The sequence below is a fragment of the Terribacillus sp. DMT04 genome (genome assembly GCF_019056395.1).
Taxonomy (GTDB): domain Bacteria; phylum Bacillota; class Bacilli; order Bacillales; family Amphibacillaceae; genus Terribacillus; species Terribacillus aidingensis_A.
Genome location: NZ_CP077639.1, coordinates 3,092,967 through 3,150,637, shown reverse-complemented (window position 1 = coordinate 3,150,637; position 57,671 = coordinate 3,092,967). Strand labels below are relative to the sequence as shown.

57 protein-coding genes, 1 pseudogene and 1 riboswitch (1 of these 59 only partly in view) are annotated in these 57,671 nt (G+C 40.3%); of the genes and pseudogenes, 41 read left to right on the top strand and 17 right to left on the bottom strand.

Annotation, left to right across the window (positions count from 1 at the left end):
- Both KS242_RS16190 and KS242_RS16185 read left to right on the top strand, forming a co-directional pair.
- Positions 1 to 216, top strand: the 3' end of a protein-coding gene (locus KS242_RS16190) for a hypothetical protein (protein WP_254391745.1). Its footprint begins 471 nt before the window's first position; the window shows 216 of its 687 coding nt (coding positions 472-687); its start codon lies beyond the left edge, outside the window; it ends in the stop codon at positions 214 to 216.
- Between the two features lie 6 nt (positions 217 to 222).
- Positions 223 to 921, top strand: a complete 699-nt coding sequence (locus KS242_RS16185; protein WP_077306410.1) for an SMI1/KNR4 family protein — start codon at positions 223 to 225, stop codon at positions 919 to 921.
- A gap of 230 nt (positions 922 to 1,151) precedes the next feature.
- On the opposite strand, the gene KS242_RS16180 is transcribed toward KS242_RS16185, so the two are convergent.
- Both KS242_RS16180 and KS242_RS18335 read right to left on the bottom strand, forming a co-directional pair.
- Positions 1,152 to 1,295 (bottom strand): hypothetical protein, encoded by a 144-nt coding sequence (locus KS242_RS16180; RefSeq protein ID WP_179106482.1) that lies wholly within the window; start codon positions 1,293 to 1,295, stop codon positions 1,152 to 1,154.
- A gap of 19 nt (positions 1,296 to 1,314) precedes the next feature.
- Positions 1,315 to 1,491: an EndoU domain-containing protein gene (locus tag KS242_RS18335; protein WP_371747563.1), complete on the bottom strand. Its 177-nt coding sequence runs from the start codon at positions 1,489 to 1,491 to the stop codon at positions 1,315 to 1,317.
- Between the two features lie 29 nt (positions 1,492 to 1,520).
- On the opposite strand from KS242_RS18335, the pseudogene KS242_RS18130 reads away from it, so the two are divergent.
- Together KS242_RS18130 and KS242_RS16170 are read left to right on the top strand one after the other, a co-directional pair.
- Positions 1,521 to 1,706 (top strand): annotated as a pseudogene (locus tag KS242_RS18130) (tRNA-Val4); the annotation flags it as partial.
- A gap of 153 nt (positions 1,707 to 1,859) precedes the next feature.
- Entirely contained in the window at positions 1,860 to 2,243 is a 384-nt protein-coding gene (locus KS242_RS16170; protein ID WP_217322283.1) for an immunity 22 family protein, read from the top strand.
- A gap of 167 nt (positions 2,244 to 2,410) precedes the next feature.
- Here KS242_RS16170 and KS242_RS16165 read toward each other — a convergent pair whose 3' ends face one another.
- The gene (locus tag KS242_RS16165; RefSeq protein WP_217322282.1) at positions 2,411 to 3,121 is read right to left on the bottom strand and encodes a class I SAM-dependent methyltransferase; all 711 of its coding nucleotides are present in this window, start codon (positions 3,119 to 3,121) and stop codon (positions 2,411 to 2,413) included.
- Between the two features lie 139 nt (positions 3,122 to 3,260).
- On the opposite strand from KS242_RS16165, the gene KS242_RS16160 reads away from it, so the two are divergent.
- Positions 3,261 to 4,025 (top strand): DUF2268 domain-containing putative Zn-dependent protease, encoded by a 765-nt coding sequence (locus tag KS242_RS16160; protein ID WP_217322281.1) that lies wholly within the window; start codon positions 3,261 to 3,263, stop codon positions 4,023 to 4,025.
- Between the two features lie 99 nt (positions 4,026 to 4,124).
- Here the strand turns inward: KS242_RS16160 and KS242_RS16155 are convergent, their stop codons facing one another.
- Positions 4,125 to 4,394, bottom strand: coding sequence for a hypothetical protein (locus KS242_RS16155; protein ID WP_217322280.1), 270 nt, complete (start codon positions 4,392 to 4,394; stop codon positions 4,125 to 4,127).
- 299 nt (positions 4,395 to 4,693) lie between these two features.
- A riboswitch (glycine riboswitch) is annotated at positions 4,694 to 4,772 on the top strand.
- A 118-nt stretch (positions 4,773 to 4,890) separates the two neighbouring features.
- Here KS242_RS16155 and KS242_RS16150 point away from each other — a divergent pair.
- Entirely contained in the window at positions 4,891 to 6,240 is a 1,350-nt protein-coding gene (locus KS242_RS16150) for an amino acid permease (protein WP_217322279.1), read from the top strand.
- Between the two features lie 126 nt (positions 6,241 to 6,366).
- Here the strand turns inward: KS242_RS16150 and KS242_RS16145 are convergent, their stop codons facing one another.
- Positions 6,367 to 6,675: a hypothetical protein gene (locus tag KS242_RS16145; RefSeq protein ID WP_217322278.1), complete on the bottom strand. Its 309-nt coding sequence runs from the start codon at positions 6,673 to 6,675 to the stop codon at positions 6,367 to 6,369.
- 198 nt (positions 6,676 to 6,873) lie between these two features.
- Here KS242_RS16145 and KS242_RS16140 point away from each other — a divergent pair, with 198 nt between their 5' ends.
- From KS242_RS16140 to KS242_RS16130, 3 genes are all read left to right on the top strand, one after another.
- A complete protein-coding gene (locus KS242_RS16140; RefSeq protein WP_217322277.1) occupies positions 6,874 to 7,983 on the top strand; it encodes a CdaR family transcriptional regulator in 1,110 nt (369 codons plus the stop codon).
- Between the two features lie 125 nt (positions 7,984 to 8,108).
- Complete coding sequence (locus tag KS242_RS16135; protein WP_217322276.1) at positions 8,109 to 9,377, top strand: GntP family permease; 1,269 nt, start codon at positions 8,109 to 8,111, stop codon at positions 9,375 to 9,377.
- Between the two features lie 60 nt (positions 9,378 to 9,437).
- Positions 9,438 to 10,589: a glycerate kinase gene (locus KS242_RS16130; RefSeq protein WP_217322275.1), complete on the top strand. Its 1,152-nt coding sequence runs from the start codon at positions 9,438 to 9,440 to the stop codon at positions 10,587 to 10,589.
- Positions 10,590 to 10,640: 51 nt separating this feature from the next.
- Here KS242_RS16130 and KS242_RS16125 read toward each other — a convergent pair whose 3' ends face one another.
- A complete protein-coding gene (locus tag KS242_RS16125; protein WP_254391885.1) occupies positions 10,641 to 11,543 on the bottom strand; it encodes a MutS-related protein in 903 nt (300 codons plus the stop codon).
- Between the two features lie 1,027 nt (positions 11,544 to 12,570).
- Between KS242_RS16125 and KS242_RS16120 the strand changes: the two genes are divergently transcribed.
- From KS242_RS16120 to KS242_RS16075, 10 genes are all read left to right on the top strand, one after another.
- Positions 12,571 to 14,091, top strand: coding sequence for an ABC-three component system protein (locus KS242_RS16120; RefSeq protein ID WP_217322273.1), 1,521 nt, complete (start codon positions 12,571 to 12,573; stop codon positions 14,089 to 14,091).
- Positions 14,084 to 14,641, top strand: coding sequence for an ABC-three component system middle component 1 (locus KS242_RS16115; protein WP_371747643.1), 558 nt, complete (start codon positions 14,084 to 14,086; stop codon positions 14,639 to 14,641). Before KS242_RS16120 ends, KS242_RS16115 begins: the two co-directional genes overlap by 8 nt.
- Complete coding sequence (locus KS242_RS16110) at positions 14,638 to 17,478, top strand: AAA family ATPase (RefSeq protein ID WP_217322271.1); 2,841 nt, start codon at positions 14,638 to 14,640, stop codon at positions 17,476 to 17,478. Before KS242_RS16115 ends, KS242_RS16110 begins: the two co-directional genes overlap by 4 nt.
- Positions 17,479 to 17,767: 289 nt before the next feature.
- Positions 17,768 to 19,042, top strand: coding sequence for a cytosine permease (gene codB / locus KS242_RS16105; protein ID WP_217322270.1), 1,275 nt, complete (start codon positions 17,768 to 17,770; stop codon positions 19,040 to 19,042).
- Positions 19,039 to 20,307 carry a cytosine deaminase gene (locus KS242_RS16100; RefSeq protein ID WP_217322269.1) on the top strand — a complete coding sequence of 423 codons (1,269 nt, stop codon included), beginning with the start codon at positions 19,039 to 19,041 and terminating at the stop codon, positions 20,305 to 20,307. Before codB ends, KS242_RS16100 begins: the two co-directional genes overlap by 4 nt.
- A gap of 153 nt (positions 20,308 to 20,460) precedes the next feature.
- Positions 20,461 to 21,159: a response regulator transcription factor gene (locus tag KS242_RS16095; protein ID WP_305852595.1), complete on the top strand. Its 699-nt coding sequence runs from the start codon at positions 20,461 to 20,463 to the stop codon at positions 21,157 to 21,159.
- Positions 21,156 to 22,130 carry a sensor histidine kinase gene (locus KS242_RS16090; RefSeq protein WP_217322268.1) on the top strand — a complete coding sequence of 325 codons (975 nt, stop codon included), beginning with the start codon at positions 21,156 to 21,158 and terminating at the stop codon, positions 22,128 to 22,130. Before KS242_RS16095 ends, KS242_RS16090 begins: the two co-directional genes overlap by 4 nt.
- A gap of 57 nt (positions 22,131 to 22,187) precedes the next feature.
- On the top strand, positions 22,188 to 23,114 hold the full coding sequence (locus tag KS242_RS16085; RefSeq protein WP_217322267.1) for an ABC transporter ATP-binding protein: 927 nt from the start codon (positions 22,188 to 22,190) through the stop codon (positions 23,112 to 23,114).
- Entirely contained in the window at positions 23,107 to 23,796 is a 690-nt protein-coding gene (locus tag KS242_RS16080) for an ABC transporter permease (RefSeq protein ID WP_217322266.1), read from the top strand. Before KS242_RS16085 ends, KS242_RS16080 begins: the two co-directional genes overlap by 8 nt.
- Before the next feature lie 113 nt (positions 23,797 to 23,909).
- Positions 23,910 to 24,749, top strand: a complete 840-nt coding sequence (locus tag KS242_RS16075; RefSeq protein ID WP_217322265.1) for a chitosanase — start codon at positions 23,910 to 23,912, stop codon at positions 24,747 to 24,749.
- Between the two features lie 381 nt (positions 24,750 to 25,130).
- On the opposite strand, the gene KS242_RS16070 is transcribed toward KS242_RS16075, so the two are convergent.
- From KS242_RS16070 to KS242_RS16055, 4 genes are read right to left on the bottom strand one after another with little or no spacing between them, the layout of a single operon-like run.
- Complete coding sequence (locus KS242_RS16070; protein WP_217322264.1) at positions 25,131 to 25,421, bottom strand: DUF4176 domain-containing protein; 291 nt, start codon at positions 25,419 to 25,421, stop codon at positions 25,131 to 25,133.
- Between the two features lie 11 nt (positions 25,422 to 25,432).
- Complete coding sequence (locus KS242_RS16065; RefSeq protein ID WP_217322263.1) at positions 25,433 to 26,071, bottom strand: DUF443 family protein; 639 nt, start codon at positions 26,069 to 26,071, stop codon at positions 25,433 to 25,435.
- On the bottom strand, positions 26,071 to 27,645 hold the full coding sequence (locus KS242_RS16060; protein WP_217322262.1) for an LXG domain-containing protein: 1,575 nt from the start codon (positions 27,643 to 27,645) through the stop codon (positions 26,071 to 26,073). Before KS242_RS16060 ends, KS242_RS16065 begins: the two co-directional genes overlap by 1 nt.
- Positions 27,646 to 27,664: 19 nt before the next feature.
- The gene (locus tag KS242_RS16055) at positions 27,665 to 27,943 is read right to left on the bottom strand and encodes a YwqI/YxiC family protein (protein WP_217322261.1); all 279 of its coding nucleotides are present in this window, start codon (positions 27,941 to 27,943) and stop codon (positions 27,665 to 27,667) included.
- A gap of 339 nt (positions 27,944 to 28,282) precedes the next feature.
- On the opposite strand from KS242_RS16055, the gene KS242_RS16050 reads away from it, so the two are divergent.
- The 5 genes from KS242_RS16050 (at position 28,283) to KS242_RS16030 (ending at position 30,669) form a co-directional block, all read left to right on the top strand.
- A complete protein-coding gene (locus tag KS242_RS16050) occupies positions 28,283 to 28,720 on the top strand; it encodes a hypothetical protein (protein ID WP_217322260.1) in 438 nt (145 codons plus the stop codon).
- Between the two features lie 169 nt (positions 28,721 to 28,889).
- Positions 28,890 to 29,306, top strand: coding sequence for a YwqH-like family protein (locus KS242_RS16045; RefSeq protein WP_217322259.1), 417 nt, complete (start codon positions 28,890 to 28,892; stop codon positions 29,304 to 29,306).
- Positions 29,303 to 29,581 carry a YwqI/YxiC family protein gene (locus tag KS242_RS16040; RefSeq protein WP_217322258.1) on the top strand — a complete coding sequence of 93 codons (279 nt, stop codon included), beginning with the start codon at positions 29,303 to 29,305 and terminating at the stop codon, positions 29,579 to 29,581. The genes KS242_RS16045 and KS242_RS16040 overlap by 4 nt, the downstream gene beginning before the upstream one ends.
- Before the next feature lie 18 nt (positions 29,582 to 29,599).
- A complete protein-coding gene (locus KS242_RS16035; RefSeq protein ID WP_217322257.1) occupies positions 29,600 to 29,965 on the top strand; it encodes a hypothetical protein in 366 nt (121 codons plus the stop codon).
- A gap of 59 nt (positions 29,966 to 30,024) precedes the next feature.
- Positions 30,025 to 30,669, top strand: a complete 645-nt coding sequence (locus tag KS242_RS16030) for a Bax inhibitor-1/YccA family protein (protein ID WP_371747562.1) — start codon at positions 30,025 to 30,027, stop codon at positions 30,667 to 30,669.
- A 604-nt stretch (positions 30,670 to 31,273) separates the two neighbouring features.
- Here the strand turns inward: KS242_RS16030 and KS242_RS16025 are convergent.
- Positions 31,274 to 32,167, bottom strand: coding sequence for a fructose bisphosphate aldolase (locus tag KS242_RS16025; RefSeq protein WP_217322256.1), 894 nt, complete (start codon positions 32,165 to 32,167; stop codon positions 31,274 to 31,276).
- A 274-nt stretch (positions 32,168 to 32,441) separates the two neighbouring features.
- Here KS242_RS16025 and KS242_RS16020 point away from each other — a divergent pair, with 274 nt between their 5' ends.
- Genes KS242_RS16020 through KS242_RS16005 form a run of 4 tightly spaced genes read left to right on the top strand, consistent with a single transcriptional unit; the run spans position 32,442 to position 36,139 of the window.
- Positions 32,442 to 33,668, top strand: a complete 1,227-nt coding sequence (locus KS242_RS16020) for an NRAMP family divalent metal transporter (protein WP_217322255.1) — start codon at positions 32,442 to 32,444, stop codon at positions 33,666 to 33,668.
- Positions 33,669 to 33,689: 21 nt separating this feature from the next.
- Entirely contained in the window at positions 33,690 to 34,412 is a 723-nt protein-coding gene (pxpB, locus tag KS242_RS16015) for a 5-oxoprolinase subunit PxpB (protein ID WP_217322254.1), read from the top strand.
- A 12-nt stretch (positions 34,413 to 34,424) separates the two neighbouring features.
- Positions 34,425 to 35,195 carry a LamB/YcsF family protein gene (locus KS242_RS16010; protein ID WP_217322253.1) on the top strand — a complete coding sequence of 257 codons (771 nt, stop codon included), beginning with the start codon at positions 34,425 to 34,427 and terminating at the stop codon, positions 35,193 to 35,195.
- A complete protein-coding gene (locus KS242_RS16005; RefSeq protein WP_217322252.1) occupies positions 35,192 to 36,139 on the top strand; it encodes a 5-oxoprolinase subunit C family protein in 948 nt (315 codons plus the stop codon). The genes KS242_RS16010 and KS242_RS16005 overlap by 4 nt, the downstream gene beginning before the upstream one ends.
- Before the next feature lie 232 nt (positions 36,140 to 36,371).
- On the opposite strand, the gene ahpF is transcribed toward KS242_RS16005, so the two are convergent.
- Positions 36,372 to 37,901 (bottom strand): alkyl hydroperoxide reductase subunit F, encoded by a 1,530-nt coding sequence (ahpF, locus tag KS242_RS16000; protein WP_217322251.1) that lies wholly within the window; start codon positions 37,899 to 37,901, stop codon positions 36,372 to 36,374.
- A 16-nt stretch (positions 37,902 to 37,917) separates the two neighbouring features.
- The gene (gene ahpC / locus KS242_RS15995; protein ID WP_217322250.1) at positions 37,918 to 38,481 is read right to left on the bottom strand and encodes an alkyl hydroperoxide reductase subunit C; all 564 of its coding nucleotides are present in this window, start codon (positions 38,479 to 38,481) and stop codon (positions 37,918 to 37,920) included.
- A gap of 866 nt (positions 38,482 to 39,347) precedes the next feature.
- Here ahpC and KS242_RS15990 point away from each other — a divergent pair.
- Positions 39,348 to 40,973, top strand: a complete 1,626-nt coding sequence (locus tag KS242_RS15990) for an alkaline phosphatase (RefSeq protein WP_254391743.1) — start codon at positions 39,348 to 39,350, stop codon at positions 40,971 to 40,973.
- A gap of 77 nt (positions 40,974 to 41,050) precedes the next feature.
- Positions 41,051 to 41,410 (top strand): VOC family protein, encoded by a 360-nt coding sequence (locus tag KS242_RS15985; protein WP_217322248.1) that lies wholly within the window; start codon positions 41,051 to 41,053, stop codon positions 41,408 to 41,410.
- Positions 41,411 to 41,483: 73 nt separating this feature from the next.
- Here KS242_RS15985 and KS242_RS15980 read toward each other — a convergent pair whose 3' ends face one another.
- The gene (locus KS242_RS15980) at positions 41,484 to 42,521 is read right to left on the bottom strand and encodes a glycosyl hydrolase family 18 protein (protein WP_217322247.1); all 1,038 of its coding nucleotides are present in this window, start codon (positions 42,519 to 42,521) and stop codon (positions 41,484 to 41,486) included.
- 81 nt (positions 42,522 to 42,602) lie between these two features.
- Between KS242_RS15980 and KS242_RS15975 the strand changes: the two genes are divergently transcribed.
- Entirely contained in the window at positions 42,603 to 43,235 is a 633-nt protein-coding gene (locus KS242_RS15975) for a DUF2306 domain-containing protein (protein WP_254391742.1), read from the top strand.
- A 53-nt stretch (positions 43,236 to 43,288) separates the two neighbouring features.
- Positions 43,289 to 44,158 (top strand): EamA family transporter, encoded by an 870-nt coding sequence (locus tag KS242_RS15970; RefSeq protein ID WP_217322246.1) that lies wholly within the window; start codon positions 43,289 to 43,291, stop codon positions 44,156 to 44,158.
- Between the two features lie 200 nt (positions 44,159 to 44,358).
- On the opposite strand, the gene KS242_RS15965 is transcribed toward KS242_RS15970, so the two are convergent.
- Positions 44,359 to 45,228, bottom strand: coding sequence for a helix-turn-helix transcriptional regulator (locus KS242_RS15965; RefSeq protein WP_217322245.1), 870 nt, complete (start codon positions 45,226 to 45,228; stop codon positions 44,359 to 44,361).
- A 139-nt stretch (positions 45,229 to 45,367) separates the two neighbouring features.
- Between KS242_RS15965 and KS242_RS15960 the strand changes: the two genes are divergently transcribed.
- A complete protein-coding gene (locus KS242_RS15960; RefSeq protein WP_254391741.1) occupies positions 45,368 to 47,323 on the top strand; it encodes a glycoside hydrolase family 127 protein in 1,956 nt (651 codons plus the stop codon).
- Between the two features lie 34 nt (positions 47,324 to 47,357).
- Here KS242_RS15960 and KS242_RS15955 read toward each other — a convergent pair whose 3' ends face one another.
- The gene (locus KS242_RS15955; protein WP_217322244.1) at positions 47,358 to 48,374 is read right to left on the bottom strand and encodes a quercetin 2,3-dioxygenase; all 1,017 of its coding nucleotides are present in this window, start codon (positions 48,372 to 48,374) and stop codon (positions 47,358 to 47,360) included.
- 353 nt (positions 48,375 to 48,727) lie between these two features.
- On the opposite strand from KS242_RS15955, the gene KS242_RS15950 reads away from it, so the two are divergent.
- Together KS242_RS15950 and nhaC are read left to right on the top strand one after the other, a co-directional pair.
- Entirely contained in the window at positions 48,728 to 49,438 is a 711-nt protein-coding gene (locus tag KS242_RS15950; RefSeq protein ID WP_217322243.1) for a DsbA family oxidoreductase, read from the top strand.
- Positions 49,439 to 49,742: 304 nt separating this feature from the next.
- The gene (gene nhaC / locus KS242_RS15945) at positions 49,743 to 51,161 is read left to right on the top strand and encodes a Na+/H+ antiporter NhaC (protein ID WP_254391740.1); all 1,419 of its coding nucleotides are present in this window, start codon (positions 49,743 to 49,745) and stop codon (positions 51,159 to 51,161) included.
- 86 nt (positions 51,162 to 51,247) lie between these two features.
- Here nhaC and KS242_RS15940 read toward each other — a convergent pair whose 3' ends face one another.
- The gene (locus KS242_RS15940) at positions 51,248 to 51,940 is read right to left on the bottom strand and encodes a DUF421 domain-containing protein (protein WP_217322241.1); all 693 of its coding nucleotides are present in this window, start codon (positions 51,938 to 51,940) and stop codon (positions 51,248 to 51,250) included.
- Between the two features lie 102 nt (positions 51,941 to 52,042).
- Here KS242_RS15940 and KS242_RS15935 point away from each other — a divergent pair, with 102 nt between their 5' ends.
- From KS242_RS15935 to KS242_RS15910, 6 genes are all read left to right on the top strand, one after another.
- The gene (locus tag KS242_RS15935; RefSeq protein WP_217322240.1) at positions 52,043 to 52,597 is read left to right on the top strand and encodes a DUF3267 domain-containing protein; all 555 of its coding nucleotides are present in this window, start codon (positions 52,043 to 52,045) and stop codon (positions 52,595 to 52,597) included.
- A 107-nt stretch (positions 52,598 to 52,704) separates the two neighbouring features.
- Entirely contained in the window at positions 52,705 to 53,742 is a 1,038-nt protein-coding gene (locus KS242_RS15930; RefSeq protein ID WP_217322239.1) for a polysaccharide pyruvyl transferase family protein, read from the top strand.
- Positions 53,743 to 53,901: 159 nt separating this feature from the next.
- Complete coding sequence (locus KS242_RS15925; protein ID WP_217322238.1) at positions 53,902 to 55,317, top strand: YfcC family protein; 1,416 nt, start codon at positions 53,902 to 53,904, stop codon at positions 55,315 to 55,317.
- Positions 55,318 to 55,335: 18 nt separating this feature from the next.
- The gene (locus tag KS242_RS15920) at positions 55,336 to 56,475 is read left to right on the top strand and encodes a M20 metallopeptidase family protein (RefSeq protein WP_217322237.1); all 1,140 of its coding nucleotides are present in this window, start codon (positions 55,336 to 55,338) and stop codon (positions 56,473 to 56,475) included.
- A gap of 207 nt (positions 56,476 to 56,682) precedes the next feature.
- Positions 56,683 to 56,868 (top strand): nucleoside triphosphate pyrophosphohydrolase family protein, encoded by a 186-nt coding sequence (locus KS242_RS15915; protein WP_254391739.1) that lies wholly within the window; start codon positions 56,683 to 56,685, stop codon positions 56,866 to 56,868.
- Between the two features lie 144 nt (positions 56,869 to 57,012).
- Entirely contained in the window at positions 57,013 to 57,345 is a 333-nt protein-coding gene (locus tag KS242_RS15910; RefSeq protein WP_217322236.1) for a hypothetical protein, read from the top strand.
- The last annotated feature ends 326 nt before the right edge of the window (positions 57,346 to 57,671 follow it).

Genomic DNA, 57,671 nt, shown 5'->3' with positions numbered 1-57,671 from the left:
GATGTAGCTAACTTTGTAGAAAACTTTATAGGACTCAGTGAAGCGGCAAATACCTCAAAAGGTTCGAAATCTTTTGCGGATTGGTATATTTACAAAAAAGAAAATATTCCTGTAAACGCTGAGTTTAGGGAGAAAATGATACTAAAAGAAAAAGAATTAGAAATTGAAATTCAAAAGATGATAGATGAGTTTAATATTATAAATAAAAGGGAGTAAATCTAAATGGATAAATTGTCTTTTCTAAAACAATATAGAAAAAGCATCGAGTTTGTGTCTAAAGAAGACTTACTCAATATTGAAAAAAAGCTTATCCCTGAAAAGTGGATGAAGGTCCTTATCGAAACTAATAAGGAAGAAAGGAAAAAGAAATTAATAGCTTTATGGAATAGTGCATGTAAAGAAGAATTAAGTAATACTATAATGTATTTGCAAGAGAATCTCTTAGAATTCGAACTTATTATAGATAATGGACAATATGCTGTACTATACAGTGTTAAAAGTGAAAATGATGAAATTCTTTATTATGAAGGGGGAATACCGAACAAATCCCTTCATAACTTAAAAATGCAACAAGTATGGTCGAGTGTTCCGCAATCCATTAATGAATTTTATGAAGAGTTACACAACGGGTTTTATTATTTTCCAAGTAGAGCAATGGGTTTAATACCGTTAGAGCGAATAACTCATTTTAGTGAATATGAATGGGGAATTCTTGAGGAGTTGGATGAGCCTTTAGGAATTAATATTGATACTACCTATGGATTTTTTGAGAATGGAATGGGTGGATATATTGCTATAGATTTAAACAACTGCAAGGAAAACTTAGCAACACTGTGGTTTACGAATGATCAGCCAGAATATAATGTTGATTTCTGGGATATTATTGATGAATGGATTGTAATAGGCTTACAGGACGATTAAATAATGATAAATCAATAAATACACTGCTATATTTAGCGATATAAGGCACTTGATTGTCAAGGAACAACAGGTGCTTTTTTTCGTGTATACAACTAATTAAATGAAATAAGAGAAGATGCTTGAAAAGAGACCTCATGATGGCTATACCATCATGGAGTACCTTGTAATACTTTATCTCTTGCGAAAAGTGTGAGAACCGAACGAGATGACATTTTATAAGTTAAGAATACTTATGATGACGGCAATGTACTTAAACTAACATATTCATCCGCTTCTTCTTCTGTTGAAATATCCTCGAAAACACTTAATTCTACCGATAATTTCATCCTAGTTATATCAAATAAATCCTTTTTAAATTCATATGAATATTTCATGCTCTTTACACCTTTTATGCTATTTATTATATAGTGGGTAAGCTGTAGCTATTAAACCGTTCTTATTCAGAAACATTTCTATTTTAATTCCTGATGGAGTCTCACCTATAAACTTATTAGAACCTATCTGAGTTTTATTTTGATATGCATCATTAATAGCCCTTTTGCTACTTACCCTAAGCAACTCTCGCAACATTCCCCGACGCCCGCACACCAACCCCCACAGATGGAGAATATCAAGACTTTGAAATCACGTTAAATGCTACGAGTGTAAGTATAAAGAAAGATCTAACTATAGCTGAGCATCATTATCGGATTGAAGAACCCTTTGAGAGTACAATAGAAACCGAGGGATTTTTAGAGTTAATGTTAATATGGAAAGAGAGAATAGCAGGTATATTCGAGGATTAATATTAGTATACGTTTTTGTGACTTAAGCACTTGATTGCATATTGGGCAACAAGTGCTTATTTCTATAATGTATTCCTATTTGGACAGAATGGGCCAAGCAGAATGAAGAATGGTGTTATGGATTTACCAGAAGGCTTAAGGAGGTAATAAGTTATGAAAAATGATGTTTCTTTGTGGTTAGGAAACTTTCAAAACTTTGATGAGCTAGAAAAGTATACTGAAGTAAAATATGGTGAAGATGGAGATAGTATTCCTTCAACTTTTGAAAAGGAATTTAAATTAGGCTATTATGATAGAGATTTAATAGAGAAGGATTGCATACCAGATGCTGAAGATGATATAGAAAAGCTTTTAATAGATTTTTCATATGATGGTCAGCTGATAAAACAGTTTACAGATGTTAAATTAATTTCTAAGTATAATGCCATTATTATGATTTACAACTACAATTATGTTAACGATGGTAGAGCAATAACTTCAGTAAGCGATTGTGAATACGAACTTAATTTTATAGGTACAGCTAAATATGTAGACTAGATTAATACTCTTTTTGGTACTATCAGGCACTTGGTTGTTAAAACAAAGGTTGTTTTATTGTGTAAATAAGATTAGCTGGTTGAAAGAAATGTGAGTACTTACATAAAAGTCCTTTCAGTATAACCAAGGGTGCAAAACTATAGTTGAGCACCCTTGATTTAGGTAAGTTAACTACACCTAAATATCCGATATCCTATTTTCCCTTCATACCGTCTCGTTATCTCCTCATGTTCTTCCATAATATCTATTAGCTCCTCATCAATATCCGCTGACAGTGTGAAATCAGCAGCATGCTGTTCATCAGTTTGATCTGTTGATGGTTGATATGTCGTCATCTCTATCTGTTTGAATCCGGCTTGTATAAATGATGTGTGCCATTCAGCTTCTGTAAATAATTGCGGAAAACGGTAAAAAGTCATAATTTGATGTTTCTCTTCGTCGGAGATCGGCTGTTCTAGAACAGTCTCGATTGCCAATAGGACACCATTTGGTCGAAGGGTTCTTTTGAATTCGGGAATTGTGGCCGCGATGTTCGTAAAGGATGTGACGGATTCGGAAAGGATCATATCAAAAGATGCATCAGGAAAAGGAAGGCTCTCCGTATCTCCTACTTTTACATCAATTGGTAATTTCAATGTTGAAAATCTTTGTTGGGCTTTTTCTGCCATAATTTCGTTGCAGTCTAAAGCGTGCACACGGCAGCCGTAATGATGCGCGATGTAGGCGGAAGTTTGTCCTGTACCGCAGCCAACATCCAGAAGGGAGGTTTGTTTTGTGACCTTTTCCTCTGCTAAGAGCTGTTTCGTTAGCTTCAACCCTCCTGGATGTGCACCTCCAACACCAAATAATGCTAAAAAGTCTAGATAGGTATAATTCATAATAATAGCTCCTGCTTTCGTATGACATGCATGCAATATGCTATGAAGGCAGGGAGAATTTGTGCGTAAATCTTTCTTTCGCTGCATGCTCCGATGTGGCTTTTGCTGAATAAGCTAAGACAGAAGGAGGAGGACTTGAATGAGCGTGATAAGAACGGATGAATGGCTGGAAGATGCCTATCATGACCCGCTAACAATATGCGAGAAACTGGTAAAGCACTTTGAAGGTGCGTCTGCGGATGAGATATATCATCATTTTAAGCAGCATGGCATGTACCACCCATTGAAGAAGGATAAGATGGTGCCGGACAAAGCGGTGTGGGAGATTGTGCAGCATGATCAAGAATATCTGCAGGAAAAGTGGAGCGGACCGGATATACCTGTCTATATTTTTCCTTCAGATATAACAAATAAAGAGATCCAAACCCACTTTAACGGCAAGTCTGGCCTCGCATTTCGAGATAAGCTGTTTTTATTTATCTCAGCAAAGAACACAGAAGAGGAAATAAAAGCGATTTTTACCCATGAATACAATCATGTGTGCCGGTTGAATAACTTTGAGAAGTGTGAAGAGGAATACACGCTGCTGGATACTATCGTTTTAGAGGGATTGGCTGAAAATGCTGTCAGAGAAAGATTAGGAGAAGCATGTACTGCCAATTGGGTCTCCTTCTATTCGGATGAGGAGTTGGAAAAAACGTTAGCCACATATATTTTACCCAAGAAGCAGATCCTGCCTCAAAGTCGAGAGTATCAAAATATTTTGTATGGATTTCGCCGCTACCCAAAGATGCTCGGTTATTGTACAGGATATTACTTAGTAAAACGTTACATGGAAAAAAACAGCTTATCGAGTGAAGATTTGCTGTTCGTTGAGACTAGTGAAATTGTAGGTGAGAATTAGGACTGCATCGTGTTGGCTATTATCATGGAGATGCTGTGGGTATGATAGCGTCTGAATTAATAGCAATTGTTATACCCACATCTCCATGAGTGCAGAAGATTATATGAAGAATAGGGAAAGTAAAGCAATACCTGCAATTGCTCCTAATGCTACTCCCCAGCCACCGTAACCATAACCGCCGCCATAGCCGCCGAAACCGCCATAACCGAAACCGCCTAAATTCTTGGAGCGATTCATTGGCTGTAAATAAACATGATTGCGATCCACACGCTGAATGATTCCTCTATGCACTTTTCCATCATTACATCGAATTTCCACTGCTTTGCCTCTGTATCGCTGGCAAAGGGAATGATATTGTCCAACTGACATACTGTCACCTCCATATCTTTGTGAAGATACACGGTATTATATGTCCCATATGTATTATCGCGCGGTACAAATAACTTAGGGGATTCGTGGATTCTTGCCAAATGGCGGAGGGACGCCTTTGTTAGAAAATATGTAGTTGGAAGAACAGGGTAAATCATATGCAGTGTCAGGATTTCCCGTACGTTTTATCTGCAAGCAAGTTGACAAATGATCTTACAAACTTTAGAATTATCTACATTCAACAGAATCTAATAAACTTAATAAATAAAGCTATGAATGCTATGGGTCACACTATAGCAGGAGCAGCTTCTGGAGAGACCGCGATAACTGCGGCGCCGAAGGGTTCACAATCTCAGGCAAAAGGACAGAAGAGTATCGATATCTATTTGAGTTGTGCGGCGCATGCATAACCAATAGTATTTGTTATTCTTGTGATCAAGAGATTGGAGAGCCTCCAGTCTCTTTTTTTATTGGTTTGATTAAAGGGGAGTTAAAGTTGGCACAACAAGAATTAAAGCGGGACTTATCAAATAGACATGTGCAGCTGATTGCCATTGGCGGAACAATCGGGACGGGCTTATTTCTAGGTTCGGGTAAAGCGATACAGTTGGCCGGTCCTTCTATTATCTTTGCTTATTTAATCGTCGGTATCGCCCTATTTTTCGTGATGCGTGCGCTGGGAGAGCTGCTGTTATCAAAAGCAGGCTATTCATCGATAACAGATATTGCGGAAGACTATCTTGGTCCATGGGCATCGTTTGTAACCGGATGGACATACTGGTTTTGCTGGATAATGACAGCGATGGCGGATGTGATTGCTGTTGGGGTGTATGTGAATTATTGGTTTGATATCCCGCAATGGATTCCTGCACTTATTTGCGTCATTGTTTTGTTGGGATTGAATCTATTAACAGTGAAACTGTTCGGAGAATTGGAGTTTTGGTTTGCATTGATCAAGATTGTGACGATATTAGCACTGATTGGTATTGGTATTGTGTTAGTTATTATCGGCTTCCAAACAGATTCCGGAACTGTGTCGGTCACAAACCTGTGGGAACATGGCGGTCTGTTCCCGAATGGTATCTCTGGCTTCCTGCTCGCTTTCCAAATGGTTGTTTTCGCCTATGTTGGCGTAGAGCTAATTGGTGTATCGGCTGCTGAAACAGCTGATCCTGCTAAAAACATACCGTCAGCCATTAATAAAATTCCATTACGGATTTTATTCTTTTATGTCGGTGCGCTGCTTGTTCTATTAATGATCAACCCTTGGACAGAGCTGAACGCAGCGGAAAGTCCTTTCGTGAAGACCTTCAGCTTAGTCGGAATCCCGATTGCTGCCGGAATTATTAACTTTGTCGTGTTAACATCTGCTGCATCTGCCGGAAATAGCGGTATGTTCTCTACAAGCAGGACTTTATATAATCTTAGTAAGCAAGACCAAGGACCAGCTAGACTGGCTAAACTGAATGAAAAGCATGTTCCTGGCAATGCACTCTGGCTATCTGCTATTGTTATCTCAGTCGGAGCACTGCTAAGCAAACTCATCCCAGACCAAGCTTTTAGTATTGTAACAACCATTAGTGCAATCTGTTTTATCTGGGTATGGAGCATTATTCTGATTTGTCACATCAAATACAAGAAAACACGAAAAGACCTGCATCTTAAATCAACGTTCAAAGCACCACTCACACCGTTTGTGAATTACGTTGTGCTTGCTTTGTTTGCTGGTGTTCTTGTGATAATGGTGGTGGCAGATGAGACACGGCCAGCGCTGCTGCTGACGCCATTATGGTTTGTTTTGTTGTTTGGATTGTATTGGGGTAGGAATAGAAAAGGTTCCAATTAAAGCAAGAAGTAATACATGTGAATGGAAGTTTTACAAATGAAAGAAAACGGCCTCCAGGAGATGGAGGCTGTTTTGTGTATGTAGGGATATTTGAAAGCTTCTTTAAATCTGGCCTCATTCGGTTTGTTATAATGTAACGTTTATATTCTTAAGCTGTTTTGATAAAGCCTCGGGTTTTACTTTACCATGCAGCTGTCTGCCAGCAGGATAATGTAGAGGAATCAATAGCTTAGCTCCATCATCAATCCACTGTTTTCTGTATAACTTGTGTGTATCTTCTCTTTCCATATAAACATCCTCTTTTATCTTTACATCATCGTCCACGCCAAATTGAAAGAAACAGCAAGGACAAATATCGTATGATGCCTCATTGTATTCGTTGTAAGCAGGTTCGGGTAATCCTTCAAACCCACACACTGGACAAATATAACACATTTGATCACCTCTTCTTGATTTTCACTTATAATAAGTTACAACTCACTTGTGTCTTTTGTGTGTTGTTTGTTATATCCTGACAAGTAGTATTCATTTAATAGAGTATGATGTCATAGTCTGCTAGCATGCTAACTAATTAGCTTGTTTTGTCTTTTTTAAAATAATGTACGTAATTGGGCGGAAGGCAGGGAAAGAGGCATGCAATTTTTAACTTATGAATTGGCACAGGAAATAGTGGAGCGTACGATGAAGATATTAAATCAAAATATAAATGTAATGAATGATGAAGGAATCATCATAGGATCTGGTGATAAGGAGAGAATTAATCAGTTTCATGCTGGTGCACTTGTTGTCCTTGAGCAAGAAGAAAGTGTGGAGATAGATGATGCTAGTGTGGGGAGTATGGAGGGAGCAAGATCCGGGATTAATCTACCCATTCAGTTTCGTAACCAGATTGTTGGGGTGGTTGGAATTACGGGCGAGCCTGCGCAAATCCGTAATTATGCGGAGCTTGTAAAGATGGCGGCAGAGTTAGTGTTAGAGCAGTCTGTCTTGTTGGAGCGGGTACAATGGAGACAAAGGCTGCAAAGTGAGATTGTAAATCAGCTTATCTCTGAAGACAGTTTGGAGGAAGCGTTACTAAAAGAACGTGCAGGATTCCTGGGAATTAATTTGGAACATCCTAGAATTGCTGTTTATGTGAAGAAAACAGACCACTCAGACTTGTCCATGCAAAAACTAGTTCGGACAATACAATATGAAATTGGTAGAGCTGATTTAATGGGTGCTACATTTAATGATGAAATTGTTATTCTTAAAGCGGTGAACGAACCACAAGCAGAATTACCCTCTTTTTTGAAGCGATTGTCAAAAGTAACAGGAGGCAACGTTCTTATTGGATGTGGGGACTTGGCAGAATCCGTACAAGCATATAAAAAATCATTCTTCCGAGCAAAAAAAGCAACAATAGTAGGGGGTAAGCTGCATCCCGAAAGAAGCTCTTACAGCTATGAGGACTATCAGTTTGAAATACTGTTAACAAAAGCTGTTGAAGAGGAGGATTTATGTGCGTTTGCTTATTATCAGCAGCTATTAGATCAAGATAAGAAAGGAGAACTGGTTCAAACGCTTGAAGCGTATATTCGAGAGGGTGGAGAATTGAACAAGATTGCAGAAACGCTCTTTATCCATCGAAATACGTTGAGATACCGTCTTGAAAAAATAACAGAGTTAACAGGAAAAGACCTGCGACATGCAAAAGATTTGATGGAGCTATACATGGCAAAACTTGTGCATGATACCCGATAATTGTGCAAGCGCACAATTATCAAAGGGTTCCTATCTAAAATATCTATCGGTATGTACAATGCGCGCTCTTCAGAAAACGCTTACAATAAGAATACATAGATAAATGCAATCTAGGGGGAATCACCGTGGATATTACTGTAAGCGCTTTAGGAGCTGTTAGTGCCTTAATTATAGCAATTGTACTCATCTTGAAAAAAGTGCCGCCTGCATATGGCATGGTTGCCGGAGCTTTAATCGGCGGGCTGATTGGCGGCGTAAATATTACCGACACCGTTACGCTAATGATGGAGGGCGCAAAAGATATTATTCCAGCAGTGCTGCGAATTTTGGCCGCAGGGGTTTTAGCCGGGGTTCTTATAGAATCGGGAGCTGCATCCTCGATTGCCGAGACAATCGTCAAAAAAATGGGCGAAACACGTGCGCTTTTGGCTTTAGCTATTGCCACGATGATTTTAACAACGGTTGGGGTGTTCGTCGATGTAGCTGTTATTACAGTATCGCCAATTGCTTTGGCTATCGCCAAGCGTGCTAACTTATCCAAAACAGCCATCTTGCTAGCAATGGTTGGGGGCGGTAAGGCCGGAAATATTATGTCTCCGAACCCGAATGCAATTGCTGCTTCTGATGCTTTTGGTGTGCCGCTTACTTCTGTAATGGCTGCCGGAATTATACCAGCTATATTCGGCTTGGCAGTTACGTATCTGCTAGCGAAGAAGCTTGTCAGCAAGGGCTCTGCAGTAGTAAGTCAGGATGTGGAGATGACGGACAACACAAAACTGCCGGTATTTATCACTGCATTGATTGCACCGCTAGTTACAATCATCTTACTCGCATTGCGGCCATTATTTGATATCAATATTGATCCGATGATTGCGCTGCCTGTTGGAGGAATCATCGGCGCAATTGCAATGAAGAAGACGAAGAAAATAAATGAGTATGCTATTTCAGGTTTGAACAAGATGTCTGGGGTAGCCATCATGTTATTGGGTACTGGAACGTTGGCAGGAATCATTGCTAATTCTGGCTTGAAAGATGTGCTCATAAATACGTTAAATGCTACAGGTATGCCTGCATACTTACTGGCGCCTATGTCAGGGATTTTCATGTCAGCAGCCACTGCATCCACAACCGCTGGTACAGCCGTAGCAAGCAGCGTTTTCAGCAGCACCATTTTAGGATTGGGTGTATCCGCGCTGGGAGGAGCTGCAATGATTCATGCTGGAGCAACCGTTTTAGATCACATGCCGCACGGTAGCTTTTTCCACGCTACAGCCGGTAGTGTCAATATGGGTATTAAAGAACGTTTGAAACTAATGCCATACGAGTCCTTAGTCGGTCTAACACTGGCGATTGTTTCAACACTTATATTTGGTGTCTTGCAGCTCTTTGGTTAAAAAGTTTTGCCCCCGTGGTTGATGGAAACGTTAAATCTAATAGAAGGTAGATGGAAAACGATGAAAATTGTAATTGCTCCAGACTCGTATAAAGAAAGTTTATCTGCGCTTGAGGCTGCCAATGCAATTGAGCGAGGTTTCAAACAAGTTCTTCCAGATGCTGCGTACCACAAAATGCCGATGGCGGATGGCGGCGAAGGAACGGTCCAGTCCCTTGTCGATGCTACAAACGGAAAGATTGTGGAGCGACATGTGACAGGTCCTTTAGGTGATTATGTTAAAGCGTTCTTTGGACTAATTGGAGATGGGAAAACAGCTGTTATTGAAATGGCTGCTGCATCTGGATTGCATCTCGTTCCTGTGGAAAGCAGAAATCCGCTTGTTACTTCTACAAGAGGGACAGGTGAATTAATAGCAGCGGCACTTGATTTGGGTGTAGAGCATATTATTATTGGCATTGGCGGCAGCGCGACAAATGATGCTGGAGCCGGGATGGTGCAAGCTTTAGGTGGAAAACTGCTCGACAAAAACGGTAACGATATTGGTGATGGGGGCGGAGCGCTAAATAAGATAGCGGCGATAGATTTGGACAGACTTGATGATAGATTGCAAGATGTTCAAATTGAAGTAGCGTGTGACGTGGATAATCCATTAACAGGACCAAGAGGCGCTTCCGCTATTTTTGGACCTCAAAAGGGTGCTACGCCTGAAATGGTTGATTTGCTGGATAAAAATCTCACTCACTTTGCTGATATTGCAGAAAAAGCAGTGGGGAGGTCGTTTCGCGATATAGAAGGGGCTGGCGCTGCTGGAGGTTTAGGTGCAAGTCTGCTGGCTTTCCTTCATGCAGATTTAAAAAGAGGAATCGAAATCGTTTTGGAAGCCGTCAACTTTGAAGATGTAGTCAAAGATGCAGATTTAGTAATTACAGGTGAGGGGCGGATTGATAGCCAAACAATCTATGGCAAAACCCCAATCGGCGTAGCAAAAGCAGCAAAAAAATATGGTGTACCTGTTATTGGGCTTGCTGGTTCACTATCTGAAGATGCAGACGTCGTACACGATCATGGAATTGATGCGCTTTTCAGTATCGTACCAGGTGTGGTATCACTTCCAGAGGCGTTTGAACACGCGTCAGAATACATGGAAAGAACAGCAAGGAATATAGCAGCTTCTATGAAAGCTGTGCAGTATGGAAGTATGGTTAAGTAAATCTACTACAAACGAAAAACCTCTATCCCGTTTTGGGTAGAGGTTTTTCGTTTACTCAATCAGTTGTTTCGTATTACGCAATGCGTCATCATACACTTTCTTTGGAAACCCAGTAATTCGCAGTAGCTCAATCGCATTACGTGTATCAGAAGGACCGTGTTTTAGTAAATAATCAAATACCACTTCATTATCCACTATCTGTTCACTAAAGTGGTAGTTCTCATACAAAGATGCTAATTTATCGGTAAGTTCAATATCATGCGTGGCTGCTATAATTTTCGTATACTCATAAACGCTAAAATAAGTTAAGACTGACACAGCAGCTGCAATTCTTTCAATTGTATTTGTCCCTTTAAATATTTCATCGACAAATAAATACATATGTACTGATTTATCTCGATTCCTTGTATCAAAAATCCTCTTTAAAGCAGAAACTTCACTCAAAAAGTAGCTCTGTCCTTTTTCAATATCATCAGCCATCGCCATGGAAGAAAATACAATACCTTTGGTTAATGTGATCTCCTTGCTGGTACTCGTATGTAATGCCTGCGATAAAATGATATTAAGCGCGATTGTTTTAATAAATGTAGATTTGCCGGAAGCGTTAGAGCCAGTTAGAAGTATATGATTTTCAAAATTAAAATCGTTTCCTACTGGTTTGCTTAGCAGAGGATGGTAAGCTCCTTTAATCGTTAAATTTCTGTTATTCGCATATTTTGGCAAGCAGTAATACGGCAGTGTTTTCCGCCATAAAGCAGTAGAATAGCAGCAGTCTATTTCCCCAATTTTCTTCCATGCTTTCTCGTAGATAGCAGTATTATTATTCAAGAGATGAATGATGTAATGAAACACAAAGTAATCAATAAGGAATATAGATTTTAGTAGTGTAAACAGCTGATGCAGAAACGCTGTATTACCATTAAGTTTGGCCATCTTTCTGGAGGCGATGATCACGTTCAAGCAGTAAAAAAGACTCTCGAATTCTTCTTCCCTTTTGGAACGAGTACTGAAGAAAAGGAAGGAGTTGACTAGTGTGCTTAGTAAGAAAATAAATAAGCCGACTGGCAAAGAGATAAACAGACATGTTAGCCCGACCAAAGGCATTGCGCCAAGTAGGTAATAGAACGGCTTCAACTTATAATTAGGTATTCCGAACATATACTTGGATGAATTTGCATAAGTTGATCTTCCTAATCCAGATAGAATGAAGGATAATTGTGAATATATAAATAATATCCTTAAATACTTTCTCCATATTCAAATCATTCCACGAAATATCGTCTACGCAGAAATAATCCGGCTTTTTGCTGTTTAGATAAAAATTCTAAAATGTCTTATGATAGTTTGTGAAATTATCTAATATAATACTTCTATCCTATAGCGTTAAGATAGATGTTCTTCTTTTGTAGGCATAATACATATTTAAAAGAACCGCTACTCCGACAGCAGCGATGATCACGTAAAGATAAATCATAGCTTCCTCCTAAATCTGTTATGTAAGTCTAATAAATAAAATATCTGTGGTAATAAGGGGGGAAGCTCTGTTCTATACATGGGGTCTTATGTAATAATTGTAATATAATGTGGTTTATAAGAACAGAAATGGCATAATGATAAAACACGGTGGATAACGAAATGTAACAACAGAAAACATGGAGGATTGATTATACTAGACATATAGAAGTGTAAGAATGTAGAAGTACAATCAAAGATGGCTGTTTAATTTTTCCCCTTATTCATACAGGTTAATTGAGTTAAACTGCTCGAGGTTGGTCTTAATTGACCATATCTCAATATAACAAACATAGGAATATTTTAATGTAGGTATAGACTAAGTTTTTAGTCTCGTAATGTCTCTAGAACATTCTGCACTATAAAGGGAGAATATTCTGGTCTATTGTAGCATCCTTATCGTTTGTATAATGGGTTAACCTAGAAAGTAAAATTTGTCATTAGATTAATATAGGCGGGTGATAATAGCGTGAAGGCTACTCCAAGTCCAATTTCAACAGGAGCAGGCGGTTCTACATTTGAACATAAAGTTCAAACAGAATTTGTGTGTCTTATGATAAGTAATGGGAAGGTTTGTATTGAAAGATTTGAAGAAGGTTATACGATTGATAATATCTCTTTTCAAGCTAGGTATAAAGGTGTCCAAACTGATGACATGCTACTTACATTTAAGCCAAATGAAGGGGTGACCAGTAAGATCTTTGCACAAATGAAAAATACAATTAGATTATCTGATTATAATCTATTTAGAGAAGTAATAAAGGGGTTTTGGGATGACTTTGATAATCCCGCTATCTTTAATAGACATAATGATGTATTCGCAATCATAATGGGGAGACCTACAAATGTCAGTACTTTCACCAATATAACTCAATTATTAGATTGGGCCCGAACAAGTTCAGATTACAACGATTTTCTCTTGAAAATAAAGGCATATAAGCAGATGTCTGATAGTTTTAATATGCTCAAGACTGTGACAGAGGCAGCTAAGGCTGACAGTTTATCCGATAATGAATTATGGGAGTTTCTTAAATGCCTTTATTTAATTGATTACGACTACAATAGTGATACAAGTCGTGATAAGAGAAATATTATTCAACAATTAGAAAATGCTAGTAGAAAGGTAGGGGGGGCAGAAAGTGGAGCAAGTGTATGGAATAAGCTGTTTGCGATGGTTACTGATAGTAATTTCAAAGCAGGAACTATAACAACTGATTTTGTTTTTAGAAAGTACCCTTCACTTATTGCATGGTTTGATAGAACTATAATTAACATTAATCCTGTTAAGTACAAATTGGACAACTATAGAATTGGAATGTCAAGAACTATAGCTTCCAGTTCTAGTATTATCGATGAAGATATTAGGACAATGTTACTTGATTCAATGGAAGAAGTATATCAAAAACTAATAACATTAGGTATTGAAGAACTCAAGGGCTTCTTGGAAAAATATCAACACCCTAGAGATAGTACGTCTAACCTCAATATAAGTGGTATAGGTGAGTTATTTGAGATTCTGACCTATATTAACTGTAAAATTAAAGATTGGTCTTTAAAGAGTTTGGAAACTGCAAATCTAAAGTTAATAGAGAAAGGGAAAAGTGGATGGGTTCAATTAATCTATTCGACTACAAAATATACTTTCCCTATGATCATAATGGATCTAGGGAAAAAGTTATATGATAAAACACCAAACAATAATTACTTTGATAATAGATGGATAATTGAGAACGCAAATATGGACTCTGATAATGAGAACTTATGCGAAATGTGCGGAATAGGAAGTAAATATCCTTTTAATAAAATTCTAAATGATTTTGGGAGAATTAATAATATAGAGGTATTTGAAAGCGTTCCAGGAAATGGAAATAATTATAGCGAGTTAGGTTATATAAAAATATGTTGTGCAAAATGTATTAGGAAGTTACGTGATTCAGATAATGTAAAACTATTATACAACCGTCTAGGGGGGGTACTATTTGGTGATTAATGCTATAAAAAGAATCCTTGAGGATGAATTGAATGCAATAGAAATAAAAAAAAGTTGGTCAAGTCTTAATAATGTGTACGCAACACCTCAAGGGATATATGGGCTTGTTGAATTTGCTAATATAGAAAAAATGGAAAATGAGTGGGAGAATTGTGCTGCTGAACTTGCAACTAGGGTACAAGCCCAATTACAAAATGGCATAGATAATTTAAGGTGGGATATATATTTGATAATGCTAGTTGATAACAATATTCCAACTCTTTTAAGAAAAGTAATAGAGAATGATAGAAGGTATTTTAAAAAGATTGTCATAAACAGCAGGGAGTTAGATTTAAATAGACTGCCTTTTATTTTTGATTTTAATATTACAAGTATAGGGGCCGAACTGCTAATTCAGCAAGAATCTATGTTTTTAAAAAGTTTAAGAAATACTTTATCGGATAAATCCAAGAAAGTATTTGGTGAGGAATTCTTCGATAATGGTCAAAATTACTCTTCCGTGGATATATATAATTTATTAAATCAGACAAAGGAGGCTGAAAACCAATGAAGATATCCAGATTAATAATCGAAGGATTTAGAGGTTTTAATAAGAAAAGAGATTTTAAGTTTAAGAATTCGCAATTAATCTTATTATATGGTCCTAATGGTCATGGAAAAACTTCTTTCTTTGATGCTATTGAATGGGCTTTTACTGGAAAGCTAAACAGGTATGATGATCCATCAGATGAAAGAAATCGCACTAAATTTGTGGGTAACACTTTTTCACAAGCAACTCCATTTGTACAAATCACTTTATATAGTAGTGAAAGCAATGAGATTATAATCACTAGAAGAGGGGTTTTGGACAATTCAAAATCTGATTATGGAAGAAGCTTTATAGGAGTTGAAATAGTTAACAAACACTGTTTAATTGGTAGTTCTGCAGAAGATTACTTATTTGAAAAAGTAGTGAACAGTGAATGGTTAGATAAGATAGATTCGAATAATATAAATAATATATATAATTTAACTCATTACTCTAGTCAGGAGAAAATGAGTCATTTTTTGAGAGGCGCGAAAGAAGGAGAACGTTATAATGCACTTTCCACAATTTTAGGGACTGAGCAGTTTAATGTGTACAAGACAAAACTTAAGGGTGCCCTAGATCTTTATAAAAATGATATTGAAGAAATAGAAAAAGAATCTTTAAAAGTGAAAACAAGAAATAATAGTATCTCCGAAGAAGTGCAGGAACTCAAATTAAGATTAGAGAAGAACGCATACAATAGAGAGAAAGCGGAAGCACTTCTTGTAAGATATAATGAACTTTTCACTGAGGAGTTAAGTTTAGATTTAGATACGGATACTATAATGAAACAAATTAATAATACCAACAGTTCACTATTTACTGAAGAGAATCTAATCAATCATAATACTCGGTCTTTAAAGTTATTGTATAAAGGTTTAGATCAATATAGTAAGGTACAAAAAAAGCAATATGATAATAAGACACAATTAAATATACTAGAAAAACTACATAATATAAATGAGAAACTGACTGATATTACTTGGTTAAAGGACAATTATAAAGTGTATCAAGACGGAACAATGGATTATCATAATAAAGTTATCTATAAAAAAGAAATTAAACAAAAAATAGTCTCCTTAGAGGGGTATATTAAGGAGCTTGAATTATTTATCTCTGATATAAAACATACTTTAGAAAAAGCACTTGAAACTCGTAACTTTAATCATTTAAGGAGTTTAATAGCTGATAGAATAACTAAACCGAGCATAGGGGTAGAGTTTCAAAATATCATAGACCAGCTAGAAAATATTGTGGTAGGAATCAACAAAAAAGATGAAGATATTAAAGACGCTAAACTTGTTGAGTCTAGGGATAAAGAATGGTTAAATACTTTAGAAAATATGAATGAAAAATATAGTGTCTTATTACGCTATGTTTTAGATTATGTGGAAACTGTAGATGAAATAAAAGAATGCCCGGTATGTGGTAGTGAGAACGTCTCTGTTGACTTTTTAACTAATTATGCCAGTAAAGCACAAATGGAAGTTAATGTTGACATCCCGAACGCACTGAAAAAGTATAATGATGCTAAAAATAGACACCAAGAAGCTAGGTTAGAGTTAAAAGAATTACATGAAAAATTCATGGAGAAATCAAAAGAAGTGAATCACGAAATTAATAAAATAATAAGAGGTGTAGATAAACAAAAAGAGGAACTAGTAAGTTCATTTGAGGACTTAAGAAATGTAACAAAAACAATTGAATATATTGAAGAGAATAATAAAAAATATTCTTCTTTGTTAATGAAATATAGTTTAGAGGGTAACATAGAAGAAAATATAAAGGAAACATTTGAGGAACTAACGACTAGAAGGTTAGAACTTATGAAAAAAAATAACTCCGATAGTAAAGAGGAGAAAATGACTGATCTTATTCAAATTTTGAAGACAGATATCCAGAATAACTCTATATTAATAGAAAATTATCAAGCACGAATAAATGAGGCTGGATTTGAAAATAAATCTTTTTTGTCTCAGGATATTTCTATATTCTTAGAGGAAATGTTAGCTAGTTATGAAAAAAAACAAAATCAACTTATAAATAAGACATCATTGTTAAGAGATTTAATAAAAGTTATGGATAGTTTTAAAATACATAAAACATTAGAGATAAAGGTAGATCAACTAAAAAAAGGAGATATAATGGTCTCTAAATTAGAAAGTGACAATGAAAACATTAAAGAAAAGATAGAAACCCTTAATGAGGCAATTAAAAATATTCCTACAGCAATAGAAAAGCTGAACGAGGATTCAATAGAAGACTTGTCTAGTTTAGTTCAGAAGGTTTATTCCAAATTAAATTCGCACCCTATATTTAACAAGTTGAATTTCAAAACAGAGAAGAGGTTCGGAAATCTTAAACTATTATTAAATGTACTCTCGGATAATGATATTGAGGCAAATCCATCTTTTATATATAGTGCTGCACAAGTGAATGCAATAGCTCTGTCTCTATTTTTATCAATGGCAATTGTTCAAGAGTGGTGTAAGTTAGAGGTTATTGCTATAGATGATCCAATTCAAAGTATGGATGGGCTAAACTCTCTAGCGTTTATTGACCTTTTAAGAAATCTAACTGATCAAGATGGCTATAATAAACAATTGTTTATTTCAACGCATGACACTTCTTTCTTCGAATTAATGAAAAAGAAGTTTCAATCACTTGATACTGCAGTTATACAGTTCAATGGATATAGTGAGAGCGGGCCAAGTTTCTTGGGAGAGTATGGAACAAAGGGTGTGAACAACATTGAACTAATAGACTACAATAAGGGGACAAAGATAGAGAACTTTAATGAGTTCATTTTAAGTATTTAAAGAATAGTGCATTCTTTAAAAATATTCCGGTCAATTTGTAACTCTAAATTAGTATTGGCGATTGACTTTTCTCACTATTATTGCAATAATAACTGTAATTTGAATACTGGTACCTTTAATTCAGTCCCGTGAGGCTGACAAGGACATTCGGAAACGATGCAGATAAACAGGGGAGGTCTATACCCTTTTAGTTGCATGTTAAAAGAGGCTTCCTGTCAGTGATGGCAGGAAGCCTCTTTTTTTCTCCTCTGGTACCAGTTTTAGTCTAACTAAAACAGGAGGAATAACAATGGAACAGAAACGAATCGATCATGATTTTTCTTTACAAGCGGTGCCTCAGTCGCATCGGAATGGCTTTTGGAAGATGCTGATGCTCATGCTTGGCTTTACTTTCTTCTCTGCGAGTATGGTGGCTGGCGGGACACTCGGTTTAGGGTTAAGTATGATGCAGTTCATCGGGATAGTGCTAGCGGGTAACTTGATATTAGGTGCTTATACAGGAACGCTCGCTTATATCTCGGCGAAGACTGGACTTTCTACACATCTATTAACACGTTACGCATTTGGTGAAAAAGGTTCGTATCTTTCCTCCTTCTTGCTTAGTGCAACACAAATTGGCTGGTTTGGTGTTGGAGTGGCGATGTTCGCTGTGCCCGTGCAAAAGGTGACTGGCATGGATACGACAGCATTGATTCTTATCTTTGGCGTTTTAATGACAGCAACAGCTTTCTTCGGAATGAAAGCACTGACGATATTAAGTTTTGTCGCAGTACCAGCAATTATTGCGCTTGGCGGGTTTTCTGCCTTGGAAGCAGTGGATGGACTTGGCGGTATCGATGGTTTAATGCAGTATCAGCCAACCGAAACACTTGGTGTAGCGGCAGCATTAACCATTGGTGTGGGATCGTTTATCAGCGGCGGTACGTTAACGCCTGACTTTACACGATTTGCGAAAAGCCCGAAAGTTGGCGTATCAACGACGGTTATTGCATTCCTCATCGGCAACTCACTTATGTTCGTGTTTGGAGCAATTGGTGCCATTGTTACAGGCCAATCGGATATTTCTGAGGTGATGTTTGTCCAGGGATTAATCATTCCGGCGATTATTGTCTTAGGACTAAACATTTGGACGACAAATGATAATGCTATCTATGCAGCTAGTCTAGGCATCTCGAACATTACCAAAATCAAGAAAAACAAAGTTGTTATTATCAACGGTATTGTCGGAACGATTTTTGCGATGTGGTTGTACAACAACTTTGTCGGCTTTCTTACAACGCTTGGTTCAGTGCTGCCGCCAATTGGAGCTATTTTGATCGCAGATTACTTCATTATACGGCGCGGCAAATATCCTGCGTTTGAGAACATGACATTCAAAGCGGTGAACTGGAATGCAATTGCTGCGTGGGTTCTTGGTGCAGGAGCAGCAAAATTTTTACCGGGAATTCCACCGCTTAACGGTCTAATTGGAGCAGCAGTTGTTTATGTCGTACTTTCCATCGTTACTGCCAAGGCGGCAGAAGCGAACTTAAATCTAGAAGCAGAAAAGGTGAAAGAAATATGATTATACGTAATGCAAAACTTAGAAATAGAGAAGGTCTTTGGCAAATCCTGATTCACGAAGGAAAGATTGAAAAGATTGCCCCAACGATTGATGTCACAGCAGATCAAGATATTATGGATGTGCAGGGAAACCTTGTTCTGCCGCCTTTCGTTGAACCGCATATTCACTTGGATACAACGCTGACAGCTGGCGAGCCGCACTGGAATGAAAGCGGAACGTTATTTGAGGGGATTCAGCGCTGGTCGGAAAGAAAAGAGTCGCTTACCTTGGAAGATGTAAAAACACGTGCCAAAACAGCGTTGAAATGGCAGATTGCACAAGGCATTCAGCACGTTCGGACACATGTTGACGTTACCGATCCGGATTTAACGGCATTAAAAGCCTTGCTGGAAGTAAAAGAAGAAATGGCACCATTCGTAGACTTGCAGCTCGTAGCCTTCCCACAAGAAGGAATTCTCTCTTATCCGAATGGCGAGGAGCTGTTGGAAGAAGCGCTGTGCATGGGAGCAGATGTTGTCGGCGGTATTCCGCATTATGAGTTTACAAGAGAGTACGGCGTTGATTCGCTTAAAACGGCCTTCAAGCTGGCAGAGAAATACGACCGGCTCGTCGATATTCACTGTGATGAAATCGATGATGAGCAATCTCGCTTTGTTGAAGTAGTAGCAGCGGAAGCCCACCGCCTTGGCATGGGAGAGCGTGTTACCGCAAGCCACACGACAGCGATGGGATCTTATAATGATGCGTATACGTCTAAGCTGTTCCGCTTGCTGAAGCTATCCAATATCAACATGGTGGCAAATCCGCTCGTCAATATTCATCTGCAAGGACGTTTTGATACCTATCCGAAACGCCGAGGCATTACACGAGTAAAAGAACTGCAGCAGGCAGGAATTAATGTTGCTTTCGGTCATGACGATATTTTTGATCCGTGGTATCCGCTAGGTACTGGTAACATGCTGCAAGTGTTGCACATGGGCATTCATGTGACACAATTAATGGGCTATGATCAAATCGTGAATTCTATTGATCTGATTACAGCCAATAGTGCCAAAACGCTGCATATTGAAGAAAAATACGGTATCGAAGAAGGCAAGCCAGCGAATCTGATCGTGCTAGACGCAGAAAATGAATACGAAGCAATTCGTAAACAGGCTAGCGTTCTTTATTCGATTCGCAACGGAAATATCATTACGGAGACAAAGCCGAGAGAAACAATGATAAAGCTTGGCGAGACTTTCGAAAATATTACGTTTACAAAGTAAGTGCATACAAAAGTGCAAAGCCTCCTCTGCAAAGTCAGGGGAGGCTTTTTGCATGTCGCTAGTTACTATTCCAAAATTAAACAAAACACCCATTCTTATTTGCCGTATACTATTCTTAGAAGATATGGATACTGAATGAAAGAAGTGAACGGAATGAATGAATCGATATTGTTAGTAGAAGATGATGCACAAATCAATGAAATGGTAGCATCTCATTTAAAGCGAGAAGGGTATACAGTCTTTTCGGCATTTGAAGGGAAAGCCGCATTGGATCTGTTTGCTAGGGAGTCTGTTGATTTGATTATTTTGGATTTGATGTTGCCCGAATACAATGGGCTGGATATCCTACAGGTAATCAGACAGGATAATATGCTGCCAATTTTGATTATGTCTGCTATGGATAGTGATGTGGACAAAGCGTTGGGTTTAGGGTTTGGAGCAGATGACTATATTGGCAAGCCGTTCTCGCTGATTGAGTTAACGGCCCGAGTAAAAGCAGCATTGCGGCGTTCCACGCAATACAGTCAGCAGAAAGAAGATTCCGAACAGGTTATGAACGTACAAGATTTACATATAGATTTAAAAAACTTTTCGGTCAGCAAGCGAGGGAAGGCGCTTCATTTAACAGCGAAGGAATTCGAGATTTTACGCGTATTAGCTGCAAATCCGAATCAAGTATTTACGAAAGGGCAGCTGTATGAAAGTGTGTGGAAGGAAGCTTATTACGGCGATGATAATGTCATTAATGTACACGTTCGACGGCTGCGAGGCAAAATTGAAGATGACGCATCTGCGCCAACTTATATAAAAACGATATGGGGAATTGGCTATAAGATGGAGCAGCAGTCATGATCTATCTAGTTGCGATCCTTGTTTTCTCTTTCGTTGGACTTCTCGTTTTTCATTTTTCCTCCAAACGGCAAATAAAAAAGCACTTGCAGTACATGACAGAGAAGCTCCATCATATTACAGCGACACGTTCATCTGAGCGTTTATTAGTAGTAACCGATAACAAAGAGCTGCGAAAACTGTTAACAGAGATTAATGGATTATTAGATTATCAACAAGAGTCCTTGGCGGAATTGGCACGTTTGCGAATCAGTACAAACCGAATGCTATCAAACGTGTCGCATGATCTGAAAACACCGCTGACGGTTATATCCGGCTACATGGAAACAATGCAGCACGCAGAGCATGTAAGCCCTGAAGAGCAGCAGGTGATGCTGGCCAAAGTGCAAACGAAAGTAATGGATGTGGCTGGATTGATTAATACATTTTTTGATTTAGCAAAGCTTGAGGCAGAGGACTGGCAGCTGGAGATAAGCAGTGTCCAAGTAAATGAAGTATGCCGTAAAACGATTCTAGGATTTTACGATACGCTTGCGAGCAAAGGCTTTGATGTACATATTGATATACCTGATACCTCCATTCGGATTGAAGCCGATGCAGCTGCACTGACGCGAGTACTAGAGAATCTCATGTCGAATAGCATTCGCTATGGAAAAGACGGCAAAACGGTTGGCTTGCACCTGCATCAAGATGAAGCGCATGTTTATATTGATGTTTGGGATAAGGGCAAAGGTATACAAGAAAAAGATAGTGACCGAATTTTTGAACGCCTTTATACAGGAACAGATGCACGAACTGCCTCGGTAATAGGCAGCGGTCTGGGCTTAATGATAGCCAAGCGGCTGACCGAGCAAATGCAAGGAAGCATACATTTCACCAGCATCCCGTATACAAAGACGACCTTTACACTGACGTTTCCTAAACCAAAAATAGACAACTATGCTGAACTTAAGAAAGTCGTAAGGATTCCGTAAGCAGGATGACAGATTGCTTTGCTAAAGTATAGGAAACAAACGAAAAGGGGTTAACGTATGACGTATGCGATTCGAACGCACGAGCTGACAAAAGGATATCGAGGGAAAGATGTTGTTTCCAGTGTCAGTATGAATGTGAAACGCGGTGAAATTTATGGATTTCTTGGACCGAATGGAGCGGGGAAAACAACCATTATGAAAATGATGACCGGTCTGATTAAACCGACAGGCGGAGATATCGAAATTCTGGGAACGAGGTTGCAAAGTAAGTCACATGAAGTATTGAAACGAATCGGCTGCATCATTGAGTATCCAATCTTTTATGAAAAGCTGTCTGCCCGAAAGAACTTGGAAATCTATTGCGATTATATGGGCTATTACAATAAAGAAGCTATCACGGAATCCATGCAGTTAGTAAATCTCAAAAATGTAGAAGACGTGCCAGTTCGGGAGTTCTCATTAGGAATGAAACAGAGGTTGGCAATCGCCCGAGCAATTGTGACTAAACCAGAGCTGTTGATTTTAGATGAACCTGTAAATGGCCTGGATCCCTTAGGCATGCAGGAACTGCGCGATTTATTTTATAAGCTTAGCCGACAGTATGGCATTACGCTGCTTATCTCCAGCCATATTCTTGGAGAAATTGAGCATATTGCCGACACTATTGGCATTATCAAATCCGGAAAGTTAGTGGAAGAAACAGCCATGGCTGATATTCGCGGCAACCACACCGAGCATATCGAAGTATCTGTATCAGATTTTTCAAAAGCTGCCTTTGTTTTGGAGCATGAACTAAATACAGCTAACTTCCAAGTCAAGGAAGAGGAAGGACTGATTAACGTTTATGACGGAGCTCTTACGCAAAATGATATCATTCTTGCTATGGTTCGGAATGGTGTGGAAATTAATACAATCAATAATCGGAATCTTTCTCTAGAAGGCTACTTCCTGCAGCGTATGGAAGGAGGAAAAAAACATGCTTAATTTAATGAAATTAGAAATGAAGCGGATGAATTTCCTGTCAATCGGAATAAGCGCAATCTTAATCAATCTTGGCATTATAGGAATTCTGCTATTACTCGGGGTTGATCCAGTAATAACGGAAGAGTCATTTAACGATGCTGATCAAATCATGATGTTTATTGAAACACTTGTCGTGGCGGCTTTTGTCATTCACGCAGCATCGATGCTGGCTGGTATGATCATTGAAGAGTTCAAGAACAAAACAATTACTGTCCTGTTCACTACGCCAGTTAGCAGAAGGCAGCTGCTTCTAGCCAAAGTTACTGTCATTAGCTTAGTGACCTTCTTGCTCGTTGTCTTATCTGTCAGCCTAATAACATATGTATTCAGCATATTGAACACGAATTTTGAGGTTCTAAGCTTTGCGTTCCCTGTCAGCTATTTATGGGAAAATGCAACGCACTTACTTCTAACGGCAATTGCAGCCGGAGGACTGTCGCTAATTCCATTATTCTTTGGCATGATGAAGTACTCGGTCCCAGCAACTATCACATCTTCCATCTTAATCGTCGCCATCCTCTCATCTTCCGTTAACGAAGGAACAAATTTGTTCGCTTTCACAGCGGTACCGGTAGTACTTGGTGTAATAGGATTTTTAGTTGCATATATGGTGATTAGTAAGGCAGTTAAGAAAGATTTTTAAATGTAGATACAAAATCAGAGTCCTTTTATTGCGGCTCTGATTTTTAATTGCGGCTAATATGGCTTAGAACCTTGCTATAATAAATGTAAATCGTATAGAAAAGAAGTGGCACTTTGAAAAAGAGACTTATTTTGTTAGTAATTCCGTTATTATTAATCGTTGGATTTATAAGCTATTTTCAATACAAAAGTGATATCTTCAACGTTAATGCCGATGAACAGACTGCCGGCCAAACGATAGCAGACGACTATTACCGTAAGATTGTATATGCTTTTGTATCAAGCGCGGAAAACTCCTCTATTGATTACCAGAATCAATATGCATACATAGAAGATATACAAGACGGCCGAGGCTATACAACTGGCATTATCGGATTTACCTCTGGAACAGGAGACTTACTGGAAGTTATAAAGGAATACCAAACGTTAAAACCAGACAACAATATTTTAGAGTCGTACATAGAACCTTTAGAAGCAGTGAATGGAACCGATTCACATGAAGGTTTAGGAGAATCATTTGAAAAAGACTGGAGACAAGTTGGCCAGACAGCTGACATGATACAAGCACAAGACAACATTGTCGATACCATGTATCTGAACCCCGCAGTAACATACGCTGAAAAAGATCACTTAAGCCTGTTAGGACAATATATTTATTACGACGCACTCGTTGTCCACGGACCAGGCGAAGATCTGGAAAGCTTTAACGGAATCAGAAAAAAAGCTTTGCAAAACAGTAACGCACCATCAGAAGCAGGCAACGAAGCAGAATATCTAAAAGCTTTCTTAAAAGCCAGAACAAAAATTATGCTCCAAGAAGAAGCACACGAAGACTTATCCAGAATACATTTCCAAGAGCAGTTGATTGATGAGGGAAATTATGAGCTGGAGTTGCCGGTTAGGTGGGAGATGTATGGGGATGCGTTTAGGTTGGGGGAGGAGGATGTTGATTGACTTGTGAAAAACATGAGAGCCTTAATTTACAGGCACTCATGTTTGGACTTTACATATCAAATAACATGGATTAATAGGAAAGGGATATAACTTTCCATGACGGGAATCCTGCGTCTATAGGGTTAAATTGTCCTTGAGCACTATCTATAAATCACATCGTTAAATTTAAACATCATCTTTGAAAACTATAGTTGTCTTACCAGGAAGAATTGCTAATAGATTACATATTAAAAAGAAAAGGCAAAGAAGGGTGAAACAAACCAGAATAACTAACCCATAAAGCCCCTACCAAAATGGAAGTTAGTAAATATAATTTGGAAATAACAAATAAAGTACCAAGATTAAAGAAATAAATCCTAGTGCTTTATTGAATGTTTGGTCTTATGGACTAGTAACAATACCTCTTTGAACCTCGTTTTCCTCAAGCCATTGTTTGAATAAGGATTCAAATCGTTCCTCGTCACTATCTTTAAATCCTTCAAAGAGCACTTCGTCTATGTTTTCTTTATTGAAATAAAGAACGTTATCATGTACTAACCCCACAGGATATACACAAGCAGAGTAATCGAATAATTTTTGGTTACCGTCCAACTCTATGATAGGGCCACGGTTTAGTATCATTAGCTTACTTGTTCCTTCTTTCAAGTAAACGATTGAACCAATAGGTAGCATATAGGTCCCTCCTATTTTATTTTAATCTTGTATTTGCCGTGATCTAATGCAATTCCACTTAAGAAAAAAAAGAGAAAAAGCATCCCCAATCCAACACTCAATATGAATAGATTGCTATATTGTATAAAAACTATGAAAGAAATGACTGAGACAGCTAACGAGAATAGATGTGCGAATGTAATCCTTAGTATATGAGAAAAGTTTGGGCGATAAATTCTAATTTGTGTCTGTGGTAACTCATTATAATTTATAGCCTTTTCTATACTATTTTTTAAGTTTTTTGATACAAGTAGAAAGGTAAAGGTGATTAAACCAATTAATAATAGAGTGATAATTATGTTAGGAATCAAAGCACTATCTATATGTAACCTATCGACTAAAGGAGTTAGAAAGCCTGAAAACGTAATAGATAGTCCGCCACCAATCAAACCGTATTTCGCACTTTTACCTGGACTGGCTCTCTGCGATGTGATAAGTTCCAAGGCAGTGTCTTTATCAATCTTATAACCTGGATTAGGTGATATCCAATAAAGATAAGGAGATATCACTTTCCATGGAGATAAGCCTGTATCTATAAGATAATAATCACCATTGCTACTTAGAATTCTATATCTTAAATTACCTTTAACGCGCCGTATCTCTCCACTCATTAATTATTCCATCCCCAGTTCATCGGATTTAATGATTCTACACCATCTTTGATCGCTTCTCCAACATTATCAGCAGATTCTTTAATTGAGTCTACAGTATTACTTACTGCATCAACTGATGAATTCCAAGCATTATCAATCTTTTCACCAACGTAATCTAACTTATCTTGAACTCCCCAGATATTATTGTCATACAGGTGATTAAACCACGTTGAGACCGCGACACCTGCTCCAATTCCTGCAGCTATCGCCAATCCTCCAGGATTAGCGATAATAAGTCCTGTTACAAAGGCTGTTCCGTATCCTACAGCTAAAGAGGCTCCGTTATGTGCTATAGCTTCACCACCACTTTTGTTTTTCTTGGTCACATCTTCGTATATGCCATATCCAGCACTCAACCATGGAAGGGATTTTCCTAACATTTTTCCTCCATGAGCAATTCTTCCGCCATATTTGATTAAGGCACTAGAAAACTTAGATGTTTGAGGATCGACAATCCTAAAGCTATTTGGTATATCGGGCCCTTTAATTCCATTTTGAAAATTTTTCTCACGGAGATAGTTACCAATCTGTTTAGTTTGTAGGCCTAGTTGTTGTATCCCATTATGTAACAAGTCTTTGCCTATGTCTTGTAGGATCTTATCTTCATTCTTAGAGACATAATTAATAAAAGTGTCAGAACTTCTTATATCTCGTTTTTTCTTATCACTAGAGGTAGCTGTAGAAACTATCGCGCAATATTCCTTCCGAGAGATTACACCCTGCTGGAGGTCCCTGTAGGCATGGTCTAAAATACCCTTAATACCTACATCCATCCCTTTTTCTGCTTTTCTTTTTGCAGCAGCAATAGCCGCCATAGGCAGATACTGAATATTTTCCACAGTGATCTCGATACTCCCGTTCCCATAACTCTTCTGAATAACGCTTTGGTAGCCATCCATATCCTGCAGAGATGCTGCATCAAAGTCACTTATCGATATAGCCCCGCTACTTAATCCAGTAGTCATTTCAGATAAATACTTTTTCAGTGTTTGCAGGTCGCTTTGTGTTTCTTCTAGGTTTGCTGCGTGTTTGCTGTCAAGATCGTTCAAATTGTTTACGACAGTGGCTATCTGGCGGTTGCCTTTGTCTATGCCAGATTCGAAGTCTGATTGATTAATATTTTTGACAGATACGATATCTGCCACGCTTGATAGAGTCTGATTTGCTTTATCTGTGACGATTCCGGCTTTTAATTTTGCATTATCCAATCCAAGTGTTAGTTCGTCTCTTAGGAAGCTTTCACTTATAAATCCTTGATGGCTGGATTCAAAGGATTGTACGTCGTTCTTCATGTCTTCCAGTCTGCCTTTGTAATCTTCCATCGATTGCAGCAGGAAAGTGAGGAAGGGGGTATGTATTTCGTTGTAAAAGGAGCGAATTGCTTTACCGGTTTTGCCTTTTAAAGCATCCTCCATATTGTTAAAGTTGCGGACTTTTTGTTGTAGGGTAGAAAGTTGTTCAAAAAAAGTATCTAAATCTATTTTAGATGTTTCGGTACCTTTGTGAATTTCTTTAACCGCGAGTTCCTTCAATGTATTTCCTCCTTCCTGTTTATTGCAATGATATCTGATTGCCGAGCGCTTGATCTAATTCAACCAGCTCTTGTACTGCTGCTTCTGTTGCTGTTATATTCTCTTGGAATAGCGCGATGAACTGGTTGAGGACTGCTTCGTATTCGGCTTTGATCTCATTGTATGCATCACTCATTTTTATTCCGTGGTTGCCGTCCATTGTTTCGCCGATTTCTTTTTTCAATGCTTGCACTGCTGCACTCATCTCTTGAATGCCTTTTTGTGCTTCAGCTTGTTTAATCTTAATTTCTCCGCTCATCTATGGGGGACTCCTTTCCATAAAAGCTGCTTATTCTACCCTAACGAAACCCTTTTCCATTTTGTAGAGTATTAAGTACCTTTTTCCTCATCTTTTGCGTTCTGCATCTAGGGAAATAGTTTTATATGCTCATTTATCATCTTGGAACGCTTACCTATTACCCTTTTTGTTGGATGATTATTACATATAATTACATAAATTTGATTTGAATGTGCTGTGAAGGGGAAATGAGGTGTATAGTCATTATCATACTTTATTACATAAGTTTCTTAAATAACATGAATGGTTTAGTGTCTATTTTTGATGCAGTTAACGTTAAAAGAGGAGGACTGCGAGTAAATGAAAATAAAATATACAGAGTCTCGTATAAGAGAAGCCTATCAAGAATTAATTCTATCGTCAGATTTAGAAGATGCGGGCCCTATAGCCGACTTTGAGTTGACTCATCCTGTAGTTGCAGTTATTAAAAAGGCTGAAGGAGAGAAGCGGTTAACAAGTTGTCTAATTGATGCAGATGAGGAAGGGCTTCTAGTTGTGGTAATGCATCCCTTTAAAGCAGATAAAGCAATGTATGCACTATACCTTGGTTTTTCAGATATGAAGAATATAAAAGTCAGAAACAGGTGGCTGTTACAATTTATTACTTTAAAATACCCTAAGAAAGTAGGGGATTTTAAATTTCAAATCATGAAACGAAGCACAAAAGACCTTCCAAACCAAACGAGCAACCTGCAGTATATTATCGCCAAGCTGGAAGAGAAATGTGAGGTGAGCTAAACCGAATAAATTATATCTTTATTTATCAACTACAACCTTTTTACCATTACTATTCAGTCACATTATGGAAAAACAAGGCAGAAGTCTTACAGATTTTCTGTTGTAAATCCTTTACTGTAGTAGTAATGAAGTTTTAGGGCGGTATTTATAAATGTAAGGAGTGGTGGAAATGTCGTTAGCTTCTATTAATAGTCAAATTAGAAATACCGAGCATTCAATCAGCAACTTGCACACGCAGGTAGGTTTGAAGCAGGATGAAATTGATCGTCTTAACCGTGCGATTGCGGAGATTGAGAGTTTGCAGGGAGATTATGAGGAAAGCAGAAGACACTGGCAGGATGTGCAGTTGTCAGCGAGCACGTGGAAAGGAGAACTGGCTGATAAGTTTGAGTCTTTTCGAGATGGGGAGCTGGCTGCTAGTTTCCGGGATGTTTCGGAAGCGGAGGTAGAGCGTGTGCTGGATGAGTTGCAGCAGGCGAAGAGTCTCCTTGTAGCAGAAGTTGATAACTGTCAGATGCAAATTGCTTATAAACAAAGTTCACTGGATAGACTGCATGCGGATAAAAAGCAGGAGATGCAGTCATGAGTGAAATTAAATTACAAGCTAGTCTTGTTCAGCAGAAGCTGGCAGATCTTAAAGCAGCCCTAGCTGATTTCCAAGCAGGCAATCCAGATTCAGGTGGCGGCCGGGAGATGCTGGATGTGCAAGCAAAGATAAATGATTTGAATGACTCTTTAAATAACTTAATTCAAGATTATCAGCAAATGGCATTGCAGCATGCAGAAGCAAGCACTGATGTAGTTGATTCCTTGGAGAATTTAGAACGAACAGTGGCCAATATGATAATCGGACTTAAATAGGGTGAGGAGCTGTAGAACATGGGTGTAAGTATTAAGCGTAATACAGGTATGATGGGTGGTTTAGCAAAGATTGGTGTAATTGTAGATAATGATCATGTGGTTAAGCTGGGCAATAATGAGGAAACAACTGTCGGTTCTGGTGATACTTCGGTTAAGCTGCAGGCGAGGCAGTGGTTCTTTGGAAGCAAGAAGCTGGAAGCAGCCCCAGGTTCCCGTGTTGAGGTGCGTATTAATACAACGGCCATGTATCTTTTCCTTGCTGCATTTATTTGTTTAGTTTTCAGTGTTGTAATTAGTCCGTTTCTCTCCGCTGCTGCGCTTGTGCTGTTTATTCTTGTTATTGTATACGGAATGAACAACTGGTTCCAGTTAGATGAAAAGTAAATTTATGAAACCTATCGTACATATGACGCGTATATAACCTAATAATAATTTTAGGAGCGATGAAAGTGGAATACGCGATAGATAATCAAAAGACAATCATGCAAAAGGTGCTGCAGACCTTCTTGATGACGCTGTTAATAGCGACAATCGGAATCTATGCAGGGCATTTTGTACCGCCAGCGCTCATGCTGCCGTTGATTATAGTGGAATTGGGCATGCTGATTGCAGCATTTGTGCTTAGGAGGAAGAAGGCTGTCAGCTATACATTCATCTATATCTTTGCTGCCATTTCTGGTATTACGACATACCCGGCTGTTGCCTATTATGCGTCTACTTCAGGTGCGAATGTCGTACTGTATGCGTTCACGACGACGTTTGTTATCTTCGGTGCAATGGCGCTAGTAGGAGTTAAATCGAAAAAGGATTTCTCTTTCCTTGGCGGATTCTTACTGATTGCTTTGATTGCATTAATCGTTACCGGTTTAATCGGAATCTTCGTTCCATACAGTGACGCAACAATGCTAGGCATCTCGGGAATAGGCTCTGTCGTATTCTCTCTATATATTCTGTATGATTTCAACCAAATGGCAAGAAATCATGTGACAGAAGAGATGATTCCGCTGATGGCGCTGAACTTGTACTTAGATTTCATTAACTTGTTCTTGAATATTTTGAGATTCCTCGGCATTCTGTCGAAGGACTAACTAGAATAGACCAGAGAGCTTAAGGGGCATCTCTGGTCTTATTTTTGTTTCTGTGTTTGCGTTTCTTCTCATGATTGCGCTTGTTCTTCATCTTTTCGCGATGTTTTTTTCGATCCCTCAGACTTTGTTTGCGGCTCTGAATTCTCCTCTTTCTTCTGTGCCGCCAGCCAGCGGAATTCCCCAATACATATCTTAAAGCCAAACGTAATAAACCAGTAAGAATTATAATCATCATATAAGGTGCTAACTTGTTAATGTAAAAAAGTATGTCATACCCTGAGAAGCCCTTTGTGTGAATGTGAAAGGGATTATCTTCAGGAAAGCTAATGGTTGCGACTGTCAGACTGTCATTGGTGTCTCCTATGAACTTCCAGTTTATGTACAGAACTAGTGTAAGAGAAAGGTGGGTTTTCGTCAAAGTGGTTTATGGGGGATTCAGTCCTGCATAGATTAATACTTAGAAAGTGGCTCCTTTATTCGAGTTTTGAGCCAATATTATTTAATGTTTAACGACAGGGTTTATGAAGGATTCCGTTTTTTCGTCATCTTTAGGCAATAGTAAAAAAGACGAGCTCCCCTGTAGGTTAGCTCGTCTTGATATCCCTTACTTCTTATTCACAGACGCATCATAAATGGTATCTACAGCATCCTTCAATGCAGCATCGAATTCTTCCTCAGACTGATTTGCGTTCAAGTCAGCGGAGAGCGCTCTGGAGAAGCTGGCGATTAGGCCTTCATTCTCTCTCAATTTCTCATTTGCCACGTCGCGGGAATAGCCGCCGGATAATACAACCACGCGTACGACGCGAGGATGTTCGGTAAGCTCTTTATACAGATTTGCTTGTGTAGGAATAGAGAGCTTCAGCATGACGTTTTCTTCCTCGGAAAGGTCATTCAGATGGCGGAAGATTTCATCGCGAAGTATTTCTTCGCACTTCGCTTTTTCTTCGCTGTGAATATTCACTTCAGGCTCAATAATTGGCACAAGTCCTGCGGCAATGATGCTTTTTCCGATTTCAAATTGCTGATCTACCACTGCTTTAATGCCGCTGACATTTGGTTCCTTAATAACGGAACGCATTTTTGTACCAAAGATATTGCGTTCGGTTGCGCGTCCGAGTGTTTCATTTAAGTCCTCGATTGGTTTCATAAGCTGAACGCCATCTTTTTCCGCGTCTAGTCCTTTATCTACTTTAAGAAATGGCGCGATTCCTTTTTCTTCCCATAGATAGTCAGCTGTATATTTCCCCTTAATATCCCGGTCCATCGTTTGCTCGAAAAGAATTGCCCCTAAAATCTGATCTGATGTAAAGGCGGGGGAAGTGATGATGCGCGTACGCATATCGTGTACAAGCTTGAACATGTCGTCTTCGCTCTGGTAGGAACTCTCTGGTACGCCGTATTCAGCTAATGCTTTCGGTGTGCTGCCGCCGCTTTGGTCCAGCGCTGCGATGAATCCTTTACCGTTTTTTATTAGATCAAGTTGTTTTTCGTTCATTCATTCCACGCTCCTTTTCCTTCTTCTAATTAATTGTCTATCTATACTGTTCCCTTTTCTCAAAAGTTATAACGTGAGATTTAAAAACAAATCAGGCATGTGTAGCTGTCCTGTCATATTGGAAAATTCACTTATGTTAGATTAACTTACATCTTGTGTTATTATTATTTCGTGCGTTATAATAATTATTATTTATTAAAAATTTGTGATAATGTAAGGGAAGCAGTACATACTACAAACGATTTGTAAGAATCGTTACATAAGGGGGATTTGTATGGCATCAAGAGATAAAGACTTACAACAGAAACAGTCTTCTTCTAAAGGGAAGTTAGGTGTTTTATTAGGAGCGGCATTTTTGATGGGTTCATCAGCAGTCGGTCCGGGTTTCCTGACGCAGACGGCTGTCTTTACAGAGCAATTATTAGCCAGTTTTGGCTTTGTTATTCTTATGTCAATAATATTAGATATTGGCGTACAGTTGAATATATGGCGAATTATTGCAGTATCGAGAATGCGCGGTCAGGATATTGCTAATAAAGTGCTGCCGGGTCTTGGTTACTTTTTGGCATTCGCTGTCGCATTAGGCGGCTTGGCATTTAACATTGGAAATGTTGGCGGTGCCGGTCTTGGTTTAAATGTTATTTTTGGTATGGATGCACGAATTGGTGCAGTCATTACTGGGGTTATCGCAATTGGTATCTTCCTATCCAGAGAAGCAGGTGCAGCGATGGATCAAATTGCGCGTATTCTTGGTATTGTCATGATTGCGCTTACCATCTATGTAGCCTTTCAAAGTGATCCGCCAGTCGGACAAGCGGTAGCGCGTACATTTGCGCCAACGGATCTGGATTTATTTGCTATTATTACACTTGTAGGTGGTACAGTTGGCGGTTATATTACGTTTGCCGGCGGTCACCGATTATTGGATGCGGGAATATCTGGAAAAGAGAATCTTCGGTATGTGACACGAAGCTCGGTTACTGGAATATTAATCGCTTCTATTATGCGTATTTTCTTGTTCCTTGCCGTGTTAGGTGTTGTTGTAACTGGTGTGAAATTGGATGCGAATAACCCAGCTGCTTCTGTATTCTTGGAAGCTGCGGGAACAATTGGATATAAAATGTTCGGGCTTATCCTTTGGGCTGCCGGAATTACGTCAGTTGTTGGGGCGGCTTATACATCTGTATCCTTCCTAAAGACATTGTCTAAAAGTATCGAGCGGCACCAGAAGCTGGTGACAATCGGTTTTATCGTTGTTTCAACGATCATCATGGTTTTGGTCGGGCAACCCGCAACATTGCTTGTACTTGCTGGTGCAGTTAACGGCTTAATTTTACCAGTTGCTTTAGGTGTCTTGCTAATTGGAGCTTACAAAAAGTCGGTTGTTGGCGATGATTACAAGCATCCGCTATGGCTGACAATCTTTGGCGCCATTGTTTTCCTTGCTACTGCTTACCTGGCAGTTGTTACACTTATAGATAAAGTGCCGCAATTGTTCTAATTCGAGAAGGAGGTCCACAAAATGACGCTTACTTATCATCCTTTAGGAGATACAGGCATTCAGCTCGTTTTCGGACAGACAATCTTAGAGGAAACGAATCAACATATCCGGCTGTTCGCTGCACGCCTTAAGGCGGAGCGAATCGAAGGCATTACCGAATGGGTACCGGCTTATACGACCTTATCCATTTTCTACCGACCCGAGAAAATTCGCTACCAAGCTCTCAAAGAGCGACTGGAGCAGCTATATGATAGGATTCAAGGAGGAGTGGCGGCAGCTGCTTCTCTTGTTTATGAGATTCCCACGTATTATGGAGGGGAAACAGGTGCTGATCTGGCTTTTGTTGCCGAACATAATGGTCTGTCAGAAGAGGAAGTAATTCGAATTCATTCGAGCCAAGATTATTTGATATATATGATGGGATTTGTTCCGGGTTTTCCGTACTTAGGCGGTATGCCGGAAGAGATTGCTACACCGCGCCGGGAAAATCCGCGTGCGAGAATAGAGGCGGGGTCTGTTGGGATAGCAGCTTCGCAAACAGGCATTTATTCGCTGGAATCACCTGGCGGATGGCAAATTATCGGAAAGACGCCGGTGAAGTTATATGATCCAGAAAGCCAACAGCCAATCTTGCTGTCTTCTGGACATTATTTGCGTTTTGTACCTATTTCCCAGAGTGAGTACGATGCGATTGCAGAAGCGGTTCGAGCTGGAGAATATGAGATCAACACTAAGGAAAAGTGAGGAGGAACGGATATGCAGACAATTGACTTGAATAGTGATTTGGGCGAAAGTTTTGGTGCTTATACCATTGGGAACGATGCCGAAGTATTGAAGTACATATCATCTGCCAATATTGCTTGCGGATTTCACGCGGGTGACGCCAATGTTATGGTGGAAACTTTGAAAACAGCAGCGGAGCTAGGAGTAGGAATTGGTGCGCATCCGGGCTTTCCTGATTTGGCAGGCTTTGGTCGTCGTAATATGAATCTCTCGCCTAAAGAGATTTATAATATGGTTGTATACCAAGTTGGTGCTATACAAGGTGCAGCCAAAGCTTGCGGGACGCAGGTTCAGCATGTGAAGCCGCACGGTGCACTTTACAATATGGCATCCAAGGATGCGGCGTTGGCGGAAGCGATTGCTGAAGCTGTGCATGCGGTTGATCCAGAGCTAGTACTGTTCGGTTTAGCAGGCAGTGAACTTGTGCGTGCGGGAGAGAAGATAGGCTTACGTGTGGCGCAAGAAGTATTTGCGGATAGAACTTATCAGTCTGATGGCACACTAACGCCTCGTACCCAGCCGAATGCGATGATTCATGATGTGACGGTTGCGGTTGATCGTGTTGTTCGTATGATTCAGGAAGGAAAAGTAACGGCGGTTGATGGGACGGACGTTTCCATTCAGGCGGATACGATATGTGTCCATGGAGATGAACCGGAGGCATTGCGTTTTGTCCAGCAGCTTCGTGAGAGATTGCAGACAGAAAACATTACCATTCAAAAATTTCGGGGCAAATCATTATGAGTAGACCACTATTTCAAGTAATCAAGCCTGGGTTGCTGACAACTTTCCAGGATCTTGGCAGAACCGGCTATCAGGAGTATGGAGTTGTCGTGGCTGGTGCAATGGATGATTATTCCCTGCAGATTGCCAACCTACTTGTCGGCAACCAGCGAAATGAAGCTGCGCTAGAAGTAACGATGATGGGACCGACATTGAAAGTCTTAAAGGATACGGTTATCAGTATTTGTGGTGGGAATCTCTCTCCGCGAGTAAATGGGATACCTGTACCGATGTGGAAAAGTATTGCTGTGAAGGAAGGGCAGCTGATTGAATTTGGCCAGCCGCTAGAAGGCATTCGTTCTTATATAAGTGTGGCAGGCGGCTTTGATTTACCGGTTGTCATGGGAAGCAAATCCACCTTCCTCAAGGCAAAATTAGGCGGTATGAATGGACGGGCGCTTGAGAAGGAAGATATGCTGTGCGGATTTGAACAGGCGCAGTCAGTGGCGGGTCGGTCACTTCATTATGACGCTATACCAGTTTATAAGAAGGAAGTCACGGTCCGTGTCATTCTTGGTCCGCATCAAGATGCATTTACTAAAGAGGCGCTTGATACATTCTTATCATCGGCCTATGAAATCACACCACAGTCAGATCGCATGGGCTATCGCCTGAACGGTCCAGAACTAAAACATAAAACCTCAGCAGACATTATCTCAGAAGCCATTCCGCTCGGAGGTATTCAAGTACCAGCCAATGGCCAGCCGATCATCTTGATGGCTGATCGTCAGACGACAGGCGGTTATACACGTATTGCGACAGTAATTGCTGCAGATATGCCGAAACTGGCACAGGCCGCTCCAGGATCTGTTGTTCGGTTTGAGGCCGTTAGTGTGGATGAGGCGCAAGCGCTTTATCTTAGAAAAGAGAAAATCGTTAGTGTACTAGAGAAAATAGTAATGTAGCAATTGGAAGATGTTTCTGGGCATCTTCTTTTTTATGGTAAATTGCGGATATGCATATTATTACAGTTGTTTTAAAGGTGGAGTCTAAAATATGTGGGGAATTTAAGTGCTATCGTTGCTGTGGTTTTTATACAGTTCATGAAAGGATTTGTTAGAGGGAGGCTAGGGATGTGAGTGGATAGTTAGATAAATAAAAAGCGTGCGGCTACACAAGTAGCTGCACGCTTTTGCTTTAATTACGGATCAAATAATCAAATGCACCAAGTGATGCAGTCGCACCAGATCCCATGGAAACGATGATCTGTTTGTACGCTGAGTCGGTACAGTCACCAGCTGCGAATAGGCCAGGGATGTTTGATTGGCCGTGTTTGTCAACGATGATTTCTCCCATCGGTGTACGTTCTACAACGTCCGCTAGGAACTCTGTATTTGGTACAAGTCCGATTTGGACGAACACGCCTTGCAAGGCAACGTGTTTCTCTTCGCCTGTGTCGCGCTCGAGGTATGAGATACCGTTCACGTTTTCGTCACCCGTGATTTCTGTTGTTTGCGCATTTGTAATAATTGTTACGTTTGGCAGGCTGTAGGCACGCTTTTGCAGTACCTCATCTGCTTTTAGTGTTGCGTTGAACTCAAGAACAGTAACGTGATTTACGATACCTGCTAAGTCAATCGCTGCTTCGATTCCGGAATTACCGCCGCCGATAACAGCAACGTCTTTTCCTTCGAATAGCGGACCGTCACAGTGTGCGCAATACGCGACACCTTTGTTTTTGAACTCTTGCTCACCAGGTACGTTAACATTACGCCAGCGTGCGCCAGTGGAGATGATGACACTCTTACTTTTCAGTGTTGCGCCATTCTCTAGTTCAAGCTCGAACAAATCGTTTTTCGCGATTTTCGTTGCTTTCTGCAAGTTCATCACATCAATATCGTATTCTTTCACATGCTCTTCCAGGCTTGCAACAAGCTTCGGACCTTCTGTTTCCTTAACGGTGATGAAGTTCTCAATGCTCATTGTATCCAATACCTGACCGCCAAAGCGTTCAGCTACGATACCAGTACGGATTCCTTTACGAGCAGCATAGATTGCTGCGCTGGAACCAGCTGGACCGCCGCCGACAACAAGCACATCGTATGGATCTTTGTTGTCGAATTCAGACACATCTGCGCCAGCACCCATTTTGGCAAGCATCTCGTCCATTGTCATTCGGCCGCTGCCGAAGTTTTCGCCGTTCAAGTAAACGGTTGGAACTGCCATGATGTTCTTGCTTTCTACTTCATCTTTGAATGCTGCGCCGTCAATCATTGTATGCGTGATGTTCGGGTTAAGCACGCTCATCACGTTCAATGCTTGTACAACGTCTGGACAGTTATGACAAGTTAGGCTGATGTAAGATTCAAAGTGGAATTCCCCTTTGATGTTCTTAATCTGTTTGATTAGTTTGTCATCAACTTTTGGAGCACGACCGCTTACTTGCAAGAGAGCAAGAACAAGGGAAGTGAACTCATGACCAAGCGGAATACCGGCGAAAGCAACGCCAGTATCTTCTCCGACACGGTTTACAGTGAAGCTAGGTGTACGAGTCAGTTCTGTTTTTTCGATTGTGATCTTAGGTGACATGGAAGCAAGTTCTTCTACTAGAGCGAGCATGTCCTTGGACACGTCGTCTGCAGCTGTGCTTACTTTAAGAACGATTGGGTTCTCCATCATCGCCATATATTGGTTTAATTGTGCTTTGATTGTTGCATCAAGTACCATAAGTCAAATGCACTCCTTAGATTTTACCTACAAGGTCCAAGCTAGGTGTTAGTGTTTCGCCGCCTTCTTCCCATTTAGCCGGGCAAACTTCACCTGGATTTTGGCGTACGTACTGTGCTGCTTTGATTTTGTTTACTAGTGTGCTTGCGTCACGGCCGATTCCGTCTGCATTGATTTCTACAGTTTGAATAACACCGTCTGGATCGATAACGAATGTACCGCGGTCAGCAAGACCAGATTCTTCATTCAAAACATCGAATTGACGAGAGATTGCTTGAGATGGATCACCAATCATTGCGTACGTGATTTTGCCGATTTTTTCGGAGCTGTCATGCCAGCCTTTATGTACGAAGTGTGTATCAGTTGAAACAGAGAATACTTCTACACCTAAATCTTGAAGTGCGCTGTACTGACCTTGAAGGTCTTCTAGTTCAGTTGGGCAAACAAAGCTGAAATCTGCAGGGTAGAAGCAAACGACGCTCCAGTTACCTTTGAAATTCTGTTCTGTTACCTCAACGAAATCACCGTTTTTGTAAGCTTGTGCTGTGAATGGTTGTACTTCTTTGCCGATAAGTGACATAAATTAAATAGCCTCCTAAAATAAATTAATAACTAGAAACTTAGAATTACTTAAACATAATCATTCTAAATTTATATTTATTAGTAAGGTTAGAATAATCATAGAGTAATGTCAAGCAATTATGTGAAGCTTGTCACATGAAAAATACGATGATTATGCTGTTATTTACTAGTGTTAAGAGATAGTTAAAATTATGTGAAAGTCAGGGTCAGCTTGAAGTTGCTGTTTTCGCTACCCGACAATTCTATTATCAATTGGAACTGATTCTTTGAGAAGAGAATTATAAAATCTTGGAAAACTGACTGTGATGGAATAATTTCTCTCTATAGGTTTTACTATTTCTGCTCTGCAAGGCATCGTTACTGCTGATAAGAATTTTAATATCGAAGGGGAAGGAGCGAAGTCACATTATAAATCGAAAAGCGGCCCTAGAAAGGGTTGTTTTTTATAGATGTTGATTCGATTTCTCCAGCAAAAGAGATAATATTTCTTTAAAGAAATATTAACTATATATGGTAACTTATAGGTATCTATATTTATATAGTCTTGATGATAGGGTTATTAGGTAATTTGAACTAATTCATATAAAACCCAATTAAACTAACCGGCTGATAGAATACTGGTGAAATTGTGTGACTCCAAAACATTGCATAATACCTATTACAATAGTATTTTTCGCGACTTGACAAGCTTTTCCTTACCAACAATATCTTTCTGCTAATTAACAATAGCTTTATGTCCTCTTAACACCCTATTAATATTTCGCCTATACAATTACCCTCGTACACGAGCTAATTCTACTAACTTTCTAGTTGTAGTAATCTTTCTTTTTCATAAATAATCGGGTGGAGGTAAGAGGAATGAAAATGAGCAAAAAATTACTTGGTGTTACATTAGCGGGAACGTTGGCGATAGGATCTATTGGTTTAACTAATCTGGATCAGGAGGAAGCAGAGGCGAAGAAAGGTGCTAAGGTGAAAAATGTTATTGTCCTTGTGAAGGACGGCGTCAGCTCTTCCACGACAACTTTATCCAGATGGTATAAAGGCAGTGACTTGGCTATGGATGAAATGGCTGCGGGAGGCGTGCGTACATATTCAGCTGATTCGGCAATAACGGATTCAGCGCCAGCGGGAACAGCAATGGCTACTGGTAACAAATCAAATGATAAGTTTGTCGGCGTCCTGCCAGAAAAAATAACGTCACCTGGAGTGGATGAAGATCTTGCCGATGACCCATATCGTCCGGTAACGAATGTACTCGAAGGTGCGAAGACGAAAGGGAAAGCAACTGGTCTTATTTCAACATCTGAAATCCAGCATGCGACTCCGGCAGCGTTTTCTTCCCATGCCGAACATCGCCAGCAATATGACAATATTGCAGAGCAGCAAGTGTATCAAAATATTGATGTTGTTCTTGGCGGCGGGAAAGAAACACTGGAGAGTGGAAATCGAAAAGATGGCGAGAATTTACTAGAAGTAATTGATAACAGAGGCTATGATTTTGTAGAGACACGAGAAGACTTGCTCAATTCCGGATCAAAGAAAATTTGGGGTTCATTCGCACCAGCTGCTCTAGCTTATGATATGGATAAGGAAGTAACACAGCCGGAGGAACCTACATTGGCAGAGATGACGAAAAAAGGTATCCAGACATTATCTAAAGATAAAGATGGTTTCTTCCTCTTTGTAGAAGGAAGCAAGCCAGACTGGGCAGCGCATGCGAATGATCCAGTTGGTATGGTTAGTGATACGCTAGCATTTGATGATGCGGTAAAAGAGGCGCTTGACTTTGCGAAGAAAGATAAGCATACCATGGTTATAGCTGTTTCAGACCACGGCAATAGCGGAATATCGATTGGTAATGAAAACACAGATGGCACTTATTCCTCTACACCAGTATCTGCTTATGTGGATCCGCTGAAAGAAGCGAAGATGACAGTAGAAGGCGCTTTGTCTCAGCTGAACGAGGACGGCTCAAACAGATTGGAAGTAGCGGCGCTTTATGGAATTACCAACCCAACGAAAAAAGAAAAGAGAGCCATCAACAAAGCGGAAGATCTTGGCGGCACATTAGTAGATCTGCTTGCGCAGCGGGCGAACCTTGGCTTTACAACTGGCGGACATACGGGTGAAGATGTATTCCTTTATTCCTATGGACCTGGAAAGCCATCTGGTATGATTCAGAACACAGATATCGCGCATAGTGCAGCGGATGCAATGGGCTTTAAGCTAGATAAGTTGAGCCGTAATATGTTTATTGAAGCGGAAGATGCATTTGGTAATTGGGGTGAAGTAAGCGTAGATACTTCTAATGAAGCGAATCCAGTGCTTGTTGTAGACAGAGGACGCAAAAAAGCGCAATTCCCAGTGAATAAAAATATAGCTATTGTGAATGACCGAGAATACGAACTTGATAGTGTAACAGTTCAAAGCGGCGGCAAGTTTTATGTATCCAAGGAAGCTGTGAAGATAGTAAAGAGAGCAAAATAAACAGACAAACACCCTGGCACAGACGTCAGGGTGTTTTATTGTATAATAATGGTGATTTGAATTCGGAGGTGTGGGAAATGTGGAAGCAGCTGCAATGCCAAGCTATTTACACAGAAAATATCGACCAATCAATTGCTTTCTATGAATCGATGGGATTGTCCAAAGCGTGGGATACGTTTCAAGATGAAGAACACCGCTGGCGGCTGGCAGGAATGAAGTTTCCGAACGGAGAAACCGAATTGGTCTTAAAGGATAATCCAAATCTAGCTTTTGCTGAAACAGAAATTGTTGTAGATGATGTACATGCAGTTTTTACTCATTTAACGGAGAAAACCGATATAAAGTGGATTAAACAGCCGTTCCCCAACGCGCTTGGCGGTCATGTTGCTGTTATGCAGGCACCGGATAAGAATGTTTTTGTGTTGGTTGGAAAATGAATTTTAATAGTAGAGTTAAAGTTTGAAACACAAAAAACAGCAATCAGCCTATTAATCAGCTGATTGCTGTTTTTTAATTTATCGCTGTTTCAATCGCATTCCAGTAATCTCTCGACTCATATCCTAAAGCATACACAGATAATCCAGCAATATCGTATTGATTAGTTAGGTCACTTTTTTGTGTTAAGGAATTTTTATCTTCATACCAAATGATATGTTCTTGCTTCTCATCATCTATATAGGTGAAATGTGCTGATGCTGTTTCTTCATCATATACAGGGTCAGCACTCTCGGCTTCCATGATAGAATGGATAGCATCCCATTCGATTAATTTGTTTTGTTCTGGATTGTTAAGATTCCAGTCATAACCGTATGCTGGTATACCCATAATGACTTTATCGGGCTCCATTTCTTCTGTTGCAAAAGTCAGTGTATCTTTCACCCAGTTTTTACTGGCCGAAGAGCCGGGCTCACTCCAGGATCCATGCTCGTCATACGTCATGACTTGTACATAGTCCGCATATTCACCGATCTTCTTGTAGTTGTATGGCCATGTCCAATCATTGGCTGGATCATCTGCAGTCTTAGCTGGAACAGATACCATCGTTTTTATATAATTTTTTTGGAGAGATTGGGCAGTATCTTTAATTAGCTTGGAGTAAAGGTCTCGATCCTCAGGATATATGGATTCAAAATCAATGTTGATACCAGTTAGATTGTTGTCTTCCGCCAGGGATGCTAGTTGTGCAATAAAGCGTTTCTTTGCGTGTTCATTAGACATGACTGCATGAGCTAAGTCTGGGTCAAAATCTGTTTCGCCGAAATTTGAGATGACAGCATATGTATCTATTTTATGCTTGTTTGCATAGTTAACCTGTTCTTTAGGTGTTTCTTCAGTCAGATTTCCTTGTGTGTCAAATGCATAGGTGTCCATTGCTATCGCGGTGAGATGGCTATGATAGTCTTTGATAGATTGAAGCGATGTATTATCGGATGTAGTGTAACCAAGAATGACTTTCTCATCGGCATGTGCTTTGTATTTTCCTTGTGTGAAAACAAGGCCGCCTGCTGCTATTAGTATAATGATTGCGAAAGCTGCTATCTTTTTCATCTTTTTCCTCCTGCGTTTGTAGGAGGTAATTTTACCATGCTTTAATAAAAAGAGTGCAAATATTTAATGAAGGAGGTCAATATGTCCATCAAGAACTTATATATATTGCTGTTGTTATTCATTGGCAGTTATATAGCCTATACCTTTGCAGATAATTATATCTTTGATCATCGCGCCTCCTTTTTTCTCGAACAGAAACTAGATTTACACGATTCTTTCCACTTGCCTATCTGGCTCGATGTGATGTATATCCATGTGTTCGTCGCTTGTCTGGCAACATTGAGCGGCGCAGTGAATTTCTCAAGAGGACTGGCCTGGCACCAGCGCAAGTTTCACCGTATCAACGGTTACGTGTACGCTATTTCTGTCATGCTTGTATCGTTAACATCAGGTTACTTGGCTCCTTATGCGACGGGAGGCAAGCTCGTTAGCATTCCATTCAATATGGTTAATCTCTTTTGGCCAATTATGATTATTGCTGCGATTGTCCATGCCAGGAAAGGGAAGCTGGAGAAACATCAGAACTGGATGATTCGGAGTTATTTGTTTTGCTTTACGAATCTCTTTATTCATCTGATTTCTGACGTGCTATATAAATTAGGAATGGATTATACGCTAAGTTATACCATCGGGGTTTACGGCTCTATTGTACTGAATCTAATGATAGCGGAAGGGATTATCTTCTATTTAAGGGCGAGGAAAAATGAAGCTTAATGTGTCTGTGAACAATAGTTTGATACAGTTAAGGTGGAGAAGGAGGTTTGCAAATGGTCACTAGACTGGCTCCATTATTTGTTTTACTTGCTGCGATGCTGTGGGGAACAACCGGAACAGCTCAAACTTTTGCACCAGCTGCTGCCCATCCAATTGCAGTTGGTAGCGTGAGGTTGGCGATAGGTGGTATTTGTTTGCTCGTGGTTTTGCTGATCTTTGGACAGTTTCATCGAAAAGGTTGGCCAGTCCGGCTGACGCTGCTGGCTGCTTTTAGCATGGCGTGTTATCAGCCGCTGTTCTTTTCGGCGGTGCAGCAGACAGGTGTAGCAGTAGGTACAGTGATTGGTATTGGCAGCGCGCCGATTTTTTCTGGACTCTTAGAAGCAGTATTCTTAAACAAACGGCCTGCGATAGTATGGTGGGCAGCTACATTATTATCCATCTGTGGTTGTTTACTGCTGTTTTTGACGGGTGAATCTGTAACGATACAACCAGTTGGAATCGTGCTGGCCTTGGGAGCGGGATTAGCATTTGCGGGCTATACCCTGCTAAGCAGCAAGATTGTTCAAAACAAAAGCTCGCTTGAAGCAACTGCTGTTATCTTTATCCTTGGAGCAGTTTTACTCGTTCCGTTTCTTTTCCTTTTTAATATGAATTGGATCCTGCAACCTAGCGGGATAGCGGTGAGTTTGCATTTAGGACTGATTACGACTGCAATTGCGTACTTCTTGTTTTCGAGCGGACTCAAGAAGGTGCCAGCATCTTCTGCTGTTACTCTGTCATTGGCAGAACCGCTTACCGCTGCAGTGCTAGGTGTGGTGCTAGTTGGCGAGGAATTAGCTATTCTTTCTTGGGCAGGGATTGCGCTTCTTTTAGTCGGCATTATCTTAATTGCTTTTTCATCCCGAAAGAGCGAGATTTAAAACATAAGCAGCGAGCACGCAAGCACATGAAGTACTTCTTACTCAATGAAGTACTTCAAAATACAGATACAGCAATTATGTTATACAGCACGTCTGATTTTCCAGCGTGACTGTGTCAGAAGAAAGAACGCTACACGAAGAGCCCACTGCCATATTGGATGAAGGTAAAGTTGTAAATCATCATGCAACGCTCCAAATCCTTACCTTCGCAGCATGTTCCTTCGATAATCACTCGGTGCTATACCGTACACTTGTTTAAAGCAAGTTGAGAAATACCCCTGTCTTGAGAATCCAACTTCCTCAGCAATCTTCTGTAGCGGCCAATCTGTCTTCAGCAGAAGCAAGCGTGCTTGATGCAATCGGTAAGCTGCTAAGTAAGTGAGCGGTGTGCAATGAAATGCTTGCTTCATGCATCGTGCTAAATAGTTCTCATGTACATGGAAGTGTGAAGCGAGCGTCGCATTGGTGATATGCTTCATGTAGTGTTGTTTTATATACATTTCAACCCGTTCCGCCAGCTGCAAGGAAGCCTGTTGTGGCATTGGTGAGTAGGAGAGATGCTGCAATACTTGCATAAACAGCTGCTGTGTTTCCCAAAAGCCAAAGGATCGCGCTTGAATCGTTGATTGTAACAAGCGCTCAATTGTTAGATACAGTTCTTCTGGATGAGATAAGTGTTGGTGTTTTGGTAAATGAATGGTCGTATTGCTCGTGTGGTAATGAAGAGATGAAATATGCTGGTCAGTTGGGATTGGTTCGCACATTTCTTGTTCTTGCCATGTGGCGGGTGTTTGCATATGCAGCCAATAAAACGCGGTATCTTCTTCACATGCAGCAGTAGGGTAATGAAACTTGGCTGGCTCCAGGATGAGAGCTTCTCCGGCACCTATCGGCCAGCGCTCTGTCTCTTCTCCAATGTATAGCGCACCTTCTTTTACGACTAACACATCAAAGAAACCGAGCTGTTTCCGGGCAGGATGCCGCTGGCCTTTGCGGAAAATAGTCAGGTTTCCTTCTAAGAAATAAGGAAGGGGAGGTGTTAGCATGGATAAGAAGGAAGTACTTTTCATAACAGCGCCACCTTTTGGTTGAAATAATGAAAATAAAAGTTCAATTCTATAGTATATAGCTTTTATTTTAGATGATAAGCTAGCTTTTGAAAACGCTTAAATGATAACGGTGAGTGAATTTTGAAAGGGGCTGCCAATCTTGAATGAACCGATACATGCAGGTGTGGAAAAGTCGAACAACGTAACGGTGACGGATGCTTTTTGGCGAAACTATAAGCGAATCGTGGCCGAGCAGGTTATCCCGTATCAATGGAAAGCATTGAATGATGAATTGCCAGATACTGTTCCGAGTCATGCGATTGAGAATTTCCGAATTGCGGCTGGAGAAGCAGAGGGAGAATTTTTCGGAACCGTATTTCAGGATAGTGATGTGGCGAAATGGCTGGAAACAGTTGCATACAGCTTGCGGAGCTTTCCGAATGCAAATTTAGAAAAGACAGCTGATGATGTAATTGCTTTACTGGAAAGAGCGCAGGCGGAAGATGGTTATCTGAATACGTATTATATGCTTGTCGAACCCGATCACCGTTGGTCTAACTTGCGCGATAACCACGAGTTGTACTGTGCGGGGCATTTGATTGAGGCGGCAGTTGCTTATTATCAAACAACTGGCAAGCGTGCCTTTTTAGATGTGATGGAAAAGTATGTACAGCTCATTCAGCAAGTATTCGGAGATGAAGATGGTAAGCTGCAAGGCTATCCAGGTCATCCGGAAATTGAGCTGGCATTGCTTCGTCTATATGATGTGACGGGTAAGCGGGAACATCTTGATCTGGCTGTTTACTTTATTGAGCAGAGAGGACAGCAGCCGCATTATTTTGATATCGAAAAGGAACAGCGGCAGGCGGTGAATCGGCCTAAGACGTGGAATGATGATCATACGAATTTTGGGCTTGGGTATGCTTACATGCAGGCGCATAAGCCGGTGCGGGAGCAGGAAGAAGCAGTCGGTCATGTTGTGCGGGCAATGTATTTATATACAGCGATGGCTGACTTGGCCCAACGGACAGATGATAATCAGTTGCGGGAGATTTGTGACAAGCTATGGGATGATGTGACAAAGCGGAAGTTGTACATTACTGCTGGACTTGGATCGGCTGTGAACGGAGAAGCGTTTACAGATGCATACGATCTGCCAAATGACAGTATGTACTGTGAAACGTGCGCATCCATTGGTCTTGTATTCTGGGCAAAGAAAATGCTCGAGCTTGCGCCAGACCGCAAGTATGCCGACGTACTGGAGCGAGCGATTTATAATGGAACAATCAGCGGCATGGACTTGGACGGGAAGCGATTTTTCTACGTGAATCCTTTAGAAGTAAATGCGTACCAGACAGGGCGTAAAGATCAAGAGCATGTTAAGCAAGAGCGACAGAAATGGTATGCATGCGCCTGCTGTCCGCCGAATTTAGCACGAATGATTGCATCAATTGAAGATTATGCTTATACAACGACTGGGGACACCCTTTATACGCATCTGTATATGGCGGGAAATGTGGCAGCAAACGTTGGGAAGACGCAAGTAAAACTGACGCAAATGCATCAGTACCCTTGGGATGGCAAACTAACCATTACAGTAGAAACAGAAGGAGCCTTTAAGCTAGCGTTTCGTATCCCTGGATGGAGCAGTGGTGTATCTGCATCTGTGAATCGTGAAGCTATTTCTGTCGATGACTTGCAGAGTGGATACCTGGTGCTAGATCGAACATGGAAAATAGGGGATCAGATTGAATTGCTGCTCCCGATGCCTGTAGAGCGAGTCTATAGCAATTCGAAAGCAGGGATGAATCAAGGGCAGGTGGCACTTCAGCGAGGTCCAATTGTATATTGTTTAGAGGAGATAGACAACGGCAATAATCTGGCTGGACTTCGCCTCCCGCGCCAAGTTGCTTTCAAGACAGAAAACGACGAAAACTTCCTGAACGGCGTCGTTACACTAGGAGCAGATGCGCGTCGAATTACGAGGACGGAAAACCTATATCAGACGAATGCACCTGAAGCAACACATAGAACGATTCGAGCTATTCCGTACTTTGCATGGGGAAATCGAGGATTTGGCGAGATGCGTGTATGGGTGCATGAGCTTGTAGATTAATGAGAAATGCTGTCCGCGACGGACAGCATTTTCGTTACCTCTGGGGGAATTTAAGATCTAATTCATCGATGTTTTCCAACACGCGCTGAAAAGAGAATGCACCGGGCTGCTTAGGTAGTTCACTATATGCATATGGTTCTCCAAGAAGACGGAAAAACTGCTCAAATAGACCGGACGCAAGAAACCCAATGAACTTTGTGTAAGGACTGTCCAGCTTGAAAGAATGCTCTGTGTTAGCTGGGACGTGAAGGAAGTCGCCCTTCTCCAAATGAAATTCTTCGTCGCCTGCCCACATGGTCATTCGCCCTTCGAGACAAAGGAAGCATTCGGTGTGCTTTTCGTGGTAATGGGGAGGAATGGCTTCACCGGGGTAACCTTCTGTCGTCAAAGCAAGAAACTGTTCGTCAGTAGTTGCTTGTGTTGCAAGAAATGTGAACAGCTGGTCGGCGGCTAGCATGCCTTCCCCGGCGCCGGCTTCTATGACATAAGGAGTACTGGTATCTGGCAATTCTCCTCCCTCTTGCAGGACAATAGCTTGCGGTCCTTGCATCGATTCGTCGACAAGGCGGATATCAAAATCATCTAGCTTGTCTAATTCCTTCGATGTAATAGAAGAGGTGGCAGTTCCGGTTAGTGGCTCCATATATGCATGTGTTTCCCCAAGTTCACGATATAGGTCTGCATGATAGCCTCCGGTGGTGAAGGAATAGAACTTTGTACGATTTCGTAATAAAACATATTGGTGTACTGTGCCGGCAGGAAGATGGGCATAGTCACCGGAAGCAAGCATGTGCTTTTTATTATTAATTGTTAACTGAAGTAACCCATCCGTTACATAGATTGCTTCATGCTGTGTATGATGCAGGTGAAGAGGTGATTCTTCTCCTTTACTGCCAGTAATCTGCACCAGTCCAAAAAGATTTCCGGTGCTCTTTGCATCAGCAAGAATTTTAATAACTTGCTTGTTTATTAATTGACGTTCCCCATTGCTATCGCGTAGTAAATAGGCTTGTTTTTGGCTTGGAGCAGCTTGCTTTTGTATCGTAATCATTGTATTTCCTCCAGTCGTTAGCAACTTAGGGAATTAGTATAAGAGATATCCTTTTTTCTAACAAGAGGATAAAGTTATGCATCCATATGATGACGCTCAGAACAAGCAATAACGTAAGACGATGATCATCTATTATAAAACTTATAGCTGCCTTTTCCGTTCAGTTTCACACCATACCTGGCCTGATCTCCGCTGTTCATTAACTTATTAATCGTGTTTTCTTCCTTCAGTTTAACAATTTCTGTATCGTACCTATTTTTACCAACGTTCGTATAGATGAAACGTGAGCAATTATGTTTGTGGAGTTTTAGCTCTGTGCTAAAATCATTTTATTGTGAAAAAGGGGTGTCTTAATGAAAATAGAAGTATGGTCAGATTATGTCTGTCCTTTTTGTTATATAGGGAAACAAAAGCTGGAGCTTGCGCTGGAGAAATTCGAGCACAGAGATCAAGTGGAAGTAGTATTCAAAGCCTTTGAGCTGGACCCGAATGCTGGTGTCTACAATGGAAAGAGCATTCATGAGGCGCTTGCAGAGAAATACGGTATGACAATTGAACAGGCCAAAATGAATAATGAACAAATTGGGCAGCATGCTGCCGAAGTTGGCCTTACATTTAATTTTGAGGAAATGAAGCCGACAAATACACTTCAAGCCCATCGCTTGGCCAAGTTTGCTGAAACGCTAGGGAAAGAGAAAGAGATTACGGATAACTTGCTTTATGCGTATTTTACAGAATCGAAGAACCTTAGTGAGAAAGAAACACTTCTTGCTATCGCCGAAGCTTCTGGATTAGACCGAGACGCTGCTGCTAAGGTGCTTGACAATGAGTCGCTTCACTTAGATGAAGTACGAACTGATGAAAGACTGGCGCAGCAGTATGGAATAACTGGTGTTCCTTTCTTTATCTTTAATGACAAATATACGATCTCTGGTGCACAGCCGATGGAGACATTTGTCGGGGCAATTAATCAAGTATGGAAAGAAGAGCACGAACAGCCGAAGTTTCAAAACTTTGGATCCGCTGATACTGGCGTATGCAAAGATGATAACTGCTCTATCTAAGAAAATGCCCTGCAGATATTTCTGCGGGGCATTTTTGATCTTCCAAAAAGTGAACATGTCTCTTATAGGGAAGATACGGCAACATATTGGAGCATATTTAAGCATGTTATCGATTAAGTGACTGTCTGGAGGAATAAGGCAATCTCATTCGGCTCATACCAGTATTATGGCATTTTCCGATAAAAGCAAAGTCCTGTAACATAGTAAGGGTAAGTTTGAAAAATGACTGTGCGGGAATAAGAACAAAGTTATGCTTAGAAAATAAGCTCGTTCAGTATAAAAACAACCTCAAGGGAGTGGTTTGTTGGAAACCGATATTAGAAAACCGTCGTTTCTGTACGCAATGATGATGATTTTATCTGTTGTGGCAGTGGTATCCGTAGGAATTTTAGCTTTTGATGCACCGATTCAAATACTGATGTTCATGAGCATGCTGGTCATCATCCCATATATGCTAAAACTTGGATTTACGTATAAGCAAATCGAAAAATCCATGACAAAGGCAATGGGAAGAGCATTGATGCCTGGTGTTATTCTTTTGACCGTCGGCGTTTTAATCGGTGCATGGATTGCCTCCGGAACAGTGCCAACATTAATCTATTATGGTGTGCAGGCAATAACACCGCAGTTCTTCTTAGTAACAACACTATTGTTCTGTTCGCTTGTCTCTGTCTCTACAGGTACTAGTTGGGGAACAGTAGGTACAGCGGGTGTTGCAATGATGGGTGTCGGTACGGCGCTTGGTATTCCGGTAGGATTGACAGGCGGTGCAATTGTCAGCGGAGCTTTCTTTGGGGATAAAATGTCTCCGTTATCAGATACTACAAATTTAGCACCTGCTGTGACAGGCGGGGATCTGTTCAAGCATATTAAGCATTTGCTATGGACAACAGTGCCATCTTATCTCATTACAGCTGGTATCTTCTTGTTTATCGGCTTGCGTTATAATGGAGCAGGAGCAGATTCGGCAAGTGTTAATCAGCTGACAGCTTATCTGGCTGATAACTTCAACTTAGGTATCTTGCCACTGCTTCCGATTATTGTGCTGATCACTTTGCTTGTCATGAAAAAGCCAGCTATTCCATCTATCTTTGTTGGTGCAGCAGTTGGCGGTTTAATCGCAGTCTTCTATCAAGGGTTTGGTTTTGCTGAGACACTTACAACGTTTTATAGTGGATATGCAGTAGAATCAGGCATTCCGATTGTCGATACGCTGCTAATGCGAGGCGGATTGACTAGTATGCTGGAATTGATTGCATTATTCTTATTCGCACTTGGATTAGGCGGTCTATTAGCGGATGCTGGTGTACTGGAAGCACTGATCGCATCATTTGCTTCTAAAATTAAACATACTGGCGTCCTCACAGTTGTGACACTAGCGGTTAGTTATTTGACGCTCATTTTGGGTGGTACCGTGTACTTCTCTACTGTTATGGGCGGAACATTAATGCGTCCGATATTTGAACGACTGAATTTGGAGCCAGAGAACTTGTCTCGTATTCTGGAAGATACCGGAACGCTTAGTTCACCATTAGTACCTTGGACCGGTGGAGGAATCTACACTGCGGGTGCACTTGGTATTGCAACGGTCACTTATTTGCCATTCTGTTTTCTCGCTTTCATTACGCCATTGTTTACCCTGCTGTATGGTATAACAGGTTGGACAATAAAAGAGAAGAAAGCTGCAGGAAAGAAACCGAAAATGAAAATTGCAGAAGCATAATACTCATAAGAGAGCACTGCCTTAGCAAGGTAGTGCTCTCTTATGTTTTTTCATTTACAGAAGGAAATCCCTTCTCTTTTGTGTAATTAATGCTTTAATGGTGGGGATTGCATGTTGTTCTCTTTCAGACTGACATGAATTTTCAAGTCAGAAGAGATGGAAGCATAAAAGACTTGATTCAACCCGATGATTCCTCTGTCTGCCAGCTGTGCTCGAAGCCACGTCTCATCCAATTGAAGATAAGCAAGGACTTCTCGTTCAATATTACCCTCTACAATGGCAGAATACGACATGACTGGGTTGCGCTGTTTCTCGTTGGAGGCTTTTAGCACACTGATTGTCCCATTCGGCTCAACAATGGCGAGCTGCACGTCGCTGATAGCAAAGACATCTTTTTGGCGAAGCATGAATAAAACGTTATCAATAGAGTATTGGATCTTTTTCATATTTTCATAAATAAAAACGCCATCTTTTATTACAACTGTTGGATTAAAGGTGAGCAGTCGTCCAACTGTCCGATTGGAGATTTTCCACTTGCCGATAGCTTTTTGGAATAAGCCAATGGCCACAATAGCTACTGCTGTAGGCAGATGATGTATCGCAGGATCAGCAATATCTGCGCCGACAACGGCACCCAATATAACAACAATCAAAAAATCAAATACAGGCATTTCTCCAATTGCGCGTTTACCCATGTATAATGTTATGAAAAGCATAAGTGGAACGATGGTGACTATCCGGACGAGGACAATGATATTATCGTGTATAAAACCTGGCATCATGCAGCTCCTTTCATATAACAGCATTACCAGTCAGCATTGCTTTCAAAACCGCCAGCATAAGATAGTTGGTACAAATACCAAAGAGGAGAGGTACTGGGCATGCACAGGCAAGAGATATTATTTGATATGCAAAAACTCCAGAAACACGCAGCACTTCTGACATTTGGATTGATGCTAGCAGCTAGTTTTATTTACTTCATGATTCATGGAATGGAGATTTACATAACCCTAACTGGATGTGCTGTGTTTTTTGTACTCACAGGTCTGGGAATTGTTCTGCATGAATTTTTACACGGTATCGGATTTATTTGTTTCGGAAAAGTAAAGCTAAAACAAGTTGAGTATGGTGTTAGTTGGAAACAAGGTATTGCTTATGCGCATTGCAAAGTACCGATTCGGTTAAGGGCATATCGTATTGCGCTGCTGATGCCTGTTATTTTGACAGGTCTGCTGCCGCTGCTGCTTGCTTATATCATTGGAAGCGGCATGCTGCTTGCCGTTTCTGTCATATTGACTGCAGGTGGTATCGGCGATTGGCTGGTTTTCCGCAGTTTGATGAAATACGATGCCAGTCAGCAAATATTGGATCACCCGACCAAAGTAGGGTACTTTATTTATACAAATGCATCAGAAGGTAAAGAGGAAACAACATAAACTTGCTTTCTGTACAAATGGTAGAAATTGAAACTCCTATTAAGCATAAATTCTTTTGTTTTGGGGAATGGAATAATAACAAAAGAAGCTGCAGGAGGTTATAAATTATGACAATACAAGCAATAGATACAAATAAATTAGCAAAAGGTATCGGTCCGAACGTTTCTACAGAGGCATTCACAAATGATAAGCGCAAGGTATTCTTATTCGGTTCACCAAGCTACACAAATATAGGTGACCAAGCAATTGCATACAGCATTGAACAGTTCATCACAAGCCGTTTCCCATATTACGAATACATCGAGATCATGGACTATGCGACAGATGAAGGAATTGAAACTGTTAAAAAGATTATTCAAGAAGATGATATTGTAATGTTTACTGGCGGAGGCAACCTTGGCAGTCTGTATTTAGATATAGAAGAAGATCGCCGCAAAGTATTCGCTGCTTTCAAGGATTACAAGTCTATTTCCATGCCGCAGTCTGTATTCTTTGAGGATAACGAGCATGGCGAGCAGGAGAAGAAGAAAACGCAGGATGCGTATCATCAGAATAAGAATCTGACAATCGCTGCCAGAGAGAATCAAACGCTTGATATTGTGAGACAGACATTTGATTCAAAAGTAATTTATACACCGGATATGGTTATGTCACTCGATTATGTACCTCGCCAAAAAGAACGCGAAGGTGTCATGTTTTTCCTTCGCGCAGATAAAGAAAAGGTGATGGAAGAAGAATTTGTTGCTGAGTTAATGGAGTGGACGAAGAAGTACGGCTCTGTAGATCGCGCAGATACCGTTCTGGATGAGAATATCGTGCCAACAATTGATTACGCAGATCGTGAGAAGCATTTCCTTGAGATGCTGGATCTTATTAGCTCTAAGAAGTTAATTGTTACAGATCGCCTGCACGCCATGATTTTCTCTATTCTCACAAAAACCCCTTGCTTGGTCTTCGGCAACAGCTATGGAAAAGCAAAGCACTCTTATCAAGACTGGCTTGATTCCATTCGCTTCGTTGAATATACAGATTCTGAGGATGTCGAGCTGCTAGAACAGTTAGCTGAGAAATTAATGCAGGAAGAACCAAATGAAGTAGATTTGCGCAAAGACTATCAGCCATTAGTTGATTTCTTCCGTAGCTGAAAGGAAAGCTAGAATCTTAGGATTCTAGCTTTTTTTGTATGTGTTCGTATAAATAATCCAAAAATATTATGAATATAAGGTTGTATTATTATGATTATAGTTGTATATTTATTAAACAATATACAATCACGATTTGTTCTAACAAGGGAGTACAACCAGATGAACAGTTTACAAGAATCGCAGCAGCTGTCTGCTAAGAAAAAGAAACCAAAACAATTTAATGTCTACGTGATGATTTTTGCATTCATCATTGTAGCTGCAATATTAACTTATATCGTTCCAGGCGGAGCTTACGATCATGTGGAGCAGGATGGCCGCAGTGTTATCTTGCCGGAAACATTCCATTATATTAATGGAGAGAATGTTGGTTTGCTTGGGATTTTCAATAGTATTCATGCTGGTATGGTCAATGGTGCGAATATTATCTTTTTCGTCCTTATAGTTGGCGGTGCATTTGGTATTTTTACCGCAACAGGAGCTTTAGATGCTTTCATCTATATGCTTAGCAGAAAAATGGCGAAGAAAGAGATGCTTTTGATTCCTGTTTTGATGCTTTTCTTTGCAGCAGCAGGAGCTTTAATGGGGATGTCAGATGAGACAATTGTGTATGTTGCCATCTTGGCACCGATGACAATAGCGCTCGGATTTGATGCATTAACTGGGTTTGCAATTGTGGTGCTTGGCGCTGGCGTGGGCTTTACAGCTGCTGTCATGAATCCATTTACAGTCGGAATTGCCCAAGGTATTGCGGAACTGCCAACATTCTCGGGCATTGGCTTTCGAATTGTTGTTTTTGTCATCTTATACCTAGCAGCCGTTTTCTATGTGATGCGGCATGCCAAGAAGGTGAAAAAGAATCCGGAGCTTGGCATATACGGGAAATTCAGCAGAAAGGCAGATGCATCTGCCATAAAAAATACTGCCAAGATGACCACGCGTCATAAGCTAGTATTAGCTGCTTTCTTGGTCAACTATGTGGTATTGATTATCGGTGTGCTGAAATATGGCTGGTATATTACCGAAATTGCAGGATTATTCCTATTGTTCGGTGTAATCATGGGGATTTTAGGAGGTATTTCTCCTTCTGGTATAGCTGATAACTTTATTCTTGGAGCGAAGGACTTACTTGGCGGCGCATTAATCATTGGATTTGCACAGGCAATTCTCGTTATTTTTAATACATCCGGTATGATGGATACTTTCTTGTATCACGCTGCCAATGCGTTAGAAACTATTCCGGCTGCATTATCTGCTGTAGGCATGCTGTTTTTACAGATGGGAATTAACTTCTTTGTTCCATCTGGTAGTGGACAAGCAGCACTCACCATGCCATTGATGGCGCCATTATCCGATATGATCGGTGTAACAAGACAAACAGCGGTATTGGCTTATCAATTTGGTGATGGAATCTCGAACATGATTTTGCCAACTGGTAATATCATTGCACTGCTGGCAATTGCCGGTATTGGTTATGGCAAATGGGTCAAATGGTTTTTACCGTTTTTCTTTATACAGATAGGTATTGCCATTATCACTTTGATTGTGGCACAAGCAATCCAATACGGACCGTTTTAATAGAAGGAGTAAATCGTTATGGTATCTGAAAGATTAATTGAACAGGCGATTCAAGATCGTCGTCATTTGCACCAATATCCAGAGCTTTCTGGAGAAGAATATGAAACAGGAAAGTATGTCCAAGCTAGACTTGAAAAACTTGGCATTGAGATACTAGATTATCAGCCGCCAAGTGTTGTTGGTTATGTGAAAGGTACAAAGGGAGATAAAACAATTGCGCTTCGTGCGGATATGGATGCCCTCCCGATAGTAGAAGAAGGCGACAAACCTTATATTTCTAAACATCATGGTATTTCTCATATGTGCGGCCATGATGGACATACAGCTATCCTGCTGGCGGTAGCAGAGTGGATTTCGCAGCATCGTGAGAAAGTAGAACCTAACATCGTACTTCTGTTCCAATCTTCCGAAGAGGCTTCGCCAAGCGGTGCAGATAAACTGATCAAAGAAGGGGTACTGGAAGGTGTGGACAGCATCTACGGTATCCATGTAGATGCAGGTTTGGCGAAAGGTCAATTTGGTACGCGTCCTGGTGCAATGATGGCATCTGTAGACGACTTTGAGATTAAAATTCAAGGTTCCGGCGGCCATGCTTCAACACCGCATTTGACAGTAGATCCTATCTATATCGCAACACATGTTATCCAAGCTTTGCAAAGCATTATCAGTCGTAAGCTTAATCCAATGGACGCGAGCGTCATCTCTGTCGGAAAAATAGAAGCAGGTAACACGTACAATGTAATTCCAGACGCAGCTAAAATCATCGGGACCATGCGCTCCTTCTCTACAGAAGCGGTGCAAATAATCCAAGAACAGATTACCAAGCTAACGACCGGCATCTGTGAATCATTCGGCGCCACAGCAGAAGTTGACTTCATCGTTGGCACACCACCGCTCATCAACGATGAACAAGAAGCTGCATTTGCAGAAAAAGTACTGCAAGAAACATTTGGTACAGAACGATACGAAGAGCTCGAGCCGGTAATGGGCTCAGAAGATTTTTCTTATTACTTACAGAAAATCCCGGGGGTATTCATTAAGGTCGGTATGCAAGGAGAGAAAAGTCAGTATCCGCACCACCATCCGAAATTTGATATTGATGAAGATGTGTTTGGGGATGCAATTGAGGTGTTCTTAAAACTGATACAAAATAGCTAATAACCTAAGCTAGAGAGGGAGTACCCCTTTCTGGCTTTTTGTTATTTGCTAGCTTAGAAGGCTCGTTATAATAGAGAAAAGAAGTCATAGAAAGCGGTAATCCAGATAAACAATTTTAATTAAGAGGTCTCAGCACATACAAATTAGTCCGTGATCATATACCTCAGATTATTGAACAGACTGGCAGGGTTCCTGAAGTAAGAATACTTGATCAGAAATGCGGAGAAAAGAACAGAAATAGTAGAAGAAGCAGCAGATTTAGCAGAAGTATTATATATGATGCTAGAGAACCAAGGTATTACATATGAAGAGGTAGAGCAAGTGCGTCAGCAGAAGAAGCTGGAACGAGGCGGGTTTAAGGATAGACTGTTTCTAGTGGAGGTAGATGATTGAGTCACAAGCTAAGGCAGAGATTTAGTCATAAATACCCTCTTCATGCTCGTATTTATAAGAAAAAAGTCTTGCGATGCTTTCTCAAAATCCTTAACATAGTAAAAGTGTGAAATTATTACATAGTTATGTATTGGAGAGATTGCAATGAAAAAAACACTTATTGGCATGCTTCTGCTAATGGTCATCATCTTAGCAGCATGTGGAAAACCGAATATTGAAGGGACATGGAAAGGTGGAGATTCATATGGTGATTCTCTTACTTTTATGTTCTCTGACGACGGAACAGCTACTCTGGTCGATGAATATGCAGGCGATATGAAAATGGAGTACAGCATCAATGATGAAGGGAATGAACTTACCCTTACATATGAAGGCGAAAGTGCAGTTCTTGGATTTGAACAGAAAAGCAAGGATGTTATTAGAATAACAAATCCTGTGGATGAGGACGATGAGCCCATTACATTAACGAAACAATAAGAAAAAGCTGACCGGATTGGTCAGCTTTTTTCGTATAAGCACAGCACGCTTAAACTTGAACGCTAGTCTTATAGACACAGAAAATCGTTGCCGCAAAAGCTTTGAGAAATGTAATGATTCAATCACTTTGAAGAGAAATAGCAGCTTTCTATCAAGAGCTGCGAGATAGACAATTCCTTGAATTGATTATGAAGAGGAATGATTGTCTGGTGACGAATGCTGACACAGAGGTCTTATCTGAACAGATGCTGCATTATTCTGAGAAAAATGTTGTAATGTTATATCTTTTCTCCTATCAAAATGGTTTTGATACGATATGGACACCA

Coding starts and splice junctions, on each gene's coding strand:
- ahpF (WP_217322251.1), bottom strand. CDS start 37,901: ATGGTACTTGATGCAACAATCAAAGCACAATTAAACCAATATATGGCG.
- KS242_RS15940 (WP_217322241.1), bottom strand. CDS start 51,940: ATGCCAGGTTTTATACACGATAATATCATTGTCCTCGTCCGGATAGTC.
- KS242_RS15950 (WP_217322243.1), top strand. CDS start 48,728: ATGAAAATAGAAGTATGGTCAGATTATGTCTGTCCTTTTTGTTATATA.
- KS242_RS16020 (WP_217322255.1), top strand. CDS start 32,442: ATGGCATCAAGAGATAAAGACTTACAACAGAAACAGTCTTCTTCTAAA.
- KS242_RS15925 (WP_217322238.1), top strand. CDS start 53,902: ATGAACAGTTTACAAGAATCGCAGCAGCTGTCTGCTAAGAAAAAGAAA.
- KS242_RS16080 (WP_217322266.1), top strand. CDS start 23,107: ATGCTTAATTTAATGAAATTAGAAATGAAGCGGATGAATTTCCTGTCA.
- KS242_RS16010 (WP_217322253.1), top strand. CDS start 34,425: ATGCAGACAATTGACTTGAATAGTGATTTGGGCGAAAGTTTTGGTGCT.
- KS242_RS16070 (WP_217322264.1), bottom strand. CDS start 25,421: ATGCTACCTATTGGTTCAATCGTTTACTTGAAAGAAGGAACAAGTAAG.
- KS242_RS16055 (WP_217322261.1), bottom strand. CDS start 27,943: ATGAGCGGAGAAATTAAGATTAAACAAGCTGAAGCACAAAAAGGCATT.
- KS242_RS16110 (WP_217322271.1), top strand. CDS start 14,638: ATGAAGATATCCAGATTAATAATCGAAGGATTTAGAGGTTTTAATAAG.
- KS242_RS16165 (WP_217322282.1), bottom strand. CDS start 3,121: ATGAATTATACCTATCTAGACTTTTTAGCATTATTTGGTGTTGGAGGT.
- KS242_RS16170 (WP_217322283.1), top strand. CDS start 1,860: ATGAAAAATGATGTTTCTTTGTGGTTAGGAAACTTTCAAAACTTTGAT.
- KS242_RS16160 (WP_217322281.1), top strand. CDS start 3,261: ATGAGCGTGATAAGAACGGATGAATGGCTGGAAGATGCCTATCATGAC.
- KS242_RS16140 (WP_217322277.1), top strand. CDS start 6,874: ATGCAATTTTTAACTTATGAATTGGCACAGGAAATAGTGGAGCGTACG.
- KS242_RS15910 (WP_217322236.1), top strand. CDS start 57,013: ATGAAAAAAACACTTATTGGCATGCTTCTGCTAATGGTCATCATCTTA.
- KS242_RS15930 (WP_217322239.1), top strand. CDS start 52,705: ATGACAATACAAGCAATAGATACAAATAAATTAGCAAAAGGTATCGGT.
- KS242_RS16100 (WP_217322269.1), top strand. CDS start 19,039: ATGATTATACGTAATGCAAAACTTAGAAATAGAGAAGGTCTTTGGCAA.
- KS242_RS16130 (WP_217322275.1), top strand. CDS start 9,438: ATGAAAATTGTAATTGCTCCAGACTCGTATAAAGAAAGTTTATCTGCG.
- KS242_RS15935 (WP_217322240.1), top strand. CDS start 52,043: ATGCACAGGCAAGAGATATTATTTGATATGCAAAAACTCCAGAAACAC.
- KS242_RS16065 (WP_217322263.1), bottom strand. CDS start 26,071: ATGAGTGGAGAGATACGGCGCGTTAAAGGTAATTTAAGATATAGAATT.
- KS242_RS18335 (WP_371747563.1), bottom strand. CDS start 1,491: ATGTTGCGAGAGTTGCTTAGGGTAAGTAGCAAAAGGGCTATTAATGAT.
- KS242_RS16145 (WP_217322278.1), bottom strand. CDS start 6,675: ATGTGTTATATTTGTCCAGTGTGTGGGTTTGAAGGATTACCCGAACCT.
- codB (WP_217322270.1), top strand. CDS start 17,768: ATGGAACAGAAACGAATCGATCATGATTTTTCTTTACAAGCGGTGCCT.
- KS242_RS15970 (WP_217322246.1), top strand. CDS start 43,289: ATGGTCACTAGACTGGCTCCATTATTTGTTTTACTTGCTGCGATGCTG.
- KS242_RS16050 (WP_217322260.1), top strand. CDS start 28,283: ATGAAAATAAAATATACAGAGTCTCGTATAAGAGAAGCCTATCAAGAA.
- KS242_RS16035 (WP_217322257.1), top strand. CDS start 29,600: ATGGGTGTAAGTATTAAGCGTAATACAGGTATGATGGGTGGTTTAGCA.
- KS242_RS16030 (WP_371747562.1), top strand. CDS start 30,025: ATGAAAGTGGAATACGCGATAGATAATCAAAAGACAATCATGCAAAAG.
- KS242_RS15955 (WP_217322244.1), bottom strand. CDS start 48,374: ATGATTACGATACAAAAGCAAGCTGCTCCAAGCCAAAAACAAGCCTAT.
- pxpB (WP_217322254.1), top strand. CDS start 33,690: ATGACGCTTACTTATCATCCTTTAGGAGATACAGGCATTCAGCTCGTT.
- KS242_RS16185 (WP_077306410.1), top strand. CDS start 223: ATGGATAAATTGTCTTTTCTAAAACAATATAGAAAAAGCATCGAGTTT.
- KS242_RS16025 (WP_217322256.1), bottom strand. CDS start 32,167: ATGAACGAAAAACAACTTGATCTAATAAAAAACGGTAAAGGATTCATC.
- KS242_RS15990 (WP_254391743.1), top strand. CDS start 39,348: ATGAGCAAAAAATTACTTGGTGTTACATTAGCGGGAACGTTGGCGATA.
- KS242_RS16085 (WP_217322267.1), top strand. CDS start 22,188: ATGACGTATGCGATTCGAACGCACGAGCTGACAAAAGGATATCGAGGG.
- KS242_RS16155 (WP_217322280.1), bottom strand. CDS start 4,394: ATGTCAGTTGGACAATATCATTCCCTTTGCCAGCGATACAGAGGCAAA.
- KS242_RS15920 (WP_217322237.1), top strand. CDS start 55,336: ATGGTATCTGAAAGATTAATTGAACAGGCGATTCAAGATCGTCGTCAT.
- ahpC (WP_217322250.1), bottom strand. CDS start 38,481: ATGTCACTTATCGGCAAAGAAGTACAACCATTCACAGCACAAGCTTAC.
- KS242_RS16045 (WP_217322259.1), top strand. CDS start 28,890: ATGTCGTTAGCTTCTATTAATAGTCAAATTAGAAATACCGAGCATTCA.
- KS242_RS16005 (WP_217322252.1), top strand. CDS start 35,192: ATGAGTAGACCACTATTTCAAGTAATCAAGCCTGGGTTGCTGACAACT.
- KS242_RS16180 (WP_179106482.1), bottom strand. CDS start 1,295: ATGAAATATTCATATGAATTTAAAAAGGATTTATTTGATATAACTAGG.
- KS242_RS15965 (WP_217322245.1), bottom strand. CDS start 45,228: ATGAAAAGTACTTCCTTCTTATCCATGCTAACACCTCCCCTTCCTTAT.
- KS242_RS15985 (WP_217322248.1), top strand. CDS start 41,051: ATGTGGAAGCAGCTGCAATGCCAAGCTATTTACACAGAAAATATCGAC.
- KS242_RS15975 (WP_254391742.1), top strand. CDS start 42,603: ATGTCCATCAAGAACTTATATATATTGCTGTTGTTATTCATTGGCAGT.
- KS242_RS15980 (WP_217322247.1), bottom strand. CDS start 42,521: ATGAAAAAGATAGCAGCTTTCGCAATCATTATACTAATAGCAGCAGGC.
- KS242_RS16040 (WP_217322258.1), top strand. CDS start 29,303: ATGAGTGAAATTAAATTACAAGCTAGTCTTGTTCAGCAGAAGCTGGCA.
- KS242_RS16090 (WP_217322268.1), top strand. CDS start 21,156: ATGATCTATCTAGTTGCGATCCTTGTTTTCTCTTTCGTTGGACTTCTC.
- KS242_RS16095 (WP_305852595.1), top strand. CDS start 20,461: ATGAATGAATCGATATTGTTAGTAGAAGATGATGCACAAATCAATGAA.